The sequence below is a fragment of the Amycolatopsis sp. NPDC026612 genome (assembly GCF_040638285.1).
GTDB lineage: Bacteria > Actinomycetota > Actinomycetes > Mycobacteriales > Pseudonocardiaceae > Amycolatopsis.
On sequence record NZ_JBEZYB010000061.1, the window covers coordinates 1 to 49,723 of the forward strand.

Annotated in this window: 55 protein-coding genes; 8 read left to right on the forward strand and 47 right to left on the reverse strand. The window is 68.6% G+C overall.

Translation table 11 applies throughout. The annotated features are described in order from the left end of the window. Positions 1–32 precede the first annotated feature (32 nt). From truA to AB0F15_RS34710, 41 genes are all read right to left on the reverse strand, one after another. Entirely contained in the window at positions 33–866 is an 834-nt protein-coding gene (gene truA, locus AB0F15_RS34510) for a tRNA pseudouridine(38-40) synthase TruA (RefSeq protein WP_360279898.1), read from the reverse strand. 73 nt (positions 867–939) lie between these two features. After that, complete coding sequence (rplQ, locus tag AB0F15_RS34515) at positions 940–1,497, reverse strand: 50S ribosomal protein L17 (protein ID WP_360279797.1); 558 nt, start codon at positions 1,495–1,497, stop codon at positions 940–942. 44 nt (positions 1,498–1,541) lie between these two features. Then, positions 1,542–2,612 carry a DNA-directed RNA polymerase subunit alpha gene (locus AB0F15_RS34520; RefSeq protein WP_360279801.1) on the reverse strand — a complete coding sequence of 357 codons (1,071 nt, stop codon included), beginning with the start codon at positions 2,610–2,612 and terminating at the stop codon, positions 1,542–1,544. A gap of 105 nt (positions 2,613–2,717) precedes the next feature. Further along, positions 2,718–3,323 (reverse strand): 30S ribosomal protein S4, encoded by a 606-nt coding sequence (rpsD, locus tag AB0F15_RS34525; RefSeq protein WP_360279805.1) that lies wholly within the window; start codon positions 3,321–3,323, stop codon positions 2,718–2,720. Between the two features lie 23 nt (positions 3,324–3,346). Further along, on the reverse strand, positions 3,347–3,754 hold the full coding sequence (gene rpsK / locus AB0F15_RS34530) for a 30S ribosomal protein S11 (protein ID WP_004558885.1): 408 nt from the start codon (positions 3,752–3,754) through the stop codon (positions 3,347–3,349). Positions 3,755–3,772: 18 nt separating this feature from the next. Next, positions 3,773–3,958, reverse strand: a complete 186-nt coding sequence (locus tag AB0F15_RS34535; RefSeq protein ID WP_360279808.1) for a hypothetical protein — start codon at positions 3,956–3,958, stop codon at positions 3,773–3,775. Next, a complete protein-coding gene (gene rpsM / locus AB0F15_RS34540; protein ID WP_034285908.1) occupies positions 3,955–4,335 on the reverse strand; it encodes a 30S ribosomal protein S13 in 381 nt (126 codons plus the stop codon). Before rpsM ends, AB0F15_RS34535 begins: the two co-directional genes overlap by 4 nt. Positions 4,336–4,540: 205 nt before the next feature. Then, a complete protein-coding gene (gene rpmJ / locus AB0F15_RS34545; protein WP_004558882.1) occupies positions 4,541–4,654 on the reverse strand; it encodes a 50S ribosomal protein L36 in 114 nt (37 codons plus the stop codon). Between the two features lie 34 nt (positions 4,655–4,688). After that, positions 4,689–4,910, reverse strand: coding sequence for a translation initiation factor IF-1 (gene infA, locus AB0F15_RS34550; protein ID WP_004558881.1), 222 nt, complete (start codon positions 4,908–4,910; stop codon positions 4,689–4,691). A 303-nt stretch (positions 4,911–5,213) separates the two neighbouring features. Continuing rightward, positions 5,214–5,990: a type I methionyl aminopeptidase gene (gene map, locus AB0F15_RS34555; RefSeq protein ID WP_360279811.1), complete on the reverse strand. Its 777-nt coding sequence runs from the start codon at positions 5,988–5,990 to the stop codon at positions 5,214–5,216. Positions 5,991–6,034: 44 nt separating this feature from the next. Beyond that, positions 6,035–6,589, reverse strand: a complete 555-nt coding sequence (locus tag AB0F15_RS34560; RefSeq protein ID WP_360279814.1) for an adenylate kinase — start codon at positions 6,587–6,589, stop codon at positions 6,035–6,037. Continuing rightward, the gene (secY, locus tag AB0F15_RS34565; RefSeq protein ID WP_360279816.1) at positions 6,586–7,893 is read right to left on the reverse strand and encodes a preprotein translocase subunit SecY; all 1,308 of its coding nucleotides are present in this window, start codon (positions 7,891–7,893) and stop codon (positions 6,586–6,588) included. The genes AB0F15_RS34560 and secY overlap by 4 nt, the downstream gene beginning before the upstream one ends. Before the next feature lie 521 nt (positions 7,894–8,414). After that, a complete protein-coding gene (locus AB0F15_RS34570) occupies positions 8,415–9,416 on the reverse strand; it encodes a hypothetical protein (RefSeq protein ID WP_360279819.1) in 1,002 nt (333 codons plus the stop codon). A 153-nt stretch (positions 9,417–9,569) separates the two neighbouring features. Then, positions 9,570–10,016, reverse strand: coding sequence for a 50S ribosomal protein L15 (gene rplO / locus AB0F15_RS34575; protein WP_360279821.1), 447 nt, complete (start codon positions 10,014–10,016; stop codon positions 9,570–9,572). Continuing rightward, positions 10,013–10,198, reverse strand: coding sequence for a 50S ribosomal protein L30 (rpmD, locus tag AB0F15_RS34580; protein WP_013222615.1), 186 nt, complete (start codon positions 10,196–10,198; stop codon positions 10,013–10,015). The genes rplO and rpmD overlap by 4 nt, the downstream gene beginning before the upstream one ends. A 1-nt stretch (position 10,199) precedes the next feature. After that, positions 10,200–10,847, reverse strand: a complete 648-nt coding sequence (rpsE, locus tag AB0F15_RS34585) for a 30S ribosomal protein S5 (RefSeq protein ID WP_093949028.1) — start codon at positions 10,845–10,847, stop codon at positions 10,200–10,202. A 37-nt stretch (positions 10,848–10,884) separates the two neighbouring features. Next, positions 10,885–11,283, reverse strand: a complete 399-nt coding sequence (gene rplR / locus AB0F15_RS34590) for a 50S ribosomal protein L18 (RefSeq protein ID WP_360279824.1) — start codon at positions 11,281–11,283, stop codon at positions 10,885–10,887. Positions 11,284–11,285: 2 nt separating this feature from the next. Further along, a complete protein-coding gene (gene rplF, locus AB0F15_RS34595; RefSeq protein WP_360279827.1) occupies positions 11,286–11,825 on the reverse strand; it encodes a 50S ribosomal protein L6 in 540 nt (179 codons plus the stop codon). Positions 11,826–11,841: 16 nt separating this feature from the next. Next, positions 11,842–12,240, reverse strand: coding sequence for a 30S ribosomal protein S8 (gene rpsH / locus AB0F15_RS34600; RefSeq protein WP_103342413.1), 399 nt, complete (start codon positions 12,238–12,240; stop codon positions 11,842–11,844). A gap of 91 nt (positions 12,241–12,331) precedes the next feature. Next, entirely contained in the window at positions 12,332–12,517 is a 186-nt protein-coding gene (locus AB0F15_RS34605) for a type Z 30S ribosomal protein S14 (RefSeq protein ID WP_284745392.1), read from the reverse strand. Between the two features lie 4 nt (positions 12,518–12,521). Beyond that, positions 12,522–13,085, reverse strand: a complete 564-nt coding sequence (gene rplE, locus AB0F15_RS34610; protein WP_308669972.1) for a 50S ribosomal protein L5 — start codon at positions 13,083–13,085, stop codon at positions 12,522–12,524. Beyond that, positions 13,085–13,399 carry a 50S ribosomal protein L24 gene (gene rplX / locus AB0F15_RS34615; RefSeq protein ID WP_013222610.1) on the reverse strand — a complete coding sequence of 105 codons (315 nt, stop codon included), beginning with the start codon at positions 13,397–13,399 and terminating at the stop codon, positions 13,085–13,087. Before rplX ends, rplE begins: the two co-directional genes overlap by 1 nt. Next, positions 13,399–13,767, reverse strand: coding sequence for a 50S ribosomal protein L14 (rplN, locus tag AB0F15_RS34620; RefSeq protein WP_004558867.1), 369 nt, complete (start codon positions 13,765–13,767; stop codon positions 13,399–13,401). The genes rplX and rplN overlap by 1 nt, the downstream gene beginning before the upstream one ends. Positions 13,768–13,874: 107 nt before the next feature. Continuing rightward, a complete protein-coding gene (rpsQ, locus tag AB0F15_RS34625) occupies positions 13,875–14,153 on the reverse strand; it encodes a 30S ribosomal protein S17 (RefSeq protein ID WP_043781942.1) in 279 nt (92 codons plus the stop codon). Beyond that, complete coding sequence (gene rpmC, locus AB0F15_RS34630) at positions 14,150–14,395, reverse strand: 50S ribosomal protein L29 (RefSeq protein WP_086675500.1); 246 nt, start codon at positions 14,393–14,395, stop codon at positions 14,150–14,152. The genes rpsQ and rpmC overlap by 4 nt, the downstream gene beginning before the upstream one ends. Then, positions 14,395–14,814, reverse strand: coding sequence for a 50S ribosomal protein L16 (gene rplP, locus AB0F15_RS34635; RefSeq protein WP_360279834.1), 420 nt, complete (start codon positions 14,812–14,814; stop codon positions 14,395–14,397). The genes rpmC and rplP overlap by 1 nt, the downstream gene beginning before the upstream one ends. 3 nt (positions 14,815–14,817) lie before the next feature. Next, a complete protein-coding gene (gene rpsC, locus AB0F15_RS34640) occupies positions 14,818–15,651 on the reverse strand; it encodes a 30S ribosomal protein S3 (protein WP_308669973.1) in 834 nt (277 codons plus the stop codon). Beyond that, positions 15,651–16,064 carry a 50S ribosomal protein L22 gene (rplV, locus tag AB0F15_RS34645; RefSeq protein WP_360279837.1) on the reverse strand — a complete coding sequence of 138 codons (414 nt, stop codon included), beginning with the start codon at positions 16,062–16,064 and terminating at the stop codon, positions 15,651–15,653. The genes rpsC and rplV overlap by 1 nt, the downstream gene beginning before the upstream one ends. 28 nt (positions 16,065–16,092) lie before the next feature. Continuing rightward, positions 16,093–16,374 (reverse strand): 30S ribosomal protein S19, encoded by a 282-nt coding sequence (gene rpsS, locus AB0F15_RS34650; RefSeq protein WP_026468892.1) that lies wholly within the window; start codon positions 16,372–16,374, stop codon positions 16,093–16,095. 18 nt (positions 16,375–16,392) lie between these two features. Further along, positions 16,393–17,229, reverse strand: coding sequence for a 50S ribosomal protein L2 (gene rplB / locus AB0F15_RS34655; RefSeq protein ID WP_360279840.1), 837 nt, complete (start codon positions 17,227–17,229; stop codon positions 16,393–16,395). Positions 17,230–17,244: 15 nt separating this feature from the next. Continuing rightward, positions 17,245–17,556, reverse strand: coding sequence for a 50S ribosomal protein L23 (gene rplW, locus AB0F15_RS34660; RefSeq protein ID WP_284745387.1), 312 nt, complete (start codon positions 17,554–17,556; stop codon positions 17,245–17,247). Next, on the reverse strand, positions 17,553–18,242 hold the full coding sequence (gene rplD / locus AB0F15_RS34665) for a 50S ribosomal protein L4 (RefSeq protein ID WP_360279843.1): 690 nt from the start codon (positions 18,240–18,242) through the stop codon (positions 17,553–17,555). Before rplD ends, rplW begins: the two co-directional genes overlap by 4 nt. Further along, positions 18,239–18,895, reverse strand: coding sequence for a 50S ribosomal protein L3 (gene rplC / locus AB0F15_RS34670; RefSeq protein WP_360279846.1), 657 nt, complete (start codon positions 18,893–18,895; stop codon positions 18,239–18,241). The genes rplD and rplC overlap by 4 nt, the downstream gene beginning before the upstream one ends. 34 nt (positions 18,896–18,929) lie before the next feature. Next, positions 18,930–19,235, reverse strand: a complete 306-nt coding sequence (gene rpsJ, locus AB0F15_RS34675; RefSeq protein WP_003102098.1) for a 30S ribosomal protein S10 — start codon at positions 19,233–19,235, stop codon at positions 18,930–18,932. 426 nt (positions 19,236–19,661) lie between these two features. Then, complete coding sequence (gene tuf, locus AB0F15_RS34680; protein WP_360279848.1) at positions 19,662–20,855, reverse strand: elongation factor Tu; 1,194 nt, start codon at positions 20,853–20,855, stop codon at positions 19,662–19,664. 129 nt (positions 20,856–20,984) lie between these two features. After that, entirely contained in the window at positions 20,985–23,084 is a 2,100-nt protein-coding gene (gene fusA / locus AB0F15_RS34685; RefSeq protein ID WP_360279851.1) for an elongation factor G, read from the reverse strand. Positions 23,085–23,147: 63 nt separating this feature from the next. Next, positions 23,148–23,618: a 30S ribosomal protein S7 gene (gene rpsG / locus AB0F15_RS34690; protein ID WP_247060514.1), complete on the reverse strand. Its 471-nt coding sequence runs from the start codon at positions 23,616–23,618 to the stop codon at positions 23,148–23,150. Then, complete coding sequence (rpsL, locus tag AB0F15_RS34695) at positions 23,618–23,992, reverse strand: 30S ribosomal protein S12 (RefSeq protein WP_003102113.1); 375 nt, start codon at positions 23,990–23,992, stop codon at positions 23,618–23,620. The genes rpsG and rpsL overlap by 1 nt, the downstream gene beginning before the upstream one ends. Before the next feature lie 483 nt (positions 23,993–24,475). Next, the gene (locus tag AB0F15_RS34700; protein WP_360279855.1) at positions 24,476–24,628 is read right to left on the reverse strand and encodes a hypothetical protein; all 153 of its coding nucleotides are present in this window, start codon (positions 24,626–24,628) and stop codon (positions 24,476–24,478) included. Positions 24,629–25,210: 582 nt separating this feature from the next. Next, on the reverse strand, positions 25,211–25,435 hold the full coding sequence (locus AB0F15_RS34705) for a hypothetical protein (RefSeq protein ID WP_360279858.1): 225 nt from the start codon (positions 25,433–25,435) through the stop codon (positions 25,211–25,213). A 49-nt stretch (positions 25,436–25,484) separates the two neighbouring features. Further along, positions 25,485–26,126, reverse strand: a complete 642-nt coding sequence (locus tag AB0F15_RS34710) for a zinc ribbon domain-containing protein (RefSeq protein WP_360279861.1) — start codon at positions 26,124–26,126, stop codon at positions 25,485–25,487. Between the two features lie 165 nt (positions 26,127–26,291). Between AB0F15_RS34710 and AB0F15_RS34715 the strand changes: the two genes are divergently transcribed. Then, positions 26,292–27,077, forward strand: a complete 786-nt coding sequence (locus tag AB0F15_RS34715; protein WP_360279863.1) for a M15 family metallopeptidase — start codon at positions 26,292–26,294, stop codon at positions 27,075–27,077. 68 nt (positions 27,078–27,145) lie between these two features. Here the strand turns inward: AB0F15_RS34715 and AB0F15_RS34720 are convergent, their stop codons facing one another. The 4 genes from AB0F15_RS34720 to AB0F15_RS34735 all read right to left on the reverse strand — a co-directional run bounded on the left by AB0F15_RS34720 (position 27,146) and on the right by AB0F15_RS34735 (position 38,116). Next, positions 27,146–31,057, reverse strand: coding sequence for a DNA-directed RNA polymerase subunit beta' (locus tag AB0F15_RS34720; RefSeq protein ID WP_360279866.1), 3,912 nt, complete (start codon positions 31,055–31,057; stop codon positions 27,146–27,148). A 114-nt stretch (positions 31,058–31,171) separates the two neighbouring features. Further along, on the reverse strand, positions 31,172–34,675 hold the full coding sequence (locus tag AB0F15_RS34725) for a DNA-directed RNA polymerase subunit beta (protein ID WP_360279869.1): 3,504 nt from the start codon (positions 34,673–34,675) through the stop codon (positions 31,172–31,174). Between the two features lie 1,164 nt (positions 34,676–35,839). Further along, complete coding sequence (locus AB0F15_RS34730) at positions 35,840–37,174, reverse strand: helix-turn-helix transcriptional regulator (protein WP_360279872.1); 1,335 nt, start codon at positions 37,172–37,174, stop codon at positions 35,840–35,842. Positions 37,175–37,681: 507 nt separating this feature from the next. Then, positions 37,682–38,116, reverse strand: a complete 435-nt coding sequence (locus AB0F15_RS34735; RefSeq protein WP_360279875.1) for a type II 3-dehydroquinate dehydratase — start codon at positions 38,114–38,116, stop codon at positions 37,682–37,684. Positions 38,117–38,317: 201 nt separating this feature from the next. Here AB0F15_RS34735 and AB0F15_RS34740 point away from each other — a divergent pair, with 201 nt between their 5' ends. Continuing rightward, a complete protein-coding gene (locus AB0F15_RS34740; protein WP_360279878.1) occupies positions 38,318–39,583 on the forward strand; it encodes a cytochrome P450 in 1,266 nt (421 codons plus the stop codon). A gap of 114 nt (positions 39,584–39,697) precedes the next feature. On the opposite strand, the gene AB0F15_RS34745 is transcribed toward AB0F15_RS34740, so the two are convergent. Continuing rightward, complete coding sequence (locus AB0F15_RS34745) at positions 39,698–40,522, reverse strand: methyltransferase domain-containing protein (protein ID WP_360279881.1); 825 nt, start codon at positions 40,520–40,522, stop codon at positions 39,698–39,700. Between the two features lie 269 nt (positions 40,523–40,791). Here AB0F15_RS34745 and AB0F15_RS34750 point away from each other — a divergent pair, with 269 nt between their 5' ends. The 4 genes from AB0F15_RS34750 to AB0F15_RS34765 are packed head-to-tail and all read left to right on the forward strand — an operon-like array spanning position 40,792 to position 45,595. Continuing rightward, positions 40,792–42,066, forward strand: a complete 1,275-nt coding sequence (locus tag AB0F15_RS34750; RefSeq protein WP_360279884.1) for a cytochrome P450 — start codon at positions 40,792–40,794, stop codon at positions 42,064–42,066. A 58-nt stretch (positions 42,067–42,124) separates the two neighbouring features. Further along, positions 42,125–42,877, forward strand: coding sequence for an alpha/beta fold hydrolase (locus tag AB0F15_RS34755; protein WP_360279901.1), 753 nt, complete (start codon positions 42,125–42,127; stop codon positions 42,875–42,877). Beyond that, on the forward strand, positions 42,874–44,079 hold the full coding sequence (locus AB0F15_RS34760; RefSeq protein WP_360279886.1) for an acyltransferase: 1,206 nt from the start codon (positions 42,874–42,876) through the stop codon (positions 44,077–44,079). Before AB0F15_RS34755 ends, AB0F15_RS34760 begins: the two co-directional genes overlap by 4 nt. A 7-nt stretch (positions 44,080–44,086) precedes the next feature. Beyond that, complete coding sequence (locus AB0F15_RS34765) at positions 44,087–45,595, forward strand: bifunctional 3-(3-hydroxy-phenyl)propionate/3-hydroxycinnamic acid hydroxylase (RefSeq protein ID WP_360279889.1); 1,509 nt, start codon at positions 44,087–44,089, stop codon at positions 45,593–45,595. A gap of 15 nt (positions 45,596–45,610) precedes the next feature. Here AB0F15_RS34765 and AB0F15_RS34770 read toward each other — a convergent pair whose 3' ends face one another. Continuing rightward, entirely contained in the window at positions 45,611–47,032 is a 1,422-nt protein-coding gene (locus tag AB0F15_RS34770; RefSeq protein WP_360279892.1) for an NDP-hexose 2,3-dehydratase family protein, read from the reverse strand. 256 nt (positions 47,033–47,288) lie between these two features. Between AB0F15_RS34770 and AB0F15_RS34775 the strand changes: the two genes are divergently transcribed. Both AB0F15_RS34775 and AB0F15_RS34780 read left to right on the forward strand, forming a co-directional pair. Continuing rightward, a complete protein-coding gene (locus tag AB0F15_RS34775) occupies positions 47,289–48,275 on the forward strand; it encodes a Gfo/Idh/MocA family oxidoreductase (protein ID WP_360279895.1) in 987 nt (328 codons plus the stop codon). A gap of 25 nt (positions 48,276–48,300) precedes the next feature. Further along, on the forward strand, positions 48,301–49,611 hold the full coding sequence (locus AB0F15_RS34780) for an aspartate aminotransferase family protein (RefSeq protein ID WP_360279904.1): 1,311 nt from the start codon (positions 48,301–48,303) through the stop codon (positions 49,609–49,611). The last annotated feature ends 112 nt before the right edge of the window (positions 49,612–49,723 follow it).

Genomic DNA, 49,723 nt, shown 5'->3' on the forward strand with positions numbered 1-49,723 from the left:
GTGGTAATGAGGGTTAGAACCCTCATTACCACTCACGACGGGGAGGTGCGGACGTTGCGGGTTTGCTCCGCGCGGGCGGCCAGTTCGGCGTCCGGGGGGTAGTCGACGGCGGTGAGCGTGAGGCCGTGGGCGGGGGCGACCGCACTGTCGCGGACTCCGCTCGCCAGGACTTCCCCGGGCCACGCGCGCCCGCGGCGTCCGTCGCCCACCAGGAGCAGGGCGCCCACCAGGCTGCGGACCATCGAGTGGCAGAACGCGTCCGCCGAAACCTCGACCTCCAGCAGGTGCTCGTCCACCCGGCGCCAGACCAGGCGCTGCAGCTCGCGGATCGTCGTGCCCGTGTCGCGCTGCTTGCAGTACGCCGCGAAGTCCTGCAGGCCGAGCAGCTCCGCCGCCGCCGCATTCATCGCGTCCGTCGACAGCGGACGGTTCCAGGCCAGGGTGTCCTTGCGGCGCAACGGGTCCACGCCCCACGGCGCGTCCGAGACGCAGTAGCGGTAGTGGCGGCGGATCGCCGAGAACCGCGCGTCGAACCCGTCAGGGGCCACCCGGGCGGCCAGCACCCGGACGTCACCCGGCAGCAGGCGGTTCCAGCGGCCCGCCATCCGGGTCAGGTCGGGGATGCCTTCGGCGGAGACCGGGACGCGGCCGGAAGCCCCCGGCGGGAGCGGGACGACGTCGACGTGCACCACCTGGCCGGTCGCGTGCACCCCGGCGTCCGTCCGGCCCGCCACGACGACGGACTTCGGGACGGCGGCGCCCGGTGGCTGCCGCTGCAGGGCCTCCTCCAGGACGCCCTGGACCGTCCGGCGGCCCGGCTGCCGGGCCCAGCCCGAGAAGTCCGTGCCGTCGTAGGAGACTTCCAGGCGCAGACGAACGAGCCCGCCCTCCCCCGGGGGAGTGGCGGGCTCGTCCGGTGTCGAAGCGGCCGTCAGGACGTCAGTCCTTCTTGGCGTCCGCGTCCGCGTCCGCGTCGTTCTGAGCCGGGGCTTCGGTCTCGGCGGTGGTGTCTTCGGCCTTGGCTTCCTCGGCAGCCGGAGCTTCCTCGGTCGAGGTGGTCTCCTCGGCGACCGGGGCGGCGGCCTTCTCGTCCTTGGCGAACTTCGTCTTGCGAGCCCGCTCGGCCTCGGACGTCACGGTCTTCTCGGGCACCAGTTCGATGACCGCCATCTTGGCGTTGTCGCCCTTGCGCGCCATCGTCTTGGTGATCCGGGTGTAGCCACCGGGACGCTCCGCGAAGTGCGGACCGATCTCGGCGAACAGCTTGTGGACGACGTCCTTGTCACGGACGATGCGCTGAACCTGACGGCGGTTGTGCAGGTCGCCCCGCTTCGCCTTCGTGATCAGCTTCTCGGCCAGCGGACGGACCCGCTTCGCCTTCGCCTCGGTCGTGGTGATCTTGCCGTGCTCGAACAGCTGCGTGGCCAAGTTGGCCAGGATCAGCCGCTCGTGCGCGGACGACCCGCCGAGCCGGGCTCCCTTGGTAGGGGTGGGCATTGGTTCTCCTACTAGTTCAGCTCGCAGCGTCCAGGCACAGAGCCCTAGAGCTGCTCGGTCTCTGCGTAGTCCTGGCCATCGTCGTGGCCGTCCGAAATCCCGTCGGCGATGCCACCGACACCTTCCGACCAGCCTTCACCGTCGTAGCTGGCGGCCGCCGCGGTCGGGTCGAACCCGGGCGGGCTGTCCTTCAGCGCGAGGCCGAGGCCGACGAGCTTCAGCTTCACCTCGTCGATCGACTTGGCGCCGAAGTTCCGGATGTCGAGCAGGTCCGCCTCGCTGCGCGAGACCAGCTCGCCCACCGTGTGGATACCCTCGCGCTTGAGGCAGTTGTACGACCGGACGGTGAGGTCCAGGTCCTCGATCGGCATCGCGTAGGCGGCGATGGTGTCCGCTTCCTGCGGCGACGGGCCGATCTCGATGCCCTCGGCGTCGACGTTCAGCTCGCGAGCGAGACCGAACAGCTCCACCAGCGTCTTGCCCGCCGACGCGACCGCGTCGCGCGGCGTGATCGACGGCTTGGTCTCGACGTCCAGGATCAGCTTGTCGAAGTCGGTGCGCTGCTCGACACGGGTGGCCTCGACCTTGTACGTCACCTTCAGCACCGGCGAGTAGATCGAGTCGACCGGAATCCGGCCGATCTCCGCGCCCGCCTGCTTGTTCTGCAGGGCCGGAACGTAACCGCGGCCGCGCTCGACGACGAGCTCGATCTCGAGCTTGCCCTTGCCGTTCAGCGACGCGATGTGCAGGTCCTGGTTGTGCACGGTGACACCGGCCGGCGGCACGATGTCGGCGGCCGTGACCTCACCGGGGCCCTGCTTGCGCAGGTACATGGTGACCGGCTCGTCCTCTTCCGAGGACACCACGAGCTCCTTGAGGTTCAGGATGACGTCGGTGACGTCTTCCTTCACCCCGGGAACGGTGGTGAATTCGTGCAGCACGCCGTCGATGCGGATGCTCGTCACGGCCGCGCCCGGGATGGACGACAGCAGCGTACGACGCAGCGAGTTGCCGAGCGTGTAGCCGAAGCCGGGCTCCAGCGGTTCGATGGTGAACCGGGAGCGGGTCTCGTTGACCGTCTCTTCGCCGAGAGCCGGCCGCTGGGAAATCAGCATTCTTCCTAATTCCTTTCCAGACGACGCCCGCCATATGACGTCGAAGGGATGGCGCGGCGGCGGCGCACCTGTTGCGCCGCCGCCCGTAACCCAGCCGGGGCCGGACTACTTCGAGTAGAGCTCGACGATCAGCTGTTCCTGAACCGGAACGTCGATCTGCGCACGCTCCGGCAGCTGGTGGACCAGCACGCGGAGGTTGGACTGGACGACCTGCAGCCACGCCGGGATCGGGCGGTCGCCGTAGGACTCCTTGGCCACGACCAGGGGCAGCATCGAGAACGACTTCGGCCGCACGTCGATGATGTCCCACTTCGAGACCTGGAAGGACGGGACGTTGACCTTCTTGCCGTTGACCAGGAAGTGGCCGTGGCTCACCAGCTGACGCGCCTGACGGCGGGTGCGGGCGATGCCGGCGCGGTAGATCACGTTGTCCAGGCGGGACTCGAGGATCTGCAGCAGGTTCTCACCGGTCTTGCCAGGACGCCGGACGGCTTCCTTGTAGTACCGGACGAACTGACGCTCGAGAACGCCGTAGGTGTAGCGAGCCTTCTGCTTCTCCTGCGACTGCAGGAGGTACTCGGACTCCTTGATGCGCCCGCGGCCGTGCTGGCCCGGCGGGTAGGGGCGACGCTCGAAAGCCTGGTCGCCGCCGATGAGGTCAACCTTGAGGCGACGCGAAATACGCGTCGCGGGGCCGGTGTAACGAGCCATTTCTTCTTACTCCTCCCCGTTCCTCAGACCCGGCGCCGCTTGGGCGGGCGGCAGCCGTTGTGAGGCTGCGGGGTCACGTCCTGGATGGTGCCGACCTCGAGGCCGGCTGCCTGCAGCGAGCGGATCGCCGTCTCGCGGCCCGAACCCGGGCCCTTCACGAAGACGTCGACCTTCTTCATGCCGTGCTCGGCAGCCTTGCGGGCAGCGTTCTCAGCAGCCATCTGCGCGGCGAACGGGGTGGACTTGCGGGAGCCCTTGAAGCCCACGTGCCCACTCGACGCCCACGCGATCACGGCACCGGTCGGGTCCGTGATCGAGACGATGGTGTTGTTGAAGGTGCTCTTGATGTGCGCGTGACCGTGCGCAACATTCTTCTTTTCCTTGCGGCGGACCTTCTTGGCCCCGGCCGCAGTACGAGACTTCGGTGGCATGTTGTGAGGGATCTCCTGTTAGCGCGCGTTCTCTTGGTGAGCGGCGACCGCTTCGGCCTGGCCGCGCCGGATGATCGAACCGGCGTCGGTGTACAGGTTGCGGAGCGCCATCGGGCGGGCGTAGAGCGCCTTGGGCGAGACACAAGCCGAGCCGCGGCGGTGAGTGCCGCCCATCTGCACGACCTTCTTGCCCTGGACGCTCACTTCTTGCCAGCCTTCTTCTTGCCGGCGACCGTCTTCTTCGGACCCTTGCGGGTACGGGCGTTGGTCTTCGTGCGCTGACCACGGACGGGCAGTCCGCGACGCCAGCGAAGGCCCTCGTAGCACCCGATCTCGATCTTCCGACGGATGTCGGCGTTCACCTCACGGCGAAGGTCACCCTCGACCTTGAAGTTCTCTTCGATGTACACACGCAGCTTCGCGAGGTCGTCATCGCTGAGGTCCTTGACGCGGGTGTCCGCGTTGAGCTCGGCAGCCTTGATCAGCTGCTTCGAGCGGGTACGGCCGATGCCGTAGATGTAGGTAAGCGCGATCTCCAACCGCTTTTCGCGGGGGAGGTCTACGCCAGCGAGTCGTGCCATTGGCGTTGATGCTCCTTCTTCGGTTTCATCTTCAGGTCTGCTCCCCGTCCGGTTCCGGGACCGACTCGCCTGTCGTGCCCTCGGCTTGCGCTTCGGGTGTCCCGGCCCCGGCCTGAAGCCCGGGGGTGAACCGGCTCACTCGCGTGACCCGGCAGGTGCGGGGAGGTTGTGTAGCCGTCAATCCACTCTGGTCGAGTGCGGGCGATCAGCCCTGCCGCTGCTTGTGCCGCAGGTTTTCGCAGATCACCATGATCCGGCCGTGACGGCGGATCACCTTGCACTTGTCGCAGATCTTCTTGACGCTCGGCTGGACCTTCACGTCTTCTGCTCTCCTGCTTCTGAGCTGCTCGTGATCACTTGTAGCGGTAGACGATGCGACCACGAGAGAGGTCGTAGGGCGAAAGCTCCACGACAACCCTGTCCTCGGGCAGGATGCGGATGTAGTGCTGCCGCATCTTGCCGCTGATGTGTGCCAGGACCTTGTGACCGTTCTCCAACTCGACGCGGAACATCGCGTTGGGGAGCGGCTCGACTACGCGGCCTTCGACCTCGATGGCCCCGTCTTTCTTCGCCATGTCCTCCGCATTTCCTGTCGCATACAGCCTTTGTCGACACTGTCTGTCGCTACGCTTTGTGACCAACCTGAGCACTAGTGCTGGTTGGGTGGTGCGTCGGCACACTGGTGCCCGAGTCCCAAGACCGTGAGTTCACGAACGCGCAGGATCCGGGCGCGATAAGTGCGCCGACTTGACAGTGTACGCAACCCGTGTCGCGACCCCCAACCGGGGGTGACCATGCTAAGCGGACCAGCGACAGCGGTCGTGAGTGGTAAAGACGGTTCTAACCGTCTTTACCACTCACGACGGTGTTTGCGCAGGTCAGGCGTCTTCGGGAGCGGTGAGGACCCACGGGCCCTCTTCGGTGATCGCCACCGTGTGCTCCCAGTGGGCCGCGCGGGAGCCGTCGGCCGTGACGACCGTCCAGCCGTCGTCCAGTTCGCGGGTCTCCCCGCCGCCACCGGTCAGCATCGGCTCGATCGCCAGTGCCATGCCCGGCTTGAGCCGCGGGCCCTTGCCCGGCTTGCCGATGTTCGGCAGGAAGGGATCCATGTGCATCTGGCGGCCGATGCCGTGGCCGCCGTACTCGACGATCATCCCGTACTCGATGCCGTCGTCGCGACCCGCGCGCTCGGCGGCGGACTGGACGGCGTAGGAGATGTCGGTGAGCCGGCCGCCGGGGCGGACCGCCTCGATCCCGGCCCACATCGCCGCCTCGGTCGCGGCGGACAGCGCGAGGTCGGCGTCGGAGACCGTGCCGATGGCCAGCGTCACGGCGGAGTCGCCGTGCCAGCCGTCCAGGATCGCGCCGCAGTCGACGGAGATGATGTCGCCGTCGGCCAGCACCTGGGTCTTCGCCGGGATGCCGTGGACGATCTGTTCGTTCACCGACGCGCAGATCGACGCCGGGAACCCGTGGTAGCCCTGGAACGACGGCACCGCGCCGGCGTCCCGGATCGTCTGCTCTGCCAGCTCGTCGAGCTCGGCGGTGCTGACGCCCGGCTTCGCCGCGGCGCGGACCGCGGCGAGCGTGCGGGCGACGACGAGGCCCGCGGCCCGCATCGCCTGCAGCTCGTCCGGGGTCTTGACCTCGATCATGCGCCCACGGCGGAGCACTTGCAGAACACGCAATCCTCCGAGGTTCACGTGCGGTCGCGCAGCGCTTTCAGCACCCGGCCGGAAATTTCCTCGACACTGCCGACGCCGTCGACGGTCACGAGGATGCCGGCGTAGTACTCGAGCAGCGGTGCGGTGTCCGACACGTAGATCTGCTGACGGCGGCGGATGACCTCTTCGGTGTCGTCCGCGCGGCCGCGCGACATGAGCCGCCCGACGACGACGTCTTCCGGGACCTGCAGCTGGATGACCGCGTCGAGCGAGACGTCGGCGTCACCCAGGATCTCGCCGAGGACCTCGGCCTGCTTGGTGTTGCGGGGGAAGCCGTCGAGCAGGAAGCCGGCCTTCGCGTCCGGCTCGGCGAGCCGCTCGCGGACCATCTCGTTGGTGACCGAGTCGGGCACGAGCTCGCCCGAGTCCAGGTAGCGCTTCGCCTCCTGGCCCAGCGGCGTCTCCTGGCCGACGTGCGCGCGGAACAGGTCACCCGTGGAGATGTGCGGGATGCGCAACTGCCCGGACAGGGCCACCGCCTGCGTGCCCTTGCCGGCGCCGGGCGGTCCGACGAGAACCAGGCGCGTCACTTCAAGAACCCTTCGTAGTTGCGCTGCATCAGCTGGCTTTCGATCTGCTTCACGGTGTCGAGACCGACACCGACCATGATCAGCACAGCCGTGCCACCGAACGGGAAGTTCTGGTTGTTCCCGCTACCGGTCACCGACAGGAAGAAGTTCGGGAGGATCGCGATGATGCCCAGGTACAGCGAACCCGGCAGGGTGATCCGGCCGAGCACGTAGCTCAGGTACTCCGCGGTGGGACGGCCCGGGCGGATGCCCGGGATGAAGCCACCGAACTTCTTCATCTCGTCCGCGCGCTCGTCCACGTTGAACGTGATCGTGATGTAGAAGTACGTGAAGAAGATGATCAGCGCGAAGTACAGCGCGATGTGCACCCAGCTGGACTGGTTCACGACGTAGTTCTTGATGAACACCTGCCAGCCGGAGTTGCTGTTCTGGTCGCCGACGAGGCGGCTGATCAGGTCCGGCAGGTACAGCAGGGACGAAGCGAAGATGACCGGGATGACGCCGGCCTGGTTCACCTTGATCGGCAGGTAGGTCGACGTGCCGCCGTACATCCGGCGGCCGATCATGCGCTTGGCGTACTGCACCGGGATCCGGCGCTGCCCCTGCTCGACGAAGATGACGCTCGCGATGATCACCAGGCCGAAGACGCAGATCATCGTCAGCGCGATGCCACCGCCGTTGGACAGGATGTTGCCGCCCTCGACCGGGATGCGCGCGGCGATGTTCAGGAAGATCAGGACGGACATGCCGTTGCCGACACCGCGCTCGGTGATCAGCTCACCCAGCCACATCATGACGGCGGTGCCCGCGGTCATCGTGATGACGATGATGGCCAGCGAGTAGACGCTGTTGTCCGGGATGATCGGCGACTGGCAGTCGGGGAAGAGCTGCTTGCGGTCCGCGAGCGCGACCACGCCGGTGGCCTGGAGGATCGCCAGCGCGATCGTCAGGTACCGGGTGTACTGGGTCAGCTTGCCCTGGCCGGACTGCCCTTCCTTCTTCAGCTCCTCGAACCGCGGGATGACCACGGTGAGCAGCTGGATGATGATGCTCGCCGTGATGTACGGCATGATGCCGGTCGAGAAGAGCGACAGCTGCAGCAGCGCACCACCGCTGAACAGGTTCAGCAGCTGGTAGACGCCCTCCTGCTGCGCCTGGGAGCTACAGGCCTGTACGGCACCGTACGAGATGCCGGGCGCCGGAATGGTCGCACCGATTCGGTAAACCGCGACGATGGCTAGCGTGAACAGGATCTTCTTGCGTAGATCCGGCGTCGCGAGAGCCGAGCGGAAGGCGCTGAGCACGCGGGGGACCTCCTCGGCGTCGTCGGCTGTCCTAACCGACGATCGGCTTGGCCGGCACGGGGCCGGCAGGAACACACAGCACTACTGGCACGCAAGCCAGGAACGCTTCGGGGCACACTCGTCCCGAAGCGTGTCGCCGACTCTAACAGCTTCACCGGGCGTGTCCGCAGTCCGTGTGCGTTTTCCGTACCAAGGTTGCTCCGGCGGGTTGATCCACATCGCCGTCTTGGCGGTATTGCTTGACACACCGGCTCGCCGTGGGGCCGATTTCGGGGGCTCGGCCGCTGATCGCGCGTGCCCGGGGATCCTGTTGGTGGGTAAGGCATGACCTGCGTCGATCACCTTCGGGCCGGGGGCCTGCTTGACGATCGCCGGCGCGGTCTCCGGCGCGGCGAGCGCTTGACCTGGTCCGGCCCTCACGGCGGCAATCAGCAGGGAGAAAGCCGCGAGCTGGGCGAACACCGAGAGTCATCCCGTGGGGACGCCGGGCACGTTGTTCGCCCCCGGCGTAACGCCCGGGATCACCCGCGCTGGTCCTCCCCCGGCTCCGGCGGCAGGACGGTGATGGCGACGCCGGCGGGCGGCGTCGGGGTGTCCGCGTAGGCGACGGCCGGATCGGCCCAGTCGCCGGCGAAGCGTCCTCGGGCAGGCAGGTAGGCCACCGCGGCAGCGGCCGCGGCCGCGACGGTCCCGGCGATCAGCAGCCACATGCCCGGTGCCGTGGCGACCTCCAGCTCACCGCCGCCGGCGAGCGCCGACCACCCGATCCCGCTCATGGCGACGGTGATGACCACCCCGGCGGTGAAGGCGGCCCCCGCCGCGATCAGCCGCCGGCCGAGGCGGTGGCTCGTCCGCGGGAAGAGGGTCAGCGCGGCGGCGACCAGCAGGACGACCGCGATGAGGAGCGGGATGCCGACCGGCGAGCCGGTCTGGTCGGTCACCTCCTGGCCCGGGATCTCGAAGCTGCTGCCCCAGGCCGTCTCGGTGACGATCATCGGGTTGTCCAGGAACTGCTGGCCGGAGCCGATCTGCTGCCGGATCCGGAACAGCGGCAGGAAGGAGCCGAGTGCGGTCATGACGGCGGCGATGACGGCGAGGACGGGCGGAACGAACCGCAGCAGGGGCACCGGAGGCGCCGGGGCGGGGGCTTCCGGCGGCTCGGCCACCGGTGGGGGCGCCGCGGTGGCGGCGCCGGGGATCTGGGCGACGGGGTACGGCAGCGGTGCAGGCTGGAGCGGCGCGGAGGGCGGCCCGGTGAACGCGTCTTGGGGGCGAGGGGCTTCGGCCGGGAAGCGCAACGGCTCACCCTGCGGCGGCACCTCGCCCGGGTGAACAGGAGCGAACCCCGCTCCCCCCGCTACGTCGCCAGGTCGCGAAGCTTCGGCCGGCGACTCCTGCGGCGCTCCCGACCCCGGCTCGGGGCCCGCGGGCCGGGATGCCTCGACGGGGAAGCTCAGCGGCGAGTCCGCGGCTTCCGGTGGAGATCCCAGCGGCTCGGGCGGGTCCTGCGATGGTCTGTCCACCTGGTGATCCTCCGTCCGGATCTCCGCGGCGGCAAGGCATTCGGCCCGCCAGTCGCGCTCCGGTCGCGCTCCGGGCGGCGCGGAACTCCGGTCATCGGACGCCGAAAGGCCCGCCTGGGTGAACCAGGCGGGCCTTTCGGTGGGTTGCTGCGCTCAGTTGGTGGTGGCCGAACCGCCGGCCGCCTCGAGCTTCTCCTTGGCGGAGCCGGAGAACGCGTCCGCCGTGATGTCCAGCTTGACGCCGTTGAGGTCGCCGTTGCCGAGGACCTTCACCAGCTTGCCCTTGCGGACCAGACCGCCCTTGACGAGCTCCTCGGCGCCGATCTGGCCGCCGTCCGGGAAGAGGCGGGCGATGTCGCCCACGTTCACCGGCTGGTACTCGGTGCGGAAGCGGTTCTTGAAGCCACGCAGCTTCGGGAGCCGCATCTGGATGGGCATCTGCCCACCCTCGAACCGGGCGGGCACGTTCTTCCGGGCCTTGGTGCCCTTCGTACCGCGACCGGCCGTCTTGCCCTTCGAACCTTCACCACGACCCACGCGCATCTTGTCGCGCTTGGCGCCCGGAGCCGGACGCAGGTGGTGGATCTTGATGGCCGTCATGCCTGGACCTCCTCGACCTCCACCAGGTGGCGGACGGTGTGGATCAGGCCGCGCACCTGGGGGGTGTCATCACGCACGACGCTCTGGCGGATCTTGCGCAGCCCGAGGGTGCGCAGCGACTCGCGGTGAGCGTGCTTCGTGCCGATCTTGCTCTTGACCTGGGTGACCTTGAGCTGAGCCATGTCAGACCACCTGGCCCGCGCGTTGGCGCATCATCCGGGCCGGCGCGACGTCCTCGAGCGGCAGGCCACGGCGGGCCGCCACCTCTTCCGGACGCTGCAGGCCCTTCAGGGCCGCCACGGTCGCGTGCACGATGTTGATCGCGTTGTCGGAGCCGAGCGACTTCGACAGCACGTCGTGGACGCCCGCGCACTCCAGCACCGCGCGCACCGGGCCACCGGCGATGACGCCGGTACCGGCGGACGCCGGACGGAGCAGCACGACACCGGCGGACGCCTCACCCGTGATCGGGTGGGGAATGGTGCCACCGATGCGCGGGACGCGGAAGAAGTTCTTCTTCGCTTCCTCGACGCCCTTGGCGATGGCCGCGGGAACTTCCTTGGCCTTGCCGTAGCCGACGCCGACCTGACCGTCGCCGTCACCGACGACCACCAGGGCGGTGAAGCTGAAGCGACGACCACCCTTGACGACCTTGGCGACGCGGTTGATCGTCACGACCTTCTCGAGGTGCGGGGTCTTGTCCTGGCCGGCCCCGCCACGGCCGCTGTCGCGCCGGTCCCGGCCGCCACCACGACGTTCATTGCGGTCGTTGCCGCCCTGCCCGCCGGGTCCGCCCTGTCCGCCGCCGAATTGCCGTGTACGTCCCGGCATCAGGCTTCCCTCTCCTGCTTCTGCAACTGTGTCTCCATCAGAACTCCAACCCCGCCTCACGGGCGGCGTCGGCGAGCGCGGCGATGCGGCCGTGGTAGGCGTTGCCCCCACGGTCGAACACCACAGCCGAGATCCCGGCGTTCTTGGCCCGCTCGGCGACGAGTGCCCCGACCTTGGCGGCCTTGGCCTTCTTGTCGCCCTCGAACGTCCGGAGGTCCGCCTCGAGGGTGGACGCGGACGCCAGCGTGTGGCCGGCGAGGTCGTCGATGACCTGCACGGCGATGTGCCGCGAGGACCGCTTGACGACCAAGCGCGGACGCTGGTCGGTGCCCGAGACCTTCTTGCGGAGCCGGAAGTGCCGACGGGCCTTCGCGACGCGGCGGCGGGTCGAGATGTCCTTGCCCACCGGCTTGCGCTTCGTAGTCGTGTCGCTCATGATCACTTACCCGTCTTTCCGACCTTGCGGCGGATCTTCTCACCCTCGTAGCGCAGGCCCTTGCCCTTGTACGGGTCCGGGCGCCGCAGCTTGCGGATGACGGCCGAGATCTGGCCGACCTTCTGCTTGTCGATGCCCGAAACCGAGAACCGGGTCGGGGTCTCCACCTTGAAGGTGATGCCCTCGGGGGCCTCGATCTTCACCGGGTGCGAGTAGCCGAGAGCGAACTCGAGGTCCGACCCCTTCGCCTGCACGCGGTAACCCACGCCGTGGATTTCCATCTTCTTCTCGTAGCCGGCGGTGACGCCGACGACGAGGTTGTTCACCAGCGTACGGGTGAGCCCGTGCAGTGCCTTGCTGGTGCGCTCGTCGTCCGGGCGCTTGACCAGCAGCGTGCCGGTCTCGTCGCGTTCGACGGTGATCGGCTCGGCGATGGTGTGCTCCAGGGTGCCCTTGGGCCCCTTGACCTGAATGTGCTGACCGTCGATGGTCACCTCGACCCCGGAAGGGACGGCGACCGGCAGCTTTCCGATGCGTGACATGCCTGTTCCCCTTCCCTTACCAGACGTAGGCGAGGACTTCGCCGCCCACGCTGTTGCGCTTGGCCTGACGGTCGGTCTGAAGGCCACCGGACGTCGAGATGATCGCGATGCCCAGGCCGCCGAGGACGGACGGCAGTTCGGTCGATTTTGCGTAGATCCGCAGACCGGGCTTGGAGACGCGCCGCAGGCCGGCGATGCTCCGCTCACGGTTGGGGCCGTACTTGAGCTCGACGACGAGGTTCTTGTGCTTCTCGCCCGGCTCGTCGTGGTAACCCGCGATGTAACCCTCGCGCTTGAGGATCTCGGCGATGTTCGCCTTGAGCTTCGAGTGCGGGAGCTTGACCTCGTCGTGGTACGCCGAGTTCGCGTTACGCAGACGCGTCAAGAAGTCTGCGATGGGGTCGGTCATCGTCATGGTGACCTGTCAACCTTTCTCGCCTGGTTCCCCGCCGTCCGAAACACGGACAGCGGGGCCTGTGGCGAAGTGGGAGTTTAGAAAAAAGCTCTTACCAGCTGGACTTGCGGACGCCGGGCAGCTCGCCCGCGTGCGCCATCTCGCGAAGGCAGATCCGGCAGAGCCCGAACTTGCGGAACACGGCGTGCGGGCGGCCGCACCGCTGGCAGCGGGTGTAGCCGCGCACGGCGAACTTCGGCTTCTTCGCGGCCTTGTGGACCAGTGCTTTCTTGGCCATCGGCTCAGTTCTCCTTGAACGGGAAGCCGAGCTTGCGCAGCAGCGCCCGGCCCTCGTCGTCGTTCGTGGCGGTCGTGACGACGGTGACGTCCATGCCGCGCGGGCGGTCGATGGAGTCGGGATCGATCTCGTGGAACATCGACTGCTCGTTGAGACCGAACGTGTAGTTGCCGTGGCCGTCGAACTGCTTCGGCGAAAGCCCGCGGAAGTCGCGGATACGCGGCAGCGCGATGGTCAGCAGCCGGTCGAGGAACTCCCACATCCGGTCGCCGCGCAGCGTGACGCGCGCGCCGATCGGCTGACCTTCACGCAGCTTGAACTGCGCGATGGACTTGCGGGCCTTCCGGACCTCCGGCTTCTGGCCGGTGATCAGGGCGAGGTCCTTGACCGCGCCGTCGATCAGCTTGCTGTCGCGGGCGGCGTCGCCGACGCCCATGTTCACGACGACCTTCGTCACGCCCGGGATCTGGTGGACGTTGGCGAAGGAGAACTCAGCCTGCAGCTGGCCCTTGATTTCCTCGCGGTAGCGCACCTTGAGGCGCGGCGAGGTCTTCTCTGCGGTGGTCATCAGATGTCCTTACCGTTCCGGCGCGAGATCCGGACCTTCTTGCCGTCCTCGCCGATGCGGTAACCCACCCGGGCCGGCTTGCCGTCCGAGTCGACGACCATCACGTTCGAGACGTGGATGGGCGCCTCCTGCGTGACGATGCCGCCGGACTGCGCACCGCGCTGGGTCTGGCTGATCCGCGTGTGCTTCTTGATCCGGTTCACGCCCTCGACCAGCACGCGCTCGCGCTCCGGGTAGGCCTGGATGACCTTGCCCTTGGCGCCCTTGTCCTTGCCGGCGATGACGACGACCGTGTCGCCCTTCTTCACCTTCATCACAAGACCTCCGGCGCGAGCGAAATGATCTTCATGAACTTTCGGTCACGCAGCTCGCGGCCCACCGGGCCGAAGATGCGGGTGCCGCGGGGCTCGTTGTCGTTCTTGATGAGCACGGCGGCGTTCTCGTCGAACCGGATGTAGGAACCGTCCGGACGACGGCGCTCCTTGACCGTGCGGACGATGACAGCCTTGACGACGTCGCCCTTCTTCACCCCGGCAGCCGGGATGGCGTCCTTCACGGTGGCGACGATGATGTCGCCGATGCCGGCGTAGCGCCGCCCGGAGCCACCGAGAACGCGGATGCAGAGAATTTCCTTTGCACCCGTGTTGTCGGCTACCCGAAGCCGCGACTCCTGCTGGATCACGTCAACTCCTGTATGTCGCGCCGGTTCTCGCCCGCTTGTGAAGTTTCACGGTTTGTGAGGTTCACAGTGGCGAGCCTTGCGGAACTAAAGACTCCGAAGAGCCCTGCTTACTTGGCCTTCTCCACGATCTGCACCAGGCGCCACCGCTTCGTCGCGGACAGCGGGCGGGTCTCCATCAGGGTGACCCGGTCGCCCACGCCCGCCTCGTTGTTCTCGTCGTGCACCTTCACCTTGGAGGTGGAGCGGACGACCTTCGAGTAACGGGGGTGCTTCTTGCGGTCCTCGAGCTCGACCACGATCGTCTTGTTCATCTTGTCCGAGACGACGTAGCCCTCGCGGACCTTGCGGTCGTTCCGGGCCGGCGTCTCGGTGGTGGGCTCGCTCATGCGGCACCTTCACTCTCGGCGTCGGGGGCAACGGACAGGCCGAGTTCGCGCTCGCGCATGACCGTGTAGATCCGCGCGATGTCCGTGCGGACGGTGCGCAGACGGCGGTTGTTGTCGAGCTGCCCGGTCGCCATCTGGAAGCGGAGGTTGAAGAGCTCCTCCTTGTATTCCTTCAGACGCAGAACGAGCTCTTCCGCGGTGAGCTCACGCAGCTCCGATGCCAAAGCACCTGCGTTCGCCATCAGAACTCACCACCTTCACGGGTCACGATGCGGCATTTCATGGGCAGCTTGTGGATCGCGCGACGGAGCGCCTCGCGGGCGGTCTCCTCGTTCGGGAAGCTGATCTCGAACATCACGCGGCCCGGCTTCACGTTGGCGACCCACCACTCGGGCGAACCCTTACCGGAACCCATCCGGGTCTCGGCCGGCTTCTTGGTCAGCGGGCGGTCCGGGTAGATGGTCGTCCACACCTTGCCACCACGCTTGATGTGACGGGTCATGGCGATACGAGCGGACTCGATCTGCCGGTTCGTCACGTAGCTGTGCTCAAGCGCCTGGATGCCGTACTCGCCGAAGCTGACCTTCGTGCCACCCTTGGCGGCGCCGTGGCGCTTCGGGGAGTGCTGCTTCCGGTGCTTGACCCTGCGCGGGATGAGCACGTCTCAGCCCTCCGTCTTTTCTGCGGTCTCGGTGGCCGGGGCCGCCTCGGTCGTGGCGGCCGCTGCGGCGCGACCGGCTTCGGTCGAGGTGGCGGTCGTGCCCGAGGCGCCGGAACGACGCGGGCGGGACGGCCGGTCGCTGCGGTCGCGGTCGCGACCGCCACGCGGCGCGCGCTCGGCGGCGTCACGGGCTTCGCGAGCCTTCAGGCCACCGACGAGCTCACCCTTGTAGATCCACACCTTGACGCCGATGCGCCCGAACGTCGTCTTGGCCTCGAAGAAGCCGTAGTCGATGTCGGCACGCAGCGTGTGCAGCGGGACGCGGCCATCGCGGTAGTGCTCGGAGCGGGACATCTCGGCACCGCCGAGACGACCGCCGCACTGCACGCGGATGCCCTTGACCTGCGGCGAGCGCATGGAGGTCTGGATCGCCTTCCGCATCGCGCGGCGGAACGCCACACGGTTGGAGAGCTGCTCCGCGACCGCCTGGGCGACCAGCTGGGCGTCGGCCTCGGGGTTCTTGACCTCGAGGATGTTCAGCTGGACCTGCTTCTTGGTCAGCTTCTCCAGCGCGCCGCGAATCCGGTCGGCCTCCGCGCCGCGGCGGCCGATGACGATGCCCGGCCGGGCGGTGTGGATGTCGACGCGGACGCGGTCACGGGTGCGCTCGATCTCGACCTTCGAGATGCCGGCGCGCTCCATGCCCGTCGCCAGCAGCTTGCGGATCTTGACGTCCTCGGCCACGTACTCGGCGTACTGCTTGTCGGCGTACCAGCGCGACTTCCAGTCCGTGGTGATACCCAGGCGGAAACCGTGCGGGTTGATTTTCTGGCCCACTACCGGCCACCTGCCTTCTTCTTGCTCTGAGCCTTCTGCGCGACGGCCGGACGCGACTCCACCTCGACGGTGATGTGGCTGGTCCGCTTGCGGATCCGGTACGCACGGCCCTGGGCCCGCGGGCGGATCCGCTTGAGGGTGGGGCCCTCGTCGGCGTACGCGTTCTTGACCCAGAGCGTCTCCGGGTCCAGCTGAAGGTTGTTCTCGGCGTTGGCCACAGCGCTGGCAAGCACCTTCGCGACCGGCTCGCTCGCCGCCTGAGGGGCGAAACGGAGCACGGCCAAGGCGTCGGCGGCGCTACGTCCCTTGATGAGCTCGATGACCCGGCGCACCTTGGTAGGCGAGTCCCGGACGAAGCGAGCCCGCGCGTAAGCCACAGGCAGAGCCTCGGCCACGTCGTTCTGGGCGTTCATCGCTAGTTCCTTGATCTCTCGTGCCCGCTCAGCGGCGGCGCGACTTCCGGTCGTCCTTGATGTGGCCCTTGAAGGTCCGCGTCGGGGCGAACTCGCCCAGCTTGTGACCCACCATCGCCTCGGTGACGAACACCGGGACGTGCTTGCGGCCGTCGTGCACCGCGATCGTGTGCCCCAGGAAATCCGGGATGATCGTGGAACGCCGCGACCAAGTCTTGATCACGGTCTTCTTGCCCGACTCGTTGAGAACGTCCACCTTCTTGAGCAGGTGGTCGTCCACGAAGGGGCCCTTTTTGAGGCTACGTGGCATGTTCTTCTACCTCCCTGCTCAGCGCTTGTTCTTGCCGGTACGGCGGCGGCGGACGATCATCGCGTCGGACGCCTTGCGGCGACGCGTGCGGCCTTCGGGCTTACCGTTCGGGTTGACGGGGTGACGACCACCGGACGTCTTGCCCTCGCCACCACCGTGCGGGTGGTCGACCGGGTTCATCACGACACCACGGACCGTGGGGCGCTTGCCGCGCCAGCGGTTACGACCCGCCTTGCCCCAGTTGATGTTGGCGTGGTCGGAGTTGCCGACCTCGCCGATCGTGGCGCGGTTGCGCACGTCCACGTTGCGGATCTCGCCCGAGGGGAGACGCAGCTGGGCGTACGGACCGTCCTTGGCGACGAGCTGCACCTTCGCGCCCGCGGACCGCGCCATCTTCGCGCCGCCGCCGGGGCGGAGCTCGATCGCGTGGATCACGGTACCGACGGGGATGTTGCGCAGCGGCAGGTTGTTGCCCGGCTTGATGTCGGCCCGGGGGCCGTTCTCGACGGTGTCGCCCTGCTTCAGCTTCTCCGGCGCGATGATGTAGCGCTTCTCGCCGTCGGCGTAGTGCAGCAGCGCGATGCGAGCGGACCGGTTGGGGTCGTACTCGATGTGCGCGACCTTGGCGGGAACGCCGTCCTTGTCGTTGCGACGGAAATCGATGAGGCGGTAAGCGCGCTTGTGGCCGCCACCCTTGTGCCGGGTGGTGATCTTGCCCGACGAGTTACGCCCGCCGGTGCTGCTCAGCGGACGCAGCAGCGACTTCTCGGGAGTCGAGCGGGTGATCTCGGCGAAGTCCGAGACGCTCGAACCGCGACGACCCGGGGTCGTCGGCTTGTACTTGCGGATGCCCATTGTCAGCTCAGTCCTTTACGCGGTGGGTCCGCCGAAGATCTCAATCGCCTTGCTCTCAGGCGAAAGAGTCACGATGGCGCGCTTGGTGTCCTTGCGCTTGCCGAAGCCGGCGCGAGTCCGCTTACGCTTGCCCTTGCGGTTGGCCGTGTTGACACTGACCACCTTGACGCCGAACACCTTCTCGACCGCGATCTTGACCTGGGTCTTGTTGGCGTCCGGACGGACGATGAACGTGTACTTGTGGTCCTCGAGCAGCCCGTAGGACTTCTCGGAGATGACCGGCGCGAGCAGGATGTCGCGGGGGTCCGGAATGGCGACCGAACTCACTTCTCGTCACTCCCTTCCGTGACCTCGCCCGACCGCGCGGAAGCCTTGACGGTCTTACCGCGGACGGGGCCGGCGACGAACACGTCGTACGCGGCCTTGGTGAACACGACGTCGTCGTTGACCAGCACGTCGTAGGTGTTGAGCTGGTCGGCCCAGAGCAGGTGCACCTCGGGGAGATTCCGCAGGGAAACCCAGCTGTACTCGTCGTCCCGGTGCAGCACCACGAGGACGCGCTTCGCCTGCGTCACCGCGGCGAGCACGCTCTTGGCGGCCTTGGTGGACGGCTTCTCACCGGTCACCAGCTCGGTGACGATGTGCAGCTGGCCGGCGCGCGCCCGGTCGGAGAGGGCGCCACGCAGGGCGGCGGCCTTCATCTTCTTCGGGGTGCGCTGGGCGTAGTCACGCGGCGTGGGGCCGTGGACGACGCCACCACCGACGAACTGCGGGGCGCGGGTCGAACCCTGGCGGGCACGGCCGGTGCCCTTCTGCCGGTACGGCTTCTTGCCACCACCGCGAACTTCGCCACGGGTCTTCGTGTCGTGCGTGCCCTGGCGCGCGGCGGCCAGCTGGCCGATCACGACCTGGTGCATCAGCGCGACATTGGCCTGCACGTCGAAGATCTCCTCGGGGAGGTCCACGGTGCCGTCGGCTTTACCGGCCGGGGTCTTCAGCTCGACGCTTGTCATTCGGAGTTACCACCCTTCGCGGCGCTGCGAACGAACAGCACGCCGCCCTTGGGACCGGGCACGGCGCCCTTGATCAGCAGCAGGCCGTCGTCGGCACGCACGGCGTGCACGGTCAGGTTCTGCGTGGTGACCCGGTCACTGCCCATTCGGCCTGCCATGCGCACGCCCTTGAAAACGCGGCCCGGGGTGGCACAGCCACCGATCGAGCCCGGTCGGCGGTGCACGGCCTGAGCACCGTGGCTCGCGCCCTGGCCCTTGAAGCCGTGGCGCTTCATGACGCCCGCGTAGCCCTTGCCCTTGCTGGTACCGGTCACGTCGACCTCGACGCCGGCGGCGAACACCTCGGCGGTGATCTCCTGCCCGACCTCGTAGGTCTCGGCGTCGGTGGTACGCAGCTCGGCGAGGAACCGGCGCGGCGTCACGCCCGCCTTGTCGAAGTGGCCCGTGCGCGGCTTGTTCACCCTGCGCGGGTCGACCGCGCCGAACGCCAGCTGCACGGCCATGTAGCCGTCCTTGTCCTGGGTCCGAACCTGGGTGACCACGTTCGGACCGGCCTTCACGACGGTGACCGGGACAACCCGGTTCTGCTCGTCGAAGACCTGGGTCATCCCGAGCTTGGTGCCCAGGATGCCCTTCATCTGCCTGTCAGACATGAGTCTCTTACTCTCCGCCGCTCGCCCGCCGCTACTACTGGATGTTGACGTCGACGCTCGCCGGCAGGTCGATGCGCATGAGCGCGTCGACCGTCTTCGGCGTCGGGTCGAGGATGTCGATCAGACGCTTGTGCGTGCGCATCTCGAAGTGCTCGCGCGAGTCCTTGTACTTGTGCGGCGAGCGGATGACGCAGTAAACGTTCTTCTCGGTGGGCAGCGGCACCGGCCCGACAACCCGGGCGCCGGTGCGCGTGACCGTCTCCACGATCTTGCGCGCCGAGGTGTCGATCGCCTCGTGGTCGTAGGCCTTGAGCCGGATGCGGATCTTCTGTCCCGCCATGGTGGCTGCTCGTTCCTTGTCGTCTCGTGCCGCTATCTCACAAACCCCGCTGGATGTTGCCACCCTGAGCCTGGGTTTCCGCAGTTCAACGGCCCTGTCCCCGGTCCACGCGGTCGGGCGTGTCGCGCCCGACGCACAGACGGATCCCGCGGGATCGTCGTCTTGCCTGGTCTTCCTCAACGTGAGGAGGCGATGAGCCGGCACCGCTTTTGCAAGCACTGTCACCTGCAAGCACTGACCGTCTCACTGCCTTTGCCCGCTCGCCTCACCCGAAGGAAAGAGCTCCGCGGACCGTGGCCACTCGCACCGAGGCGGCCGGACCCCCGAAGGGATCGGCCGCCCCAGGACGAGCAACCCGAATAGTGTCGCACACGTGATTTGACGCCCCTGAGCCGGGGGTGTATCACCCCCGGCCGGGGCGGGAAATCACTTGATGATCTTGGTGACCTGGCCGGCGCCGACGGTCCGGCCACCCTCGCGGATGGCGAAGCGCAGACCCTCGTCCATCGCGACCGGCTGGATCAGCGCGACCGTGATGTCGGTGTTGTCACCCGGCATGACCATTTCGGTGCCCTCGGGGAGGGTCACGACGCCGGTCACGTCGGTGGTGCGGAAGTAGAACTGCGGGCGGTAGTTGTTGAAGAACGGGGTGTGACGGCCACCCTCGTCCTTCGACAGGATGTAGACCCGGCCCTCGAAGTCGGTGTGCGGGGTGGTGGTGCCCGGCTTCACGACGACCTGGCCGCGCTCGACGTCCTCGCGCTTGATACCGCGGACCAGCAGGCCCACGTTGTCGCCCGCCTGGCCCGAGTCGAGCAGCTTGCGGAACATCTCGACACCGGTGACAGTCGTCTTGGTCGACTTCTCCTTGATGCCGACGATCTCGACCTCTTCGTTGACGTTGATCTGGCCGCGCTCGACGCGACCGGTCACCACGGTGCCACGACCGGTGATGGTGAAGACGTCTTCGATCGGCATCAGGAACGGCTTGTCGAGCTCGCGGACCGGGTCCGGCACGCTGTCGTCGACGGCCGCCATGAGCTCGAGAACGGCCTCGGCCCACTTCTCGTCGCCCTCGAGGGCCTTGAGACCGGACACGCGCACGACCGGCGCGTCGTCGCCCGGGAACTCCTGCGAGGACAGCAGCTCGCGGACCTCCAGCTCGACGAGCTCGAGGATCTCCTCGTCGTCGACCATGTCGGCCTTGTTCAGCGCGACCACGATGTAGGGCACGCCGACCTGGCGGGCGAGCAGCACGTGCTCACGGGTCTGCGGCATCGGGCCGTCGGTGGCGGCCACGACCAGGATCGCGCCGTCCATCTGCGCGGCACCGGTGATCATGTTCTTGATGTAGTCCGCGTGACCGGGGGCGTCGACGTGGGCGTAGTGACGCTTCTCGGTCTGGTACTCGACGTGCGAGATGTTGATCGTGATGCCGCGCTGCTTCTCTTCCGGCGCGTTGTCGATCTGGTCGAACGCCCGCGACTCGTTCAGCTCGGGGTACTTGTCGTGCAGCACCTTGGTGATCGCCGCGGTCAGAGTCGTCTTGCCGTGGTCAACGTGACCGATGGTGCCGATGTTGACGTGCGGCTTGGTCCGCTCGAATTTCGCCTTCGCCACTGGAATGTCCTCCTGGACTGATTTCGCTTTGTGCTCGTGGGGCGGCGTGGCTGCCGCCCCACGATTGTTCCTTCGTCGGTGCTGCGGACGTTCAGGAGAGTCCCTTATTGCCCGCGAGCGCTGGGGGAGCTACTCCCCCGTCGCCTTCGCGATGATTTCCTTCGCGACGTTCGCGGGAACCTCGGCGTAGGAGTCGAACAACATGGAGTAGTTCGCCCGGCCCTGGGTGCGGGACCGGAGGTCACCGACGTAGCCGAACATCTCCGACAGCGGGACCAGCGCCTTCACGACGCGGATGCCCGCACGCTCCTCCATGGCCTGGATCTGACCACGACGGGAGTTGAGGTCACCGATGACGTCACCCATGTAGTCCTCGGGCGTGGTCACCTCGACCGCCATCATCGGCTCCAGGATCACGGGGTGGGCCTTCTTCGCGGCTTCCTTCATCGCCATGGAACCGGCGATCTTGAACGCCATCTCCGAAGAGTCGACCTCGTGGTAAGCACCGTCCAACAGGGTGAACTTCAACCCGACGAGCGGGTAGCCGGCCAGGACGCCGTACTGCATCGCATCCTGCGCGCCCGCGTCGACCGACGGGATGTACTCCCGCGGCACGCGGCCACCGGACACCTTGTTGTCGAACTCGTAGAGCGCGCCGTCGGTGCGCTCGAGCGGCTCCAGCTTCACGATGACCTTCGCGAACTGGCCGGAACCACCGGTCTGCTTCTTGTGGACGTAGTCGAGCTTCTCGACCGTCTTCTTGATCGTCTCACGGTAGGCGACCTGCGGCTTGCCGATGTTCGCCTCGACCTTGTAGTCGGACTTCATCCGGTTCACCAGCACCTCGAGGTGCAGCTCGCCCATGCCCGCGATGATCGTCTGACCGGTGTCCTCGTCCAGCTTGACCTGGAACGTCGGGTCCTCTTCGGCCAGCTTCTGGATCGCCAGGGACAGCTTCTCCTGGTCGGCCTTCGTCTTCGGTTCGATCGCGACCCGGATGACCGGCTCGGGGAACGTCATCGACTCGAGCACGATCGGGTTCTGCGGGTCCGCCAGGGTGTCACCCGTGGTGGTGTCCTTCAGCCCGATGACCGCGTAGATGTGGCCGACCTGGGCGTCGTTGACCGGGTTCTCCTTGTTGGAGTGCATCTGGAAGATCTTCCCGATGCGCTCCTTGCGCTCCTTGGTCGCGTTGATGACCTGCGCGCCGGCGGCGACCTTGCCCGAGTACACCCGGATGTAGGTCAGCTTGCCGAAGAACGGGTGCGCGGCGATCTTGAACGCGAGCGCGGCGAACGGCTCGTCGACCGACGCCTTGCGGGAGGCCACGGTCTCGCCGTCGGGCAGCAGGCCCTCGACGGCCGGGACGTCCAGCGGGGTCGGCAGGTAGTCGATGACCGCGTCGAGCATGGGCTGCACGCCCTTGTTCTTGAACGCGGAACCGGCCAGCACCGGGAAGACCTGGCTGGTGATGGTGAGCTTCCGGATGCCGGACTTGATCTCGGCCTCCGTCAGCTCCTCACCCTCGAGGAACTTCTCCATCAGCGCGTCGTCCGCCTCGGAGACGGTCTCGATGAGCTTCTCGCGGTACTCCGCGGCCAGCTCGGCCAGCTCGGCCGGGATGTCCTCGACCGAGTAGTCCTCGCCCTTCTGGACCTCGCCGCGCCAGGTCAGCGCCTTCATGCGGACCAGGTCGATGACGCCTTCGAAGTCGTTCTCGGCGCCGATCGGCAGCTGGATGACCAGCGGGCGCACGCCGAGGCGGTCCACGATGGTCTTCACGGTGTAGTAGAAGTCCGCGCCCAGCTTGTCCATCTTGTTGACGAAGCAGATACGCGGGACGTCGTACTTGTCCGCCTGCCGCCAGACCTGCTCGGACTGCGGCTCGACGCCTTCCTTGCCGTCGAAGACGGCGACCGCACCGTCGAGCACCCGGAGGTTGCGCTCCACCTCGACGGTGAAGTCGACGTGGCCGGGGGTGTCGATGATGTTGATCTGGTGGTCGTCCCAGAAGGTGGTGGTGGCAGCCGAGGTGATGGTGATACCCCGCTTCTGCTCCTCCTCCATCCAGTCCATGGTGGCGGCGCCGTCGTGGACTTCACCGATCTTGTAGTTGACCCCGGTGTAGAACAGGATCCGCTCGGTGGTGGTCGTCTTCCCGGCGTCGATGTGGGCCATGATGCCGATGTTGCGGACCTTGTTCAGGTCGGTCAGCACTTCACGTGCCACGAGAGTGTTCCCCTGTTCTCAAGCTTGGGGCCCGGCATGGCTTGATCGACAGCCGGGCGGTCATCACCAGCGGTAGTGCGCGAAGGCCCGGTTGGACTCGGCCATCTTGTGCGTGTCCTCGCGGCGCTTCACCGAGGCACCGAGACCGTTCGAAGCGTCGAGGAGCTCGTTCTGCAGGCGCTCGATCATCGTCTTCTCGCGGCGGGCCTGCGAGAAGGAGACCAGCCAGCGCAGCGCCAGGGTGGTGGAGCGACCCGGCTTGACCTCGATCGGCACCTGGTAGGTGGCGCCACCGACGCGGCGGCTCTTCACCTCGATGGTGGGCTTCACGTTGTCGAGGGCGCGCTTCAGCGTGACGACCGGGTCGGTGCCCGACTTCTCACGAGCACCTTCGAGCGCGCCGTACACGATGCGCTCGGCCAGGGACCGCTTCCCGTCCTTCAGCACCTTGTTCACCAGCTGGGTGACCAGCGGGGAGGCGTAGACGGGGTCGGAGATCAGCGGCCGCTTGGGGGCCGGACCCTTGCGGGGCATTAGCTCTTCTCCTTCTTCGCGCCGTACCGGCTGCGCGCCTGCTTGCGGTTCTTGACACCCTGCGTGTCGAGCGAACCGCGGATGATCTTGTAACGGACACCCGGAAGGTCCTTCACACGACCACCACGCACGAGCACCATCGAGTGCTCCTGCAGGTTGTGGCCCTCACCGGGGATGTAGGCGGTGACCTCGATGCCGCTGGTCAGCTTCACACGCGCGACCTTGCGCAGCGCCGAGTTCGGCTTCTTCGGGGTCGTGGTGTACACGCGAGTGCACACGCCACGCCGCTGCGGGCTCCCCTTGAGGGCCGCGGTCTTCTGCTTGGCAGCCTTGTCCTGGCGGCCCTTGCGGACCAGCTGCTGGATCGTGGGCAATGGACCAGCTTCCTGTCGTGATCTGCTTCTTCGTGTCTTCACCGGCCCCCGCGGTCGGGCGTGTCGGCCCGCGTCACGGTCTCGCGACCGGTAACTTCCCGGAGGGATTTCCGTCGGAACCCCGACCTGCCGAAGCCGGTGACCAGGTGCCTGAGCACCCCGTCCATGCGCACGGCACGCGGAGCGGCCCGACGCATGCCGGGCACGGTCTCCAAAGATACCCGCCCGGGTCGGGGCGGAGCGCGGCGGGGGGTCTGTAGGTCGGCGAACCTCCAGCGTACCTCTCAACGCGGCGCGGACGCGGGACATTCCACGCCTCGGTCCCGACGCACGGCGGCGACGCCGAATTCCGCCGCTGCCGGAGGGTTCGCGGCCGCGGAAGCGGAGATGCTTCCTTCAACACTCCGCGGCCGCGGGGTGTTCCCCGCCTCTCGACGGGGCCCTGGACCGTCCCGGACGAGTCGCCCGGACGCGGGAAGCTCTTCAGTCCTCGTCCGGCTTCGCGTGGTCCGGCTTTCCCGGGTTGGGGTCACGGGACAGGTCGATCAGCGGGTGCACGCCGGCTCCCTCCGGGGCCGCGTGACTGCCCGTCGGCTTCGGTTCGTCGGGCCGTCCGGCCCCTTCGGTGCTGGTCATCACACACTCCTCGCGCGTTGTCCCCTGGTTTCCCTCTGCGGCCGAAACCTACCCATTACCCGATCGGGTGACGCAGTGGGATCGGATCGGACGTTCCGTGCGTCACACTGCGGCCGAGGGGTCACGATGAGTGGTCCCCATATCGGGCGATCGAACGGAAGCAGGCATGCCGGCCGAGTGGGAGCTGTCCGGTCGCCGGGCTACAGGAAGCCGTCAGCGGTGACAGGCGGTGACCATCGGGGGGACGATGGGTGACGACCTCGGCTTGGTCGGCCAGGTCCTCGATACACAGGCCGTCGCGTTCGGAACACCGTCGAGGAGCTGCGGGTGCTCCGCCAGGCCGCCCGCCACCGCCGGCGACAAAGGACTGATCGGCAAGCTCGGCAGTCACGTCAAGAACGCGAAAAAGGCAAGCGGCTACGGCGAAACCGGCCGGAATCAGTCCATTGAGGACGCTCGCGAGGATCTGGACTTCCAGCGGGGCAAACGCTCTTCACGATCGGCGACCTCGTGGTGCCCGCGGTGGCCGCCGCGATCTGGTGGCGGGCGCAGCGGAAGTTCGCTGCCTGCCGGGAAGAGCGGTCAGCGACGGCGGCTCGTGAGATGGGTCAAGCCTGCCGAAAGCGCGAAGACCAGCCCGAGGCCGAGGACGTAGGGCCCGGCCAGGAGGGCGAACCCCGCGCCGATGTTGGCGTCGGGCTCATCCGAGGTGGCCCGGAAGCCGATCGCGCCGGCCGACAGCAGGACCACCCCCGCCGTGATCAGCACGACGGCGACCACCGTGAGGCGCTTGGTGACGGGCGTCATGGCTCCATGGTGCCCGGGCCGACGCGAATCCGCCGACCGGCGGAGCAGTTCAGAGTTTGCCGCCGCAGTCCGAGCAGAACAGTGCGCCCGGCTTGTTGGTCTCGCTGCCGCAGCCGCCGCAGCCGACCTTGAGCGCCAGCGACGTGCCGCAGGACGAGCAGAACTTGCCGCCGTCGGCCTTCAGGCCGCAGCCGGGGCACGTGACCTTTGCGCGGGTGTCGAGGTCGAGGCCCGTCGTCCAGTCCTTCTCGCGGGCCTTGTCCCAGATCTGGTCCCGCTGCGCCGACGCCTGCGCGCGCGAGATCTCTTCGGCGACGCTGGGCGAGCAGCGCAGGCACTGGCCGATCTCCTCGTTCCAGCACTGGGTTTCGCACATCCAGTCACCGCAGCCGCGGCACTGGCGGAAACTCGGGGTGATCTCCTCGACCGCCGCCGCCAGCGCCTTGTCCTTGGCCGGCGAGTTCGTCGCGCGGTCGTAGCGCCACTGGTCGGCCGAGTTGCTCAGGTCGCGCAGCGTCCCGCCGAAGAACGAGCCCACCGCGCGAAGCACGCTTCGGCCGGTCTCGACGTTGTCGCGCTGGAAGGCGGAACGGAAACCGTTGCCGCAGCGTTCACAGCGGAATTCGAACTGGTACCCCTGCGTGTTGGAGAGGTCCGAGAAGTTGTCCGTGAAGGGGACCGAGTCAGCCACGGCCCATCTTGGCAGGGTGGCCGGGGCCGCCGGGACGAGAGATTTGCCGACAACGGCTCGACTACCGTCCGTCACGAAGCGCTAGGAGCACCCGCCGGACGTCGAGGGCCGGCCTTGACCGGACGGCGGCTGTGCGTCCGGGGGCGGAGCTGATAGACGAGAAGGATGCCGATCTTTCCCCGAAGGGTGCGTGCCCTCGCCGTCACCCTCGCCGCCCTGGCCGGCCTCGCCGTCCCCACCCCGGCGCAGGCGACCACCTCCGGCGGCTTCGTCGCGCTCTCCGACGTCGCGCCGTCGATCCTGCAGGACATCCGTTACGACACCCGGCACAACTTCGTCGGCCGCCGCATCGACGGGTACCGCCGGCCCCTCTGCATCCTGACCCGGCAGGCGGCCGAAGGCCTGCGGCAGGCACAGGCGCGGCTGGTCCGGCAGGGCTACACGCTCAAGGTGTACGACTGCTACCGGCCGCAGCGCGCGGTCGACCACTTCGTGCGGTGGGCGAAGGACCTGGCCGACGAAAAGATGAAGGCCGAGTTCTACCCGAACGTCGCCAAGGACCGGCTCTTCGCCGAGGGCTACATCGCCGAGAAGTCCGGGCACAGCCGCGGCAGCACCATGGACCTCACGCTCGTGCGGATCCCGCCGCCGTTCCAGCGGCCGTACGTTCCGGGTGAGCCGCTCCAGCCGTGCTTCGCACCACGGGACCAGCGTTTCCCCGACAACACCGTCGACATGGGCACCGGCTACGACTGCTTCGACCCGCTGGCCCACACCGACAACCCGGCGATCACCGGCGCCGCCCGGGAGCACCGCGACCTGCTGCGGGCCACGATGGTCGCGGCGGGCTTCCGCAACCTGCCCGAGGAGTGGTGGCACTACACGCTGAACGACGAGCCGTACCCGGACACCTACTTCGATTTCCCGGTGTCCCGCGGCAGCCTCCGCTGACCCTGATCACCCGAAACGGGAAAGGCCCCCGCCGGAAACCCGGCAGGGGCCTTTCTCGTGACTCAGCTTCAGCGGAAGTCGCGGCCGAAGTCGTAGTCGTCCAGCGGGACCGCGGCACCGGTGCCCGTACCGAACACGTCCGGGGTGTAGTAGCCGTCGTCGTAGGACGGGATCGCGTACGCCGCGACCCGGGCCTCTTCCGTCGGCTGCACCTGGATGTTGCGGTACCGGTTGATGCCCGTACCGGCCGGGATCAGCTTACCGATGATCACGTTCTCCTTGAGGCCCACGAGCTTGTCCGAGCGGCCGTTGATGGCCGCGTCGGTCAGGACTCGCGTGGTCTCCTGGAACGACGCCGCCGACAGCCACGAGTCCGTGGTGAGCGACGCCTTCGTGATGCCCATCAGCACCGGACGGCCCGAAGCCGGCTCGCCGCCTTCGGCGACCGAGGCCCGGTTCGTCGCCTCGAACTTCGTCCGCTCGGGCAGCTCGCCCGGCAGGAAGTCCGTGCCACCCGAATCGATGACCGTCACCCGGCGCAGCATCTGCCGGACGATGACCTCGATGTGCTTGTCGTGGATCGACACACCCTGCGCCCGGTACACCTTCTGGACCTCGTCCACCAGGTGGATCTGCGCCTCGCGCGGCCCCATGACCCGCAGGACCTCGTGCGGGTCCGGCGTGCCCTCGAGCAGCTGCTGACCGACGTGGACGTGGTCACCGTCGCCCAGCGGGCCGTTCGGGGTGTTCGCGAGCCGCTGACGCTTGGACAGCTTGTCGAAGACGATCTCTTCGCCGCCGTCGTCCGGGATCAGCGTGATCTTCCAGAACCGCTCGCTCTCCTCGATGCGCACCCGGCCATCGACGTCGGCGATCGGCGCCTTGCCCTTCGGGACACGGGCCTCGAACAGCTCCTGGACACGCGGCAGACCGGTCGTGATGTCGTCACCGGCCACACCACCCTGGTGGAACGTACGCATCGTCAGCTGCGTACCCGGCTCACCGATCGACTGGGCCGCGACGATACCCACGGCCTCGCCGACGTCGACGAGCAGACCGGTCGCCATCGAGCGGCCGTAGCAGGTCGCGCAGATACCGACGACCGACTCGCAGGTCAGCACCGAGCGGACCTTGACCTTCGCGATGCCGCTGGAGATCAGCTTGTCGATGGCCGGGTCGCCGATGTCGTCGCCGGCGTTCAGCACGACGTTGCCCTTGGCGTCCACCGCGTCCGTCGCGAGGTTCCGCGCGTACACGGAGGTCTCGACGTGCTGGTCGCGCAGGATCTTGCCGTCGCCGATGTCCTCGCCGATCGGCATCATGATGCCGCGGGTGGTGCCGCAGTCGGTCTCGCGGACGATGACGTCCTGCGAGACGTCCACCAGACGCCGGGTCAGGTAGCCCGAGTCGGCGGTACGGAGCGCCGTGTCCGCCAGGCCCTTGCGGGCACCGTGCGTCGCGATGAAGTACTCCGCCACCGACAGGCCCTCACGGAAGTTGGCCTTGATCGGACGCGGGATGTACTCACCCTTCGGGTTCGACACCAGGCCACGCATACCGGCCAGCGACCGGACCTGCGTCATGTTGCCCGCCGCACCCGACTTCACGATCACCGCGATCGGGTTGTCGTCCGGGAGCGCCGTCTCCATGATCTTGTGGACCTCTTCGGTGGCCTGCGTCCACACCTTGACGAGCTCGTTGTTCCGCTCGGCGTGCGACAGCTGACCACGCTGGTACCGCTTCTCCACCTGGGAGGCCTTGCCCTCGTACTCGTCGAGGATGGCCTTCTTGCCCACCGGGGTGAGCACGTCCGAGATGGCGATGGTGACACCCGACCGGGTCGCCCAGTAGAAACCGGCGTCCTTGAGCCGGTCCAGGGTCTGCGCGACCTGGGTCATCGAGTACCGCTCGGCGAGGTCGTTCACGATCGCGGCCTGCCGCTTCTTCGGCATCGGCTCGTTGATGAACGGGTAGTCCGCCGGCAGCAGCTCGTTGAACAGCACGCGGCCCAGGGTCGTCTCGGCCAGCCAGGCCTTGCCCGGCTCCCAGCCCTTCTCCGCGAGCTTCGCCTCGTCGGCCTTCGCCGGCTGACGGTCGGTGATGCGGATCTTGACCGGCGCGTGCAGGCTCAGCACCTTGCGGTCGTACGCCATGATGGCCTCGGCCGTCGACGAGTACGCGTTGCCCGCGCCGTCGGCCGTCTCGGTGAGGCGGGTCAGGTGGAACAGACCCGTCACCATGTCCAGCCGCGGCATGGCGAGCGGACGGCCCGACGCCGGCGACAGGATGTTGTTCGCCGACAGCATCAGGATCCGGGCCTCGGCCTGCGCCTCGGCCGACAGCGGCAGGTGCACCGCCATCTGGTCACCGTCGAAGTCCGCGTTGAACGCCTCGCAGACCAGCGGGTGCAGCTGGATGGCCTTGCCCTCGACCAGCTGCGGCTCGAAGGCCTGGATGCCGAGGCGGTGCAGGGTCGGCGCGCGGTTCAGCATCACCGGGTGACCGGTGATGACCTCTTCCAGCACGTCCCACACCTGCGGCCGCGAGCGCTCCACCATCCGCTTGGCGGACTTGATGTTCTGCGCGTGGTTCAGGTCGACCAGCCGCTTCATGACGAACGGCTTGAACAGCTCGAGCGCCATGTCCTTCGGCAGACCGCACTGGTGCAGCTTCAGCTGCGGGCCGACGATGATGACCGAACGGCCCGAGTAGTCGACGCGCTTGCCGAGCAGGTTCTGGCGGAACCGGCCCTGCTTGCCCTTGAGCAGGTCGGACAGCGACTTCAGCGGCCGGTTGCCTGGGCCGGTGACCGGACGGCCGCGGCGGCCGTTGTCGAACAGCGCGTCGACGGCCTCCTGCAGCATCCGCTTCTCGTTGTTGACGATGATCTCGGGCGCGCCGAGGTCGATCAGCCGCTTGAGGCGGTTGTTCCGGTTGATGACCCGGCGGTACAGGTCGTTCAGGTCCGACGTCGCGAACCGGCCACCGTCGAGCTGCACCATCGGGCGCAGGTCCGGCGGGATCACCGGGACGGCGTCGAGCACCATGCCGCGCGGGTCGTTGCCGGTGGCCTGGAACGCCGCGACGACCTTGAGCCGCTTCAGCGCGCGGAGCTTCTTCTGCCCCTTGCCGTTGCGGATGGTGTCGCGCAGGTTGTCGGCCTCCGCGGCGACGTCGAACTCGGTGGCCAGCTTCTGGATGGCCTCCGCGCCCATGCCGCCGGTGAAGTACTCGCCGTAGCGGTCGACGAGCTCGCGGTAGAGCAGCTCGTCGGCGATCAGCTGGCGGGTGTCGAGCTTCGTGAAGGTCGTCCAGACCTCCTCGAGGCGGTCCAGCTCGCGGCCGGCGCGGTCGCGGAGCTGACGCATCTCGCGCTCGCCGCCCTCCTTGACCTTGCGGCGGACGTCGGACTTGGCGCCCTCCGCCTCCAGCGCGGCCAGGTCGGCTTCGAGCTTCTGCGCGCGGGCCTCGATGTCGGCGTCACGCTTGGTCTCGAGGTTCTTGCGCTCGACGCCGATCTCGTTCTCGAGGGTCGGCAGGTCGTTGTGACGCAGCTCCGTGTTCACGCCCGTGATGACGTAAGCAGCGAAGTAGATGATCTTCTCGAGGTCCTTCGGCGCCAGGTCCAGCAGGTAGCCCAGGCGGGACGGAACACCCTTGAAGTACCAGATGTGGGTGACCGGAGCGGCCAGCTCGATGTGGCCCATCCGCTCACGGCGCACCTTGGCGCGGGTCACCTCGACGCCGCAGCGCTCACAGATGATGCCCTTGAAGCGGACGCGCTTGTACTTGCCGCAGTAGCACTCCCAGTCCCGGGTCGGACCGAAGATCTTCTCGCAGAAAAGACCGTCCTTCTCGGGCTTGAGCGTCCGGTAGTTGATGGTCTCCGGCTTCTTGACCTCGCCGTACGACCACTGACGGATGTCGTCGGCCGTGGCGAGACCAATGCGGAGCTCATCGAAGAAGTTGACGTCCAGCACGTCTAGGTCCCCTTGGGGTTGTTTCGGCTAGAGGGGTTGGCGGGCGAGGCGGGCCCCACGGGAGGCGGTGTCCTTGCGGGACACCCGCACCCGGGGCCCCGCCTCAGCTCGCGATCAGTGCACGACGTCGTCCACCGAGGGCGACTCGTTGCGGGACAGGTTGATGCCGAGGTTGGCCGCGGCGCGCTCGAGGTCTTCGTCGTCGGAGTCGCGCATCTCGATCGAGGAGCCGTCGCTGGAGAGCACCTCGACGTTGAGGCACAGCGACTGGAGCTCCTTGAGGAGCACCTTGAACGACTCCGGGATGCCCGGCTCGGGGATGTTCTCCCCCTTGACGATGGCCTCGTACACCTTGACGCGGCCGACCACGTCGTCCGACTTGATCGTCAGCAGCTCCTGCAGCGTGTAGGCGGCGCCGTACGCCTGCATCGCCCAGCACTCCATCTCACCGAAGCGCTGGCCACCGAACTGCGCCTTACCACCCAGCGGCTGCTGCGTGATCATCGAGTACGGGCCGGTGGAGCGGGCGTGGATCTTGTCGTCGACCAGGTGGTGCAGCTTCAGGATGTACATGTAGCCGACGGCGACCGGGTACGGGTACGGCTCGCCGGAGCGGCCGTCCAGCAGCGTGGCCTTGCCGTTCTCCTTGACCATGCGCTCACCGTCGCGGTTCGGCTTGGTCGCGCTGAGCAGCCCGGTGAGCTCCTCTTCCTTCGCGCCGTCGAACACCGGGGTGGCGGTGTTCGTGCCGGGCTCGACGTCGCGGAGCTCCTCGTTGAGGTTCTTCGCCCAGTCGGGGTTGCCCTCGATCGTCCAGCCCTGCGACGCCAGCCAGCCCAGGTGCAGCTCGAGGATCTGGCCGATGTTCATCCGTCGCGGCACACCGTGCGTGTTCAGGATGATGTCGACCGGGGTGCCGTCCTCCATGAACGGCATGTCCTCGACCGGCAGGATCTTGCCGATGACGCCCTTGTTCCCGTGGCGGCCGGCGAGCTTGTCGCCCGGCTGGATCTTGCGCTTCTGGGCCACGTAGACGCGGACCAGCTCGTTGACACCGGGCGGCAGCTCGTCGTCGTCCTCGCGCGAGAACACGCGGATGCCGATGACCTTGCCGGTCTCGCCGTGCGGCACCTTCAGCGAGGTGTCGCGGACTTCGCGGGCCTTCTCGCCGAAGATCGCGCGGAGCAGGCGCTCCTCCGGGGTCAGCTCGGTCTCGCCCTTCGGCGTGACCTTGCCGACCAGGATGTCGCCGTCGCGGACCTCGGCACCGATGCGGATGATGCCGCGCTCGTCGAGGTCCGCCAGGACCTCCTCGGAGACGTTCGGGATGTCCCGGGTGATCTCCTCGGCGCCCAGCTTGGTGTCGCGGGCGTCGATCTCGTGCTCCTCGATGTGGATCGACGTCAGCACGTCGTCCTGCACCAGGCGCTCCGAGAGGATGATCGCGTCCTCGTAGTTGTGGCCCTCCCACGGCATGACCGCGACCAGCAGGTTCTTGCCGAGCGCCACCTCACCGTTTTCGGTGGACGGCCCGTCGGCGATGACCTGGCCCGCTTCGATCCGGTCGCCCTCGTTGACGATCGGGCGGTGGTTGAAGCAGGTGCCGTGGTTCGAGCGGCGGAACTTGTAGAGGCTGTAGCTCTTCCGCGTCCCGTCGTCGTGCATGACCGTGATCAGGTCGGCGGAGAGCTCCTCCACCACGCCCGACTGCTCGGCGACCAGCATGTCGCCGGAGTCGATCGCGGCCCGCAGCTCCACACCGGTGCCGACGTACGGCGCCTGGCTGCGGAGCAGCGGCACGGCCTGACGCTGCATGTTCGCGCCCATCAGCGCGCGGTTCGCGTCGTCGTGCTCGAGGAACGGGATCATCGCGGTCGCGATCGAAACCATCTGCCGCGGCGACACGTCCATGTAGTCGATGTCGAGCGGGTCGATCAGCTCGACCTCGCCGCCCTTGCGCCGCGCCATGACCCGGTCTTCGACGTAAGTGCCGTCGTCGTTGATCGGGGCGTTGGCCTGCGCCTTGACGAACCGGTCTTCTTCGTCCGCGGTCAGGTAGTCGACCTGGTCGGTGACCCGGCCCTCGACGACCTTGCGGTACGGCGTCTCGATGAAGCCGAACGGGTTGACCCGCGCGTACGAGCACAGCGAGCCGATCAGGCCGATGTTCGGGCCTTCCGGCGTCTCGATCGGGCACATCCGGCCGTAGTGCGACGGGTGGACGTCACGGACCTCCATGCCGGCGCGCTCACGCGACAGACCACCCGGGCCCAGCGCGTTGAGGCGGCGCTTGTGGGTCAGGCCGTCGATCGGGTTCGTCTGCTGCATGAACTGCGACAGCTGCGAGGTGCCGAAGAACTCCTTGATCGCCGCGCCGATCGGGCGGATGTTGATCAGGGTCTGCGGGGTGATCGCCTCGACGTCCTGCGTGGTCATGCGCTCGCGGACGACGCGCTCGGTGCGGGAGAGACCGACCCGGATCTGGTTCTGGATCAGCTCGCCGACCGTCCGGATGCGACGGTTGCCGAAGTGGTCGATGTCGTCGGTCTCGACCGGGATCTCGGTGTTGTTCGCCGCGGTCATCTTGTCCTCGCCGGCGTGCAGCCGGACCAGGTACTCGATGATCGTGACGATGTCCTCTTCGGTCAGCGTCCCGTTCTCGATCGGGGTCGAGAGGCCCAGCTTCTTGTTGACCTTGTACCGGCCGACCTTGGCCAGGTCGTAGCGCTTCGCCTTGAAGAACAGGTTCTCCAGCAGGGTCTGCGCGCTCTCCTTCGTGGGCGGCTCGCCCGGGCGCAGCTTGCGGTAGATGTCGAGCAGCGCCTCGTCGGTGCCGGCGGTGTGGTCCTTCTCGAGGGTGGCGAGCAGCGTCTCCGAGAAGGAGAAGCGCTCACGGATCGCCTCGGTGGTCCAGCCGAGCGCCTTCAGCAGCACGGTGACCGGCTGGCGGCGCTTGCGGTCGATGCGGACGCCGACGGTGTCGCGCTTGTCGACGTCGAACTCCAGCCAGGCACCGCGGCTCGGGATGACCCGGACGCTGAAGACGTCCTTGTCGCTCGTCTTGTCGATGTCCTTGGAGTAGTAGACGCCCGGCGAGCGGACCAGCTGGGACACCACGACACGCTCGGTGCCGTTGATGACGAAGGTGCCCTTGTCGGTCATCACCGGGAAGTCGCCGAGGAAGACCGTCTGGCTCTTGATCTCGCCCGTGTTGTTGTTGACGAACTCCGCCGTGACGAACAGCGGGGCCGCGTACGTCATGTCCTTGTCCTTGCACTCCTCGATCGAGGCCTTGACCTCGTCGAAGCGCGGGGCGGAGAAGGACAGGGACATCGAACCGGAGAAGTCTTCGATCGGGGAGATCTCGTTGAGGACCTCTTCGAGGCCACCGACCGGGTTCTCTTCACCTTCCTCGACACGGCGCTGGAACCACGCTTCGTCCCCGGTGAACCACTGGAACGACTGGATCTGGACGTCGAGCAGGTTGGGGGTGTTCAGGGGTTCGCGAATCTTTGCGAAGGAAACCCGCTTGGGCGCGCCGGGGATTCCCGTGGCCTCCGAGCGAGATTCAGCCGAGGTGGTCGCAGCAGTGGCCTGGTTCGCGGGAGAGACTGCCAAGATGCGTCCTTCCGGGGACAATGAGCGGTGACGGCCGCCATAGCAACAGCTATGAGCGACTGTCAAGGGTGCCGTGTGCCCACTATCCTAACTACCGGCTCCGGGCAGCCTGAAAGAGGGCAGCGCAAAGAGACAGTCTAGCCCGAACGTCGCGGCCTGTCCAGGGGGCACTCCCGATGGGGCCCAGCCTGCTTCGCAACGTCTTCAGGTATGCCTCCGGGCGACCCGGTCATCCCTCCCGCAAGGGCTTCCGGTTTCGCCGTTGGGAGTAAGCGTGACCCCACCGGCGCTTCCAGTCAAGATGCCACACGGGGGTCCCGCCGGTTGGCGCAGCGTGGAAGAGGTTCAGCGGAGCGTAAGCGGCCGAATATCATTCCAGCTACCCGTCGGTAACGCCACCTTGGTGGGTTCTACCTGGGGTTTTGGGGCCTTCCGGTAGTACGTCGGAGGCCTTCGGCGCGGCGGCGGACCGGTGGCTTGTGGCCGGGATCTTCTCTCGCCGGGGCGTCGGATCCCGTCGGTGGAGGGCTGTGGGCGGGGGTGGGTGGAGGGTGTTGTGGGGGTCTGCGGCTGCTCCGCTTCGCGCGTGCGCGCCCGCATGGAGCGGAGGCGCGGGCGTGCGGGGCATGCGGTCGAGCAGGCGTGCGGGGCGGCGCGCGTGCGATGAGCCGGCGACTGCCGCTCCGCCGCACGCAACGAGGCCCGGTGCCCGAGCGTGCGGTGGTCCACCGGTCCGGTCAGCGCGGTTCGTTCCTGCCCGGGCGGCGACTGCCGCGAGATGGCGGGCCGTCTCCGTGCGCCCGTGGCGGCGCGCCACCAGCCGGGACGGCCCGGCGGTCCGTGCATGCCGGTGCGCGCCCGGACCACGGCATCGCCGGGACGCCGCGAGGACGGGTGCAGGCTCGCGCACCGCTCTCCGAGAGGTCACCCGCGGCCGGTCAGCGCCTCAGCGACGCACTCGACAGCCCGCACGGCCGCGTCGCTCAGGACCGCCACGGTGCGAGCGCGGCCAAGTCGCCGCCCAGCGGACCGGAGGCGTTGCCGGTCCGCTGCCACGACATGCGGCGAAGGCGGCCCGATCACGACACTTCGGGCTCCGTTTCATCGCCGGACGCGGCGCCGCCCCAGCCGGCCGCGAATCGGCGATGCGCAACATTCACCGTCCTATGAGAACACCTTCCAGGCGGCCGCGAGCTCGACCCGCGACGTGATGTTCATTTTCTGGAAGACCTTCTTCAGGTGAAACGCCACGGTGTGCCGGGAAATGAACAGCTGCCTGCCGACTTCGTTGTTGGTGTGTCCCTGGCTGACCAGTTCGGCGACCGCGAACTCCGTGTTCGTGAGTCCGTGCGGGACAATCCCTTCGCATTCCACGGTGCGCGTGGTGCCCCGGCGGACGCCGTATTCACGGAGCTTGTTCACGACCCGGGCGGAATCTCTGGTGGCACTTACCGAGCTGTACGCGTCCAGGACGGATTCAAGAAGAAGAATCGTCTTGGCTCGTTCGGAGCAGCGCCGGGACAGCAATTCGGCCAGATCTTCGCGGGCGGAAGCTCCACACCACCGATCGGGGTGGATGTCGGCTGCTTCGTGCAACTTGACTTCGTCCTGCTCCAGCAGTCCGGCCGCGTGCAGGGCCGAGCCGCGGATCACGCTGAACGCCGGCTGCTCGGCAGCCATCGCGGACGCCGCGGCCACCGACATCTTCGCCAGGTCGTGCGCACCCAGCTTGCCGCAGGCGCGGACCAGCCAGGAAGCCGCCGCGGGCTCCGACACCAGCAGCTGGCGGAGCACCACCGGGTTGGTCACGATCCCGGCGATGAGACTCGCCGCGCCCGCCACTCCGCTGCGGGCCTCCATGGCCTGAGCGGCCACCCACGCGCCCGGAGCCTGCCCGAAATAACCCAGCAGGGCTTCATCGGCCAGTTTGTCCACGAACTGACGGCACGCCCGCATATCCGCACGGCGGAGCGCACCGAGCGCCAGCACGACATAACTGGGCGGCCGCAGGGACCGGTCGCCGCACCCTTCGGCGATGCGCAATCCCGTGCTGATCTCGGCCATGGCCTCGTCCACACTGCCCATGGCGAACAGGAGGCTTCCCCGGACATTGTGCGAAACGGCGGTCATGCGTTCGGACGTCGCCCCGTCGCCGCCCAGCTCGACCGCGTCGAGCACCCGGCGGCCCGCTTCGAGGTCCCTGGCTTTGATGAGCAACCCGACGTACCAGAACTGGGCCAGTTCGTAGAGCTCCCGGGACTCCTGGCGATTGCCCGCGGCGGCCGCCCTGGCGCAGTGCAGGCCCGCGTCGAGCCGCCCGTCGAACCACGAGGAAGCGGACCGCCGAAGCAATCCGGCGGTGTCACACGAACTCCGCATCAAATCATCGCGGAATCCGGTGAACGGATTTTGTGGTGGGTGCAACCTTTGTACGTCCAACATCGATCGACTATCCCCCAGGCATAGACGAAGCGTGATAATTACGCGGGCGCGCCGCACTTCCCTGATTTTTCACAACACCAAGCATGGACGGCACACAGTGCCGTCCACTTGATGTAGTGCACACCGCGCCGCGCACCTGCCCGTGGCGGACGCGGTTTGTCGTTCATTGCGTGGTGACACGCCCCTCAGAGAAAAGAGCGCGCACCACAACAACCTCCCCAGGTTGGCTTGTGCAAGATTCACGACTTGCTCGGCTCACGATAGCTTCGGTAAGTCCGGTCGTCATCGCCACTGTGACTTCGGTCACAATCTCCCAGAATGCTGTATTCCCGTCATTCTCCTTGTCCACCAAGGGATTTGCGTGTTAAGCCGCCGCATACACCAGCCAGCTGGCCTAGCGGACTGCCGGTTAGTAGTCAACCAACCATCTGTTCACGCTAACGGCCGCGCCCTTTCGGCCCACAGGCGCCAATGCCATAAAGATCGACATCCGCCCGCCGGTCGAATGCATTCCCGCTGCCCCACGTCGGTGAATCGCGACGATTCGGACAAACCGCCTTTCGCTCAGCCGGCCAGCTCCAGCAGCGCCCGAGCCGCCAAGCGGTACCCGAACGCGCCGAGGCCGACCACGACCCCGCTGGCCAGCGGCGCGATGACCGACTCGTGCCGGAACCGCTCGCGCGCCCAGACGTTGCTGAGGTGCACTTCGATCCACGGCGGCGCGTAGCTCGCCAGCGCGTCCCGGAGGCTCCAGCCCGCGATCATCAGCGCCCCGGGGTTGACGATGGCGCCGACCGTGGTGTCGCCGTGCTCGTGGATCGCCCCGACCAGCTCACCCTCGCCGTCGCGCTGGATCGACACGACTTCCCACCCGCGGGCACCCACCTCGTCGGCGACCGCCTTCTCGATGTCGGCGAGCGTGTCGGTGCCGTAGATCTCCGGCTCGCGCCGGCCGAGGACACCCAGGTTGGGACCGTTCAGAAGGAGCACGACACTCACGGGACACCTCACTCGCCGGCGGCCATTCGGACCGCCTCATGCTGTCGACGCCGACGGCAGGACACCACCCCTAATTTGATAGTGGCCCCGAAGCCCTATCAGAACGAGGGATGCCCGGCCTGCCGTGCCGGACCTACGCTCCGACGTGACCAGGCAGGTCGGCCGTTCGGCCGCGCGAAGTCGGAATGGAGTTCCTCCGCAGTGACGACCAACGTGACCGAAACCCCGCCCAGCAACGAATCGCTGCGCTCACCGCTTCCCCCGGAGTTCGTCCGGCGCGACGACCCGTTCACGGTGCCGCCCGCACTGGTGGCGGCGGCCGAGCGGGGGCCGGTCGCCCGGGCGACGCTCGCCGGCGGCGACCCGTTCTGGCTGGTGTCCGGGTACGAGGAAGCCCGCGCGGTGCTGTCGGACCCGCGGTTCTCCTCCGACCGGTTCCGCTACCACCCCCGGTTCAAGGAGCTGTCCGAGGAGTTCCGGGAGCGGCTGCGCGACGACAAGGCGCGGGCCGGGTCGTTCATCAACATGGACCCCCCGGAGCACAGCCGGTACCGCAAGCTGCTCACCGGGCAGTTCACCGTCCGCCGGATCCGCGAGCTCGGCGCCCGGATCGACGAGATCGTCGCCGGCCGGGTGGACGCCATGCTGGCCAAGGGGACCACCGCCGACCTGATGGCCGAGTTCGCGTTCCCGGCGCCCTCGCTGATGATCTGCGAGCTGCTCGGGGTGCGCTACGAGGACCGGACGGAGTTCCAGCAGCGCGCGGCGGCCCTGCTGCAGATGGACGCACCGGTCGCGGAGGCGGTGAAGAACGCCGACGCCCTGCGCGTGTTCATGCAGGAGCTGGTCACGGACAAACGGAAGAACCCCGCCGACGACCTCCTCTCCGCGCTGATCCACCACGCCGGCGCCGACCCCGCGCTCACCGACGACGAGCTGATCAACATCGGAAACCTGCTGCTCATCGCCGGCTACGACACCACCGCGAGCATGCTGGGCCTGGGCATCTTCGTGCTGCTGCAGCGCCCCGCCCAGCTCGCCACGCTGCGCGACGACCCGGCCCGCATCGGTGACGCCGTCGAGGAGCTGCTGCGCTTCCTGTCCGTCGTCAACCCCGGGCTCTTCCGGTTCGCCAAGGAGGACCTGGAGCTCGGCGGCGAGCACATCCCGGCCGGCTCGACCGTGGTGGTCTCGGTGGTGGCCACCAACCGGGACGCACGGCACTGGGCGGACGCCGAGGTGCTGGACCTGACCCGGGCGCGGAGCCCGCACCTGGCCTTCGGCCACGGCGTGCACCAGTGCCTCGGCCAGCAGCTGGCCCGGATGGAGATGCAGGCGGGCTACGCCGAGCTGCTGCGCCGCCTGCCCAACCTCCGCCTGGCCGTGCCGCCCGAGGAGGTTCCCCTGCGCAACGACATGCTCACCTACGGCGTGCACGCGCTGCCGGTCACCTGGGACGCGCCCTGACGACGCACGCCACCGTGCTCGAAGAACGCTGCCCGACGAACACTGCCCGAACGGCCGAAGCCGGGCACCCGGTCCGGGTGCCCGGCTTCGGCCGTCAGAGAAGGCGCACGGCGGTCAGCCGGGCTTGCGAGCGGTCAGGAGGCCGTAGCCCAGCGACGGTTCTTCGCTGAACGCGCGGAACCGGCCGAGGGTGACGTCGAACTGCGCCGCCTCGATGTGCTGCAGCGCCTGTTCCCGCAGGGCCTCGAACCGCTCCGCCGCCTTGGCCCACGACGGCCGGGTGTACCGGCTGACGTCCTCGGTCGCGGCCGGCTCCAGCCCCGCCTCGCGGAGGTGGTCCAGGTACTCGTCGAGCGAGACGACCGCCACCACGCCCTTGCCGACCTCGCGCACCCGGGCGGCGTCGGCTTCCGGGCCGGCGGGGCCCGGGACGAGCAGGAAGTCGCCGATGGCCAGCCGCCCGCCCGGCCGCAGCACCCGCGCCGCCTGCCGGATCACGTGCCACCGGTCCGGCATGTGGTGCAGCGACTCCAGCGCCCAGACGACGTCGAACGACTCGTCCGGGAACGGCAGGTCCATCGCGTCGGCGTACTCGAAGACCACCTTGTCGTCCAGCTCGGCCTTGAAGGCGCGGTCGTTCGCCCGCTCCACCTGCTTCTCGCTGATCGAAATGCCGGTGACCATGATGTCGTTGGCGGTGGCCATCCGGATCGCCGGCTCACCGTTGCCGCACCCGATGTCGAGCAGCTGGTCGCCCGCGCGGAGGGACAGCATCCCCGCCAGTTTGTCGGTCAGCTTCGTGGTGGCCTCTTCCAGCGTGGTGCCGCCGGACGGGTCGTCCCAGTAACCGTGGTGCAGATTTTCGCCCCAGAGCTGGTCGAGCAGGTCCGCGAAAGCGTCGTAGCCCTGGCCAATCTCGTTCGGAGTCGGCTTCGTCACCAGTACCCCTCAGCATCGTCTCGCGTGACCGCCTGTCGATCAACGCCTGGCCTGCATGGTTCTTCCGGAGACTAGGTCAGGCCGCCCGCACGGGCATCCCTCGTTCTGATAGCACCGGACGGCTCCCGCGTTCGTCCACAAAGGACTTCCAGACGAGGCCTATCAGGTTGGGGGATGCTCGGCCGGCCAACCCTTCCCTACGGTCCGAACCGGGGCACCGGTGCGCCCGCCCGATGCGGGCGGACCGCCCGCTTCGCCAACAGGAAGGGATGGCCATGACCGCCACTGCCGGGCCTTCGGCCGAACCGGTCGACCTGTTCTCACCGGAAGTGGTCGCCGACCCGTTCGGCTGGTACGCACGGCTGCGCGAAGAACCGCTGCCGACCACCGGGACGCTGAACATCGGCACCATGATGGGCGGCCCCGACATGTGGCTGGCCACCCGCTACGAGGACGTGCTGACCGTCCTCACCGACCCGCGGTTCCTCACCAACCCGCCGGCCGACTCGCCGCTGGCGGACATCCGGGACGGCGTCTTCAAGGCGATGAACTTCCCCGAGGACCTCATCCCCTGGATGGCCAACAAGCTCAACACCGCCGACGGCGAGGACCACACGCGGCTGCGCAAGCTGGTGTCGTACGCGCTCACCGCGCGCCGCGTCAACGCGTTGCGGCCCCGCGTCGAGAAGATCACCGAGGACCTGCTCGACCGGATGGCGGAGCAGAGCGCGGACGGCTCGCCGGTCGACCTCGTCGAGGAGTTCTGCTTCCCGCTGCCGGTCACGGTCATCTGCGAGCTGGTCGGCATCGACGAACCCGACCGCGCGGCCTGGCACGCCTGGGGCAACGCGATGGCGACGATGGACGCCCCGAACATCCCGCCCGCCCTGCGCAAGTGCATCGCCCTCTCGCGTGAGCTGATGGCCCGCCGGCGCGTCGAGCCGAAGGACGACCTGGTCACCGCGCTCGTGCAGGCCCAGGCGGCGGACCCCGCGCGGGTGTCCGACGACGAGATCGTCGGGATCCTGTTCAGCCTCGTGACGGCCGGGCACCAGACGACGACCTACCTGATCGGGAACTCGGTGCTCTTCCTGCTCGAGCACCCCGACCAGCTCGCGCGGCTGAAAGGGGAGCCGTCGCTGTGGGTGCAGGCCGTACGCGAGCTGCAGCGGCTGGGACCGCTCCAGTTCACGCAGGCGCGGTTCCCGTCGGAGGACGTCGAACTGGGCGGCGTCACGATCCCGCGAGGCATGCCGGTCGCGCCGCTGCTGCTGGCGGCCAACACCGACCCGCGCAAGTTCCCCGAGCCGGAGAAGCTGGTCGTCGACCGGCTTTCCGTCGCCAACGAGAGCCACCTCAGCTTCGGCAAGGGGATCCACCGCTGCCTGGGCCAGCACCTCGCCTACCAGGAGGCCGAGGTGGCGCTGCACGGGCTGTTCACCCGGTTCCCGGACCTGAGCCTCGCCGTGCCGCGGGACGAAATCCCCTGGATCCTGCGGCCCGCGTTCACCCGGACCAAGACCCTGCCCCTGAAGCTCGCCTGAGCGCAGGGCCCTTCCGAAAGGCAGTCCGCTCGTGCACCGACCAGACGCCGAGAAGTGGTTGCGCCGTTTCGAGCGGGTACCGGACGCCCGCGTCCGGCTCGTCTGCCTACCGCACGCCGGCGGCTCGGCCAGCTTCTTCTTCCCGCTGGCCAAGGCCCTCGCTCCCGCGGTGGAGGTACTGGCGGTCCAGTACCCGGGCCGCCAGGACCGGCGCCTCGAGCCGCCCGTCGACAGCATCGGCGGGCTGACGAGCAGGCTCCTGGACGTGCTGCGCCCGTTCGACGACCGGCCACTGGCGCTGTTCGGGCACAGCATGGGCGCCCTCATCGGCTACGAGGTGGCGTTGCGGATGGCCGAAACCGGGCTGCCCGCACCCGTGCACCTCTTCGCGTCCGGACGGCGGGCGCCGTCGCGCTACCGCGACGACGACTTGCGCGGGGTGTCGGACGAGCGGCTCGTGGCCGAGCTGCGGAAGCTGGGCGGTTCCGACGCGGCCATGCTCGCCGACCCCGAACTGCTGGCGATGATCCTGCCCGCCATCCGCAGCGACTACCGGGCGGTCGAGACGTACCGGCACGAACCCGGACGGCGGCTGGACTGCCCGGTCACGGTGTTCACCGGCGACCGCGATCCGCGGGTGTCGGTCGACGAAGCCCGCGCCTGGGCCGGGCACACCACCGGGCCCGCCGAGCTGCGGGTGCTGCCCGGCGGTCACTTCTTCCTGGTCGACCAGGCCGCCCTGATGATCGCGACGATCACCGGGAAGCTGACCGGCGCCGCGCTGGCCGGATCCGGGGGAGGGAACTCGTGACGCGAGCCGGTGTCCTGCGTGCGCTGGCACCCAGCGAGAAGATCCACGCCGTCAAGGAGTCGTACATCGGGTACACGGTCCGCGCCGCCGGCCGGCTGGATCCGGCCGCGCTGACCACCGCGTTCGAAGCGGTGTACCGCGCCTACCCGCACCTCTCGGCGCGCGTGGAGTTCACCGGGGACGGCGTCGTGCTCGCCGAGTCCGAGGACTCCGCGGTCCGGCCGGAGGTCCGGTTCACCGACGGCGACCCCGGCAAGCCGCTGGCGGGCCTCGAAGTCGACCAGCACCGGTCGTTGAGCGCGCTGAACGTGGTGCGCGACGGCGACGAGGCCAGTGTCTGCCTGGCGATCCAGCACAGCATCGCCGACGCGCACCACGCGACCGCGATCCTCTCGACGCTCTGGTCGTGCTACACCGACGTCGTCGCCGGGGTGCCCCTCGACCTGCCCCGGCACCCGTACCCCCGGTCGCTGGAGGACCTGCTGGCCGAGCGCGGCATCCACGCGAACGCGCCGGCCGGCGAGCTCCCGGTGCCGGCGTCCCCGCCCGATCCGGTCGTCCGCCACGTCGTCCAGCACCGCCTGACCGAGGCCGAGACAGCGGCGCTGGCCGACCTCGGCCACCGCGAGGGGGTGACGATCAACGGCCTCGTCTCGGGTGTGATCCTGCAGGCCGAGGCCGAGATCCGGGGCATGCCGCCGACCGAGCTGGTGTACCGGTATTCGGTGAACCTGCGCAGCCGCCTCACTCCCCCGGTCGGCGCGACCGAGGGCACCAACGTGCTCGGCGGCGTGGGGTTCAAGGCGACCGGCGGGATCGAGCACGACGTCGTCGCAATCGGCCGGGCGATCGGCGCGCAGCTGCGGGCCGGCCTGGCCGACGGCTCCGTGCAACGCAGCATCCTGGACATGTTCAGCAGGCCCGCCGCCGTGAAGCCGTGGGACCCGAGCCTCGCCCTCGCCGTGGTCAGCATCATGAACTGGGGGGTGATCCCGCCGATGCGCACCCCGGACGGCTTGCGGCTGACCAACCTCCACTCCGCGTCCCGGATGCGGGACACCATCGCGCTCGGCGGCTACGTGATGAGCAGCTTCGGCGGCCGCGTCGGCATCGACCTGGCCTGGCCGGAGGGCGATCCGTCGCTGCCGGGGCGCCTCGAGTGCCTGCGCGAGCGGCTGGCCCACTTGACCCGTGACCTGTGAGGTGCTCGTGACGGACCCGGATGTCGTCGTCGTCGGCAACGGCCCCATCGGCGCGACCCTGTCGGTGCTGCTGGCGCAGCGCGGGTGGCGGGTGACCGTGCTCGAACGCCGTCCCCGGCCGTACAAACTGCCCCGCGCGACCAGCTTCGACGGCGAGACGGCCCGGTTGCTGGCCGCCACCGGCATCGGCCCGGACCTCGGGCGGATCACCGCGCCGGCCAACGGCTACCAGTGGCAGACCGCCGACGGCCGCACGCTGCTGGACATCGCCTTCACCACGGACGGCCCGTACGGCTGGCCGGACGCGAACACCATGCACCAACCGGCGCTGGAGGAGCTGATCGCGGCCAGGGCGAAGGAGCTGCCCGGCCTGACGGTGCTGCGCGGGCACGAGGTCGTGGCCATCGCGGACGGCGACGAGCGGGTGCGGGTGACCGCCACCGACGAGGACGACGTGCCGCGGATCCTGTCGGCGCGGTGGGTCGTGGGCTGCGACGGCGCCAACAGCTTCGTCCGGGAGCACCTCGACGTGCCGGTGACCGATCTCGGCTTCTCCTACGAGTGGCTGCTCTGCGACGTCCAGCTGCACGAGCCGCGTGCGTTCGTGCCGACGAACGTGCAGATCTGCGACCCGGCCCGGCCCACGACGCTCGTGGGCAGCGGTCCCGGCCGCCGTCGCTGGGAGTTCATGCGGCTGCCGGGCGAAACCGCGGCCGAGCTGAACAAGGACGAGACGGCGTGGCGGCTGATGGCGCCGTTCGGCGTCACCCCCGAGACCGCCACCCTGCTGCGCAGCACCACCTACATCTTCCAGGCCCGCTGGGCCGACCGGTGGCGGGTGGGGCACGTCCTGCTCGCCGGCGACGCGGCGCACCTCATGCCGCCCTTCGCCGGCCAGGGCATGTGCTCCGGCATCCGCGACGTCACCAACCTGGCGTGGAAGCTGGACCTCACGCTCCGCGGCCTGGCCGATGAGTCCCTTTTGGACAGTTACGGGGAGGAGCGGCGGGCGCAGGCGAAAGAAGCGATTCTCGCGTCGGTCCAGCTGGGCCGGGTGATCTGCGTGACCGACCCGGCGGCCGCCGCCGAGCGGGACGCGACCGTGCTGGCGAACCGCCGCGGCAAACCGGCGGGCCAGCCGGAACCGGCGAAACCGCTCACCGGCGGCCTGCGGCACGAAAGCCCGGGAGCGGGCGTGGTCGTGCCGCAGGGACGGGTGTGCCTGCGGGGCGCCACCGGGCTCTTCGACGACGTCGTCGGCCGGGGTTTCGTCCTGCTCACCACCGAGGAGCCACGCCCGGACCTCCTCGCCGAGTTCGGGACGCACGTCGTCCGGCTCGACGACGGCGTGGACGTCGACAACGTCTACCGGCCGTTCCTGGCGCGGTACCGGGCGACTTCGCTGCTCGTCCGCCCGGACTACCACGTCTTCGGCACCGCCGACGGCCCGCGCGGGCTCGAAGCACTGGCCGGCGCCCTGCGGGACCGACTGCACGCCGCGGTGCCCGCCGGCTGAGCCGCAACGCAACGGTCAGAGGCTGCGCATGCTGGCCATCAGGCTGCGCAGTTCCACCGTCAGGTAGTTGCTGTGCGACAGCAGCGACATCAGCTGGTCGAGCGTCGTCCAGAGGTACCGGTCGTCGGGCTCGGCGTCGAAGTCGTCCTCGACCTCGATCACCAGGTAGCGGTTCTGGGCGTGGTAGAAGCGGCCACCCTCTTCGGAGTGCACGACGTCCAGCCGCACGCGCCACCGGGGCGCGGCCAGCGCGTAGTCGAGGTAGGGCGGGCGGTACTCCGCCGGGGCGTCGGCGTAGTTGCCGGGCTGGCAGTGCACGGTGGCGGTCAGCTCGGCGATGTTGAGCGTGCCGGCGTCGCTGCGGGCCTGGACCAGGGCGTGCAGCGTGCCGCCGATCCGCTTGACCAGCAGGGCGAGCAGGCCGGACTGCCGGGGCGCCACCAGCGGCTGGGTCCACGCGGTGACCTCGCGGTTGCTGGCCTGCACCGCCACCGCGACGACGTCGAAGTACTTGCCGTCCCGGTGGTCGATGACGTCGTGCCCGAGTCGCCAGCCGTCCTCGGCGACCTCCTTGAGCGGCACCCGGCGCTGCACCAGCTCCTGCCGGGCCCGCACCTCGGTGAGCCAGCTGAGGATCCGCCCCGGATCGTGGACGGCCCGGCCGTGGCCCCACAGCGAGCGCCGGACCGCGTCGCCGAACGAGTCGTCGCCGGAGTTCCGCTCGTCCGGCTGCGTCAACGCGGGCGGCACGCACGACAGGACGGTCCGGGAGTCCATGTTCACCATGTGGTCCAGCCGCAGCAGGCGGCGGAGCTGGTCGAGCGTGAGCCAGCAGAAGTCCTCGTGGAGCGGCACGTCGTCGTCGGTCTCGACGACGATGTTGCGGTTGCGCTTGTGCAGGAACCACGAACCCTGCTCGGACTGCAGCCCGTCGAACAGCACCCGGCTGCGGGAGCCGGGCCGGAAGTACTCGATGTACTTGGTCGCCGCGCCGCCGTGGACCTTCGTGTAGTTGCTGCGGGTCGCCTGCACCGTGGGCGAGATCTGGAGGCCGTTGATGTTGCCCGGCTCCATCTTCGCCTGCATCAGGCAGTGCGGGACACCGTCGAACCGCTTGACGAGGATGCCGAGGACGCCGATCTCCGGCTGCACGATGATCGGCTGGGTCCACTCGCTCACCCACGGCCGGTCGGTCCGGACGCGCAGGCCCTCGACCGAGAAGAACCGCCCGCTGGCGTGGACGAGGTTGCCGGTGTCCGGCTCGAAGTCCCAGCCCGACAGGTCCGCGAACGGGATGCGGTCCACCCGGAAGCTGTTCGCGCGGGCTCGCGCGTTGAACCAGGAGTGGAAGCCCGCCATGGACATGACCGCGTCGTCGGCCCCGGGATCGGGGCGGCCGTCCGGTGGCGTGTCCGTGTGCGTTGCGCTGGAGACCACGTCACTCCCTTCCTCTGCACGAGATGGAGCACGCGACGTGCCTGGTGCTTCCGGGCAGCGTAGGAGCGCGCCGGCGCGCCGGGCATCCCCCGACCTGATAGGTGTGCGGCGGATTCGGGTGTCCTGAATGGACGCCGCGGTGGGCCGGGCCGGTGCTACAAGAACGGGGGATGCCCGGCGGACCCCGGCGTCCTAGCGTGGGGCCGGACAGTGCCCGCACCGCGCGCCGCATCGACCGGCCGGGGAAGGAGATCCGGTGGCTCCCCTGCGCATCGGGATCATGGGGTGCGCGAGCATCGCCCTCCGGCGGGTGCTCCCGGCCGTGGCGGCCCTTCCCGGCACCGAGATCGCGGCGATCGCCAGCCGGACCGCCGGCAAGGCCGCGGAAGCCGCGCGGGGCTACCGGTGCCGCCCGGTCGAGGGCTACCAGGCGCTGCTGGAACTCGACGACGTCGAGGCCGTCTACATCCCGTTGCCGAACGCCGCGCACGCCGGCTGGATCGACCGCGCCCTCGCCGCCGGCAAGCACGTGCTCGCCGAGAAGCCGTTGACCACCAGCGCTTCCCGGACGCGCGCGCTGATCGACGCGGCCCGGTCGGCCGGGCTGGTGCTGATGGAGAACGTGATGTTCCTCCACCACAGCCAGCACGCGGCGGTCAAGGACCTGGTCGGGACCGGCGCGATCGGCGAGCTGCGGGCGTTCCACGCCGCGTTCGCCGTACCGCGGCGGCCGGCAAGCGACATCCGCCACAGCGCCGAACTCGGCGGGGGCGCGCTCCTGGACACCGGTGTCTACCCGGTCCGCGCGGCGCTGTCCTTCCTCGGTGCCGGCCTGGACGTCGTTTCGGCGGTGCTCACCCGCCGCCACGGTGAGCTCGTCGACTCCGCCGGGCACGCGTTGCTGTGCGGCGGCGGTGTCGTCGCGTTCGCGGCCTTCGGGATCGACCACGCCTACCGGTCCGGCTACGAGCTCTGGGGCAGTGCCGGCCGGATCGTCCTCGAGCACGCCTTCACCCCGCCCGCCGGCCACGTCCCGGTGCTGCGCCTGGAACGGGGATCCGGCGTCGACGAGATCCCGCTGGCGCCCGACGACCAGGTGGCGAACACGCTGACCGCGTTCACCGAGGCCGTCCGATCGGGACGGCTGCCGGACAACGGCGACGTCACGCGGCAGGCGGTGCTCCTCGACGACATCCGCACCAAGGCCACGCAACTCGATCACGCCACCGAACTGGTGGGTTGACGCCAGGAGGATCCCGATCGTGACGATGACTGTGCACAAGGCGCCGTCCCAGCTGCTGGCCGCCCGGCTGCAGATTCCCCCCATTCCCTACAGCCACGCCGCCGGGTCCTGGGTGTACGCCTCCGACGGGCGGCGCTACCTCGACGGCGCCAGCGGGATCGTCAACGTGAACATCGGCCACGCCCACCCCCGGGTGGTGGAGGCCCTGCGGGACCAGGTGGGCATCTGCACGTACGCCAGCCCGGGCACGTTCGCGCCCGACCTCATGGAGCAGCTGGCCGCGGCCACGGCGCGGGCGGTGCACCGGCCGGACGACCGGGTCATGTTCACCCCCACCGGCACGCACGCGACGGAGGCCGCCATCGCGCTGGCCCGGCTGGTGCAGCGCGCCCGGGGCGAGACGGGGCGCCACAAGATCCTGACGTCGTCGCTCGGCTACCACGGCAACAGCGCGTTCGTGCTCGCGTTGTCCGGCCACCGGTCCCGGCGGCCGCACGAGGACGACAGCTTCGGCCTCGCCCCCGCCTTCAACCCGCCCTACCCGGCCCAGCACCTCGACTGCCCCTTCCCCGCCTGCCGGGCCGACTGCGTGCGGGCCGTGCGCGACGCGATCGTCGAGGCCGGCCCGGACACCGTCGCCGCGGTGCTGATGGAACCGGTCAACGGCACGACCGGCGGCGGGTACGTGCCGCCGGCCGGCTACCTGCGAGCGCTCCGCGAAGTCTGCGACGAGTTCGGCGTCCTCGTCATCCACGACGAGGTGCTGACCGGGCTGGGCCGCACCGGGCTGCCGCTGGCGTCGCACCACACGCCGGGCTCGGCGGCGGACATCGTCACCCTGTCGAAGGGCCTGGGGGCGGGTTACGTCCCACTGGCCGCCACGATGATCTCGCCGAACCTGGCCGAAGACATCATGGCGAGCGGCAAGTGGCTGCCGCTCATGGGCACGATGTCGGCGACCCCGTTGCAGGGCCGGGCCGGGCTGGCGGTGCTGGCGGTGCTGGACGAGCTCGGCGCCCTCGACCGCGACGAGGTGCGGGGTGCGGCCCTCGGCAGGCTCGTGGCCGACGCGGTGCGCGACCAGCCGCTGGTGACCGACGTGCGCGGACTCGGCTACTTCTACGGCATCGAACTGGCCAAGGGCACCCTCGGCGACGTCATGCGGATCACCCGGAGCCAGGGCCTGCTGTTGTACCCGTACGTCGGCTTCCGGCCCGACCGCACCGGCGAGGGCCTGCTGGTCGCCCCGCCGCTGAACGCGACCGACGCCGACCTCGGCTTTCTCGGCGAGACCCTGCGCGCGGCACTGGACCGGCTGGGCGAACTCGCGAACTGACCCCACGGCGAAGGCCCGGGACCGCGGGCAGGGTCTCGCCGAGAAAGCCGAGGTCGGCGTCGGTCGCGTTCAGCGGCGGGGCGACCAGCAGGCCCTCGCCGGTGCGGTCGGG

What these genes read in the sequence shown, in the direction of transcription:
- rplC (WP_360279846.1), bottom strand. Translation starts at nt 18,895, where the DNA reads ATGTCTGACAGGCAGATGAAGGGCATCCTGGGCACCAAGCTCGGGATG.
- rpsE (WP_093949028.1), bottom strand. Translation starts at nt 10,847, where the DNA reads ATGCCGGGACGTACACGGCAATTCGGCGGCGGACAGGGCGGACCCGGC.
- rpsD (WP_360279805.1), bottom strand. Translation starts at nt 3,323, where the DNA reads ATGGCTCGTTACACCGGCCCCGCGACGCGTATTTCGCGTCGCCTCAAG.
- rpsS (WP_026468892.1), bottom strand. Translation starts at nt 16,374, where the DNA reads ATGCCACGTAGCCTCAAAAAGGGCCCCTTCGTGGACGACCACCTGCTC.
- rplB (WP_360279840.1), bottom strand. Translation starts at nt 17,229, where the DNA reads ATGGGCATCCGCAAGTACAAGCCGACGACCCCGGGTCGTCGCGGTTCG.
- rplD (WP_360279843.1), bottom strand. Translation starts at nt 18,242, where the DNA reads ATGACAAGCGTCGAGCTGAAGACCCCGGCCGGTAAAGCCGACGGCACC.
- AB0F15_RS34520 (WP_360279801.1), bottom strand. Translation starts at nt 2,612, where the DNA reads ATGCTGATTTCCCAGCGGCCGGCTCTCGGCGAAGAGACGGTCAACGAG.
- AB0F15_RS34700 (WP_360279855.1), bottom strand. Translation starts at nt 24,628, where the DNA reads ATGACCAGCACCGAAGGGGCCGGACGGCCCGACGAACCGAAGCCGACG.
- rplR (WP_360279824.1), bottom strand. Translation starts at nt 11,283, where the DNA reads ATGAGCGACACGACTACGAAGCGCAAGCCGGTGGGCAAGGACATCTCG.
- rpsH (WP_103342413.1), bottom strand. Translation starts at nt 12,240, where the DNA reads ATGACGATGACCGACCCCATCGCAGACTTCTTGACGCGTCTGCGTAAC.
- rplX (WP_013222610.1), bottom strand. Translation starts at nt 13,399, where the DNA reads ATGAAGGTGAAGAAGGGCGACACGGTCGTCGTCATCGCCGGCAAGGAC.
- infA (WP_004558881.1), bottom strand. Translation starts at nt 4,910, where the DNA reads ATGGCGAAGAAAGACGGGGCCATCGAGGTCGAAGGCCGCGTAGTCGAG.
- rplF (WP_360279827.1), bottom strand. Translation starts at nt 11,825, where the DNA reads ATGTCACGCATCGGAAAGCTGCCGGTCGCCGTCCCTTCCGGGGTCGAG.
- rplO (WP_360279821.1), bottom strand. Translation starts at nt 10,016, where the DNA reads ATGACGGCCATCAAGATCCACCACCTGCGTCCGGCTCCGGGCGCCAAG.
- rpsK (WP_004558885.1), bottom strand. Translation starts at nt 3,754, where the DNA reads ATGCCACCGAAGTCTCGTACTGCGGCCGGGGCCAAGAAGGTCCGCCGC.
- AB0F15_RS34750 (WP_360279884.1), top strand. Translation starts at nt 40,792, where the DNA reads ATGGCCATGACCGCCACTGCCGGGCCTTCGGCCGAACCGGTCGACCTG.
- rpsJ (WP_003102098.1), bottom strand. Translation starts at nt 19,235, where the DNA reads ATGGCGGGACAGAAGATCCGCATCCGGCTCAAGGCCTACGACCACGAG.
- rpmD (WP_013222615.1), bottom strand. Translation starts at nt 10,198, where the DNA reads ATGGCTCAGCTCAAGGTCACCCAGGTCAAGAGCAAGATCGGCACGAAG.
- map (WP_360279811.1), bottom strand. Translation starts at nt 5,990, where the DNA reads ATGATCGAGGTCAAGACCCCGGACGAGCTGCAGGCGATGCGGGCCGCG.
- rpsG (WP_247060514.1), bottom strand. Translation starts at nt 23,618, where the DNA reads ATGCCCCGCAAGGGTCCGGCCCCCAAGCGGCCGCTGATCTCCGACCCC.
- rplE (WP_308669972.1), bottom strand. Translation starts at nt 13,085, where the DNA reads ATGACCACCGCAGAGAAGACCTCGCCGCGCCTCAAGGTGCGCTACCGC.
- rplQ (WP_360279797.1), bottom strand. Translation starts at nt 1,497, where the DNA reads ATGCCCACCCCTACCAAGGGAGCCCGGCTCGGCGGGTCGTCCGCGCAC.
- AB0F15_RS34705 (WP_360279858.1), bottom strand. Translation starts at nt 25,435, where the DNA reads ATGACGCCCGTCACCAAGCGCCTCACGGTGGTCGCCGTCGTGCTGATC.
- AB0F15_RS34715 (WP_360279863.1), top strand. Translation starts at nt 26,292, where the DNA reads ATGCCGATCTTTCCCCGAAGGGTGCGTGCCCTCGCCGTCACCCTCGCC.
- AB0F15_RS34605 (WP_284745392.1), bottom strand. Translation starts at nt 12,517, where the DNA reads ATGGCCAAGAAAGCACTGGTCCACAAGGCCGCGAAGAAGCCGAAGTTC.
- rpmC (WP_086675500.1), bottom strand. Translation starts at nt 14,395, where the DNA reads ATGGCGAACGCAGGTGCTTTGGCATCGGAGCTGCGTGAGCTCACCGCG.
- rpsQ (WP_043781942.1), bottom strand. Translation starts at nt 14,153, where the DNA reads ATGAGCGAGCCCACCACCGAGACGCCGGCCCGGAACGACCGCAAGGTC.
- rplV (WP_360279837.1), bottom strand. Translation starts at nt 16,064, where the DNA reads ATGAACGCCCAGAACGACGTGGCCGAGGCTCTGCCTGTGGCTTACGCG.
- rpsM (WP_034285908.1), bottom strand. Translation starts at nt 4,335, where the DNA reads ATGGCACGACTCGCTGGCGTAGACCTCCCCCGCGAAAAGCGGTTGGAG.
- AB0F15_RS34780 (WP_360279904.1), top strand. Translation starts at nt 48,301, where the DNA reads ATGACTGTGCACAAGGCGCCGTCCCAGCTGCTGGCCGCCCGGCTGCAG.